The 57671-nt window shown below is 68.6% G+C and carries 43 protein-coding genes (2 of these 43 cut by a window edge); 26 read left to right on the forward strand and 17 right to left on the reverse strand.

The window, feature by feature from the left end; translation table 11 throughout:
- Nucleotides 1–810 carry the 5' portion of a GlxA family transcriptional regulator gene (locus tag AC07NI_RS04330; protein ID WP_494616447.1) on the reverse strand. Its footprint begins 159 nt before the window's first position, so the window shows 810 of its 969 coding nt (coding positions 1–810); the start codon lies at nucleotides 808–810; its stop codon lies off the left edge, out of view.
- A 144-nt stretch (nucleotides 811–954) separates the two neighbouring features.
- Here AC07NI_RS04330 and AC07NI_RS04335 point away from each other — a divergent pair, with 144 nt between their 5' ends.
- The 3 genes from AC07NI_RS04335 to AC07NI_RS04345 all read left to right on the forward strand — a co-directional run bounded on the left by AC07NI_RS04335 (nucleotide 955) and on the right by AC07NI_RS04345 (nucleotide 6559).
- A complete protein-coding gene (locus AC07NI_RS04335; RefSeq protein ID WP_494616448.1) occupies nucleotides 955–1605 on the forward strand; it encodes an HD domain-containing protein in 651 nt (216 codons plus the stop codon).
- Between the two features lie 213 nt (nucleotides 1606–1818).
- A complete protein-coding gene (locus AC07NI_RS04340) occupies nucleotides 1819–3804 on the forward strand; it encodes a glycoside hydrolase family 97 protein (RefSeq protein WP_494616450.1) in 1986 nt (661 codons plus the stop codon).
- Between the two features lie 73 nt (nucleotides 3805–3877).
- The gene (locus AC07NI_RS04345) at nucleotides 3878–6559 is read left to right on the forward strand and encodes a TonB-dependent receptor (protein WP_494616451.1); all 2682 of its coding nucleotides are present in this window, start codon (nucleotides 3878–3880) and stop codon (nucleotides 6557–6559) included.
- 98 nt (nucleotides 6560–6657) lie between these two features.
- Here AC07NI_RS04345 and AC07NI_RS04350 read toward each other — a convergent pair whose 3' ends face one another.
- Nucleotides 6658–8004, reverse strand: a complete 1347-nt coding sequence (locus AC07NI_RS04350; RefSeq protein ID WP_494616452.1) for an MFS transporter — start codon at nucleotides 8002–8004, stop codon at nucleotides 6658–6660.
- Nucleotides 8005–8060: 56 nt separating this feature from the next.
- Nucleotides 8061–9077, reverse strand: coding sequence for a TetR/AcrR family transcriptional regulator (locus AC07NI_RS04355; RefSeq protein WP_494616453.1), 1017 nt, complete (start codon nucleotides 9075–9077; stop codon nucleotides 8061–8063).
- A 297-nt stretch (nucleotides 9078–9374) separates the two neighbouring features.
- Here AC07NI_RS04355 and AC07NI_RS04360 point away from each other — a divergent pair, with 297 nt between their 5' ends.
- On the forward strand, nucleotides 9375–11639 hold the full coding sequence (locus tag AC07NI_RS04360; protein ID WP_494616454.1) for a TonB-dependent receptor: 2265 nt from the start codon (nucleotides 9375–9377) through the stop codon (nucleotides 11637–11639).
- Between the two features lie 17 nt (nucleotides 11640–11656).
- Entirely contained in the window at nucleotides 11657–12526 is an 870-nt protein-coding gene (locus AC07NI_RS04365; RefSeq protein ID WP_494616455.1) for a tyrosine-protein phosphatase, read from the forward strand.
- Between the two features lie 39 nt (nucleotides 12527–12565).
- On the opposite strand, the gene AC07NI_RS04370 is transcribed toward AC07NI_RS04365, so the two are convergent.
- A complete protein-coding gene (locus AC07NI_RS04370) occupies nucleotides 12566–15511 on the reverse strand; it encodes a DUF2339 domain-containing protein (RefSeq protein WP_494616456.1) in 2946 nt (981 codons plus the stop codon).
- A 161-nt stretch (nucleotides 15512–15672) separates the two neighbouring features.
- Nucleotides 15673–18465, reverse strand: a complete 2793-nt coding sequence (locus tag AC07NI_RS04375; RefSeq protein ID WP_494616458.1) for a TonB-dependent receptor — start codon at nucleotides 18463–18465, stop codon at nucleotides 15673–15675.
- Nucleotides 18466–18835: 370 nt separating this feature from the next.
- On the opposite strand from AC07NI_RS04375, the gene AC07NI_RS04380 reads away from it, so the two are divergent.
- From AC07NI_RS04380 to AC07NI_RS04390, 3 genes are read left to right on the forward strand one after another with little or no spacing between them, the layout of a single operon-like run.
- Nucleotides 18836–20152: an MFS transporter gene (locus AC07NI_RS04380; RefSeq protein ID WP_494616459.1), complete on the forward strand. Its 1317-nt coding sequence runs from the start codon at nucleotides 18836–18838 to the stop codon at nucleotides 20150–20152.
- A gap of 2 nt (nucleotides 20153–20154) precedes the next feature.
- Nucleotides 20155–21999, forward strand: coding sequence for a DUF8034 domain-containing protein (locus AC07NI_RS04385; RefSeq protein ID WP_494616460.1), 1845 nt, complete (start codon nucleotides 20155–20157; stop codon nucleotides 21997–21999).
- Nucleotides 22000–22016: 17 nt separating this feature from the next.
- Entirely contained in the window at nucleotides 22017–23507 is a 1491-nt protein-coding gene (locus AC07NI_RS04390; protein WP_494616462.1) for a right-handed parallel beta-helix repeat-containing protein, read from the forward strand.
- Here AC07NI_RS04390 and AC07NI_RS04395 read toward each other — a convergent pair.
- From AC07NI_RS04395 to AC07NI_RS04415, 5 genes are all read right to left on the reverse strand, one after another.
- Complete coding sequence (locus AC07NI_RS04395; RefSeq protein WP_494616464.1) at nucleotides 23504–25069, reverse strand: carboxylesterase/lipase family protein; 1566 nt, start codon at nucleotides 25067–25069, stop codon at nucleotides 23504–23506. The two genes, AC07NI_RS04390 and AC07NI_RS04395, sit on opposite strands and share 4 nt — an antisense overlap.
- Before the next feature lie 58 nt (nucleotides 25070–25127).
- Nucleotides 25128–26036: a LysR substrate-binding domain-containing protein gene (locus tag AC07NI_RS04400; protein ID WP_494616465.1), complete on the reverse strand. Its 909-nt coding sequence runs from the start codon at nucleotides 26034–26036 to the stop codon at nucleotides 25128–25130.
- A 151-nt stretch (nucleotides 26037–26187) separates the two neighbouring features.
- Nucleotides 26188–27132, reverse strand: coding sequence for a 5-dehydro-4-deoxyglucarate dehydratase (gene kdgD, locus AC07NI_RS04405; RefSeq protein WP_494616466.1), 945 nt, complete (start codon nucleotides 27130–27132; stop codon nucleotides 26188–26190).
- Between the two features lie 144 nt (nucleotides 27133–27276).
- A complete protein-coding gene (locus AC07NI_RS04410) occupies nucleotides 27277–29796 on the reverse strand; it encodes an ABC transporter permease (RefSeq protein WP_494616467.1) in 2520 nt (839 codons plus the stop codon).
- A complete protein-coding gene (locus AC07NI_RS04415; protein WP_494616468.1) occupies nucleotides 29793–30470 on the reverse strand; it encodes an ABC transporter ATP-binding protein in 678 nt (225 codons plus the stop codon). The genes AC07NI_RS04410 and AC07NI_RS04415 overlap by 4 nt, the downstream gene beginning before the upstream one ends.
- Nucleotides 30471–30527: 57 nt before the next feature.
- Here AC07NI_RS04415 and AC07NI_RS04420 point away from each other — a divergent pair, with 57 nt between their 5' ends.
- Nucleotides 30528–31166, forward strand: a complete 639-nt coding sequence (locus AC07NI_RS04420) for an arylesterase (protein ID WP_494616469.1) — start codon at nucleotides 30528–30530, stop codon at nucleotides 31164–31166.
- A gap of 75 nt (nucleotides 31167–31241) precedes the next feature.
- A complete protein-coding gene (locus AC07NI_RS04425) occupies nucleotides 31242–32246 on the forward strand; it encodes a LacI family DNA-binding transcriptional regulator (RefSeq protein ID WP_494616470.1) in 1005 nt (334 codons plus the stop codon).
- On the opposite strand, the gene AC07NI_RS04430 is transcribed toward AC07NI_RS04425, so the two are convergent.
- A complete protein-coding gene (locus AC07NI_RS04430) occupies nucleotides 32243–33226 on the reverse strand; it encodes a YeiH family protein (protein WP_494616471.1) in 984 nt (327 codons plus the stop codon). The genes AC07NI_RS04425 and AC07NI_RS04430 overlap by 4 nt on opposite strands.
- 235 nt (nucleotides 33227–33461) lie before the next feature.
- Here AC07NI_RS04430 and AC07NI_RS04435 point away from each other — a divergent pair, with 235 nt between their 5' ends.
- The 8 genes from AC07NI_RS04435 to glpK all read left to right on the forward strand — a co-directional run bounded on the left by AC07NI_RS04435 (nucleotide 33462) and on the right by glpK (nucleotide 44823).
- Nucleotides 33462–34379, forward strand: a complete 918-nt coding sequence (locus AC07NI_RS04435; RefSeq protein ID WP_494616472.1) for an aldo/keto reductase — start codon at nucleotides 33462–33464, stop codon at nucleotides 34377–34379.
- Nucleotides 34376–35443, forward strand: a complete 1068-nt coding sequence (locus AC07NI_RS04440; protein WP_494616473.1) for an LLM class flavin-dependent oxidoreductase — start codon at nucleotides 34376–34378, stop codon at nucleotides 35441–35443. The genes AC07NI_RS04435 and AC07NI_RS04440 overlap by 4 nt, the downstream gene beginning before the upstream one ends.
- Nucleotides 35444–35457: 14 nt before the next feature.
- Nucleotides 35458–36048 (forward strand): NADPH-dependent FMN reductase, encoded by a 591-nt coding sequence (locus tag AC07NI_RS04445; RefSeq protein ID WP_494616474.1) that lies wholly within the window; start codon nucleotides 35458–35460, stop codon nucleotides 36046–36048.
- A gap of 89 nt (nucleotides 36049–36137) precedes the next feature.
- Entirely contained in the window at nucleotides 36138–38471 is a 2334-nt protein-coding gene (locus AC07NI_RS04450) for a TonB-dependent receptor (RefSeq protein ID WP_494616475.1), read from the forward strand.
- Between the two features lie 97 nt (nucleotides 38472–38568).
- Complete coding sequence (locus tag AC07NI_RS04455) at nucleotides 38569–40578, forward strand: alpha-glucosidase (protein ID WP_494616476.1); 2010 nt, start codon at nucleotides 38569–38571, stop codon at nucleotides 40576–40578.
- Nucleotides 40578–41816 (forward strand): MFS transporter, encoded by a 1239-nt coding sequence (locus AC07NI_RS04460; RefSeq protein WP_494616477.1) that lies wholly within the window; start codon nucleotides 40578–40580, stop codon nucleotides 41814–41816. Before AC07NI_RS04455 ends, AC07NI_RS04460 begins: the two co-directional genes overlap by 1 nt.
- Before the next feature lie 18 nt (nucleotides 41817–41834).
- Nucleotides 41835–43337 carry a glycerol-3-phosphate dehydrogenase gene (gene glpD / locus AC07NI_RS04465; protein WP_494616478.1) on the forward strand — a complete coding sequence of 501 codons (1503 nt, stop codon included), beginning with the start codon at nucleotides 41835–41837 and terminating at the stop codon, nucleotides 43335–43337.
- A 1-nt stretch (nucleotide 43338) separates the two neighbouring features.
- On the forward strand, nucleotides 43339–44823 hold the full coding sequence (gene glpK / locus AC07NI_RS04470) for a glycerol kinase GlpK (protein WP_494616479.1): 1485 nt from the start codon (nucleotides 43339–43341) through the stop codon (nucleotides 44821–44823).
- A 49-nt stretch (nucleotides 44824–44872) separates the two neighbouring features.
- Here glpK and AC07NI_RS04475 read toward each other — a convergent pair whose 3' ends face one another.
- The gene (locus AC07NI_RS04475) at nucleotides 44873–45634 is read right to left on the reverse strand and encodes a phytanoyl-CoA dioxygenase family protein (protein WP_494616481.1); all 762 of its coding nucleotides are present in this window, start codon (nucleotides 45632–45634) and stop codon (nucleotides 44873–44875) included.
- 104 nt (nucleotides 45635–45738) lie between these two features.
- Here AC07NI_RS04475 and AC07NI_RS04480 point away from each other — a divergent pair, with 104 nt between their 5' ends.
- From AC07NI_RS04480 to AC07NI_RS04490, 3 genes are all read left to right on the forward strand, one after another.
- On the forward strand, nucleotides 45739–46659 hold the full coding sequence (locus AC07NI_RS04480) for a LysR substrate-binding domain-containing protein (protein WP_494616482.1): 921 nt from the start codon (nucleotides 45739–45741) through the stop codon (nucleotides 46657–46659).
- 80 nt (nucleotides 46660–46739) lie between these two features.
- Nucleotides 46740–47573 (forward strand): sugar phosphate isomerase/epimerase family protein, encoded by an 834-nt coding sequence (locus AC07NI_RS04485; protein WP_494616484.1) that lies wholly within the window; start codon nucleotides 46740–46742, stop codon nucleotides 47571–47573.
- 33 nt (nucleotides 47574–47606) lie between these two features.
- Entirely contained in the window at nucleotides 47607–49226 is a 1620-nt protein-coding gene (locus tag AC07NI_RS04490) for a GMC family oxidoreductase (protein ID WP_494616485.1), read from the forward strand.
- Here AC07NI_RS04490 and AC07NI_RS04495 read toward each other — a convergent pair.
- Nucleotides 49213–49956, reverse strand: coding sequence for a LytR/AlgR family response regulator transcription factor (locus tag AC07NI_RS04495; RefSeq protein ID WP_494616486.1), 744 nt, complete (start codon nucleotides 49954–49956; stop codon nucleotides 49213–49215). The two genes, AC07NI_RS04490 and AC07NI_RS04495, sit on opposite strands and share 14 nt — an antisense overlap.
- Entirely contained in the window at nucleotides 49953–51149 is a 1197-nt protein-coding gene (locus AC07NI_RS04500; RefSeq protein WP_494616487.1) for a sensor histidine kinase, read from the reverse strand. Before AC07NI_RS04500 ends, AC07NI_RS04495 begins: the two co-directional genes overlap by 4 nt.
- A gap of 150 nt (nucleotides 51150–51299) precedes the next feature.
- Here AC07NI_RS04500 and AC07NI_RS04505 point away from each other — a divergent pair, with 150 nt between their 5' ends.
- Genes AC07NI_RS04505 through AC07NI_RS04525 form a run of 5 tightly spaced genes read left to right on the forward strand, consistent with a single transcriptional unit; the run spans nucleotide 51300 to nucleotide 55090 of the window.
- Nucleotides 51300–52184: a sulfurtransferase gene (locus AC07NI_RS04505; RefSeq protein ID WP_494616488.1), complete on the forward strand. Its 885-nt coding sequence runs from the start codon at nucleotides 51300–51302 to the stop codon at nucleotides 52182–52184.
- Nucleotides 52181–52645 carry a YeeE/YedE thiosulfate transporter family protein gene (locus AC07NI_RS04510; protein WP_494616489.1) on the forward strand — a complete coding sequence of 155 codons (465 nt, stop codon included), beginning with the start codon at nucleotides 52181–52183 and terminating at the stop codon, nucleotides 52643–52645. Before AC07NI_RS04505 ends, AC07NI_RS04510 begins: the two co-directional genes overlap by 4 nt.
- Nucleotides 52642–53181, forward strand: coding sequence for a YeeE/YedE thiosulfate transporter family protein (locus tag AC07NI_RS04515; RefSeq protein ID WP_494616490.1), 540 nt, complete (start codon nucleotides 52642–52644; stop codon nucleotides 53179–53181). Before AC07NI_RS04510 ends, AC07NI_RS04515 begins: the two co-directional genes overlap by 4 nt.
- The gene (locus AC07NI_RS04520) at nucleotides 53178–53744 is read left to right on the forward strand and encodes a rhodanese-like domain-containing protein (protein ID WP_494616491.1); all 567 of its coding nucleotides are present in this window, start codon (nucleotides 53178–53180) and stop codon (nucleotides 53742–53744) included. The genes AC07NI_RS04515 and AC07NI_RS04520 overlap by 4 nt, the downstream gene beginning before the upstream one ends.
- Nucleotides 53738–55090, forward strand: coding sequence for an aminotransferase class V-fold PLP-dependent enzyme (locus AC07NI_RS04525; RefSeq protein WP_494616492.1), 1353 nt, complete (start codon nucleotides 53738–53740; stop codon nucleotides 55088–55090). The genes AC07NI_RS04520 and AC07NI_RS04525 overlap by 7 nt, the downstream gene beginning before the upstream one ends.
- A 24-nt stretch (nucleotides 55091–55114) precedes the next feature.
- Here the strand turns inward: AC07NI_RS04525 and AC07NI_RS04530 are convergent, their stop codons facing one another.
- The 3 genes in view from AC07NI_RS04530 to AC07NI_RS04540 are tightly spaced (at most 47 nt apart) and all read right to left on the reverse strand, a layout consistent with a single transcriptional unit that may run on beyond the window.
- Nucleotides 55115–57304 carry a TonB-dependent siderophore receptor gene (locus AC07NI_RS04530; protein ID WP_494616493.1) on the reverse strand — a complete coding sequence of 730 codons (2190 nt, stop codon included), beginning with the start codon at nucleotides 57302–57304 and terminating at the stop codon, nucleotides 55115–55117.
- A gap of 47 nt (nucleotides 57305–57351) precedes the next feature.
- Nucleotides 57352–57630 (reverse strand): DUF3325 domain-containing protein, encoded by a 279-nt coding sequence (locus AC07NI_RS04535; protein ID WP_494616494.1) that lies wholly within the window; start codon nucleotides 57628–57630, stop codon nucleotides 57352–57354.
- Nucleotides 57627–57671 carry the final stretch of a PepSY-associated TM helix domain-containing protein gene (locus AC07NI_RS04540; protein WP_494616495.1) on the reverse strand. It continues 1524 nt past the right edge of the window, so 45 of the gene's 1569 nt are visible here — the last part of the coding sequence; the start codon falls outside the window, past its right edge; the stop codon is at nucleotides 57627–57629. Before AC07NI_RS04540 ends, AC07NI_RS04535 begins: the two co-directional genes overlap by 4 nt.

Genomic DNA, 57671 nt, shown 5'->3' on the forward strand with positions numbered 1-57671 from the left:
GCGGGCGCGGTTGATGAACTCCGCTGGCGTGATCCCGGTCTCGGCCAGGAACAGGCGCGAGAGGTTGCGCGGGCTGACGCTCGCCACCTCGGCCAGGGCCGTGACCGACGGGCGGGCCGCCAGATGCGCCATCAGGTAGGCCTGAGCGCGGCCGACGGGTGAGGACGGCTCAGCGACCGTGGTCAGGAACGGGCTGAACTGCGACTGGCCGCCTTGGCGTTGAGCCACCACGACCAGCCGCTTGGCCACGGAAAGGGCGACGTCCGCGCCTTGCCGACGCGCGACGATGGCCAAGGCCAGATCAATGCCTGCAGTGACGCCGGCCGAGGTCACAAGGTCGCCGTCCCAGACGAAAATCCGATCCTTCTCGACCCGCGCAGCCGGGAACAGCGCCGCCAACCGCTCGGCGTCCTGCCAGTGGGTGGTGACCTGGCGGCCGTCCAGCAGGCCGGCGTGGCCAAGGCAAAAGGCCCCGGTGCAGACCGAGCCAATGACGCCGCCTCGGCCGGCCTGCGCTCGTAGCCAGTCCGACAGCGCGGCGTCGTTGTCGGCGTCGGGCAGGGTAGGGCCGCCAGCCACCAGCGCCACGGCGTGGTCGCCATCCCGCGTCTCGTCCAACGTCCGGTCGGGTAGGATCCGCGTGCCGTTCGAGGTGCGCAGCGGCGCCGGCGTGGGCGCGATCAGCAGCAGCTCATAGGCGTCGCTCGCCGGGATGAACCGGTTGGTTTCGGCGAAGACGTCGGCGGGGCCGGCGACGTCCAGGGCCTGGACGCCGTCGTGGATCACCAGGGCGATGGTCTGGGTCGGCATGGCTCCCGGCATAGAGCAATCAGGGCTGTCCGCAATCGACGTGTCGTTGTCGCGAAGCGACGGACCCGCGTCGTTGGCCCGCGCGCGCCCGAGCGTCAGAACCTTGAGGCCGCCAAGCACGGCGGAGAGGTTCTGGAGAACGACATGACTGAGATCATCGCCGGCGTGCGGATTCCCGATAGCGCCATGGCCAAGGCCGCGACCCAGCTGGTCCGCGATGTCGAGGACGACCTGCTCTACAACCACAGCCGCCGGGTGTTCCTGTGGGGCGTGCTGGCAGGCGATCGACGCGGCCTGAGCTACGATCCGGAGCTGCTCTACATCGGGGCCATGTTCCACGATGTCGGCCTGACCAAGGTCCATTCCAGTCCGGACCTGCGCTTCGAGGTCGACGGCGCCAACGCCGCGCGCGACTTCCTGGCCGCCTACGACATCCCCGAGCGCGACGTCGATGACGTCTGGGCCTCGATCGCCCTGCACACCACGCCGGGCGTGCCCGAGCACATGCGCCCGACCGTCGCCCTGGTCACGGCCGGCGTCGAGATGGACGTCCTGGGCATCGACTTCCACGCCTTCAGCCCCGAGCACCGCCGCCAAGTCTGCGCCTGCCATCCGCGCGAGGCGAACTTCAAGGAAGGCATCATCGAGCACTTCGCCGAAGGCATCGCCCACAAGCCCGGCACGACATTCGGCAATGTGAAGGCCGACGTCCTGGCCCTGAAGGACCCGGATAATTTTCAGCGCCAGAACTTCTGCTCGATCATCCTGGGCTCGGCCTGGCCGATCGCGCTCTGATCACGTCGCGGAGGCCGGTTCGGCTGGCCTCCGCAGGCTCGCCAGAAATTGTCGTTTTAGGTCGCGCGAAAGGCAGAACGGCGTTAGGTCAACTTGACGGCCTTATAAAATCATATAAATAAGATTCACCGGATAATTAGAGCGCCGCCACCTAAGCAGCGCCGATATGGCTCAAGCCGAACACGGCTGGGTGCGAGGAAACGGAAGGCTGTGATGAGTCCCTTTAAAGCCCTGCTGTTGGCGGCCGTGGTGCTGCCGTGCGCGACGAGCGCCCTGGCCGCGCCGTTGGAGCTACGCTCCCCCGACGGTTCGATCGTCGTCAAGATCGCGGAGTCGAAGGGCGACGCTCCGCCGACCTATTCGGTGACGCGCAAGGCCGAGACGATCATCTCGGACTCGCCGCTGGGCCTGGACATCCTCTACGCCAAGAATTTCGGAACCTTCGACATCGCCGACGCCGGCCGCCGGTCGGTCGACGAGACCCACAAGTTGGTGGCGACCAAGGCCTCGACGGCCCGCGACCACTTCAACGAGCTGACCGTCGGCCTCACCGAACGCGGTGATGGCCGCCAGATGCAGGTGGTGTTCCGCGCCTATGACGACGGCGCGGCCTTCCGCTACCGGCTGCCCGAGCAGAAGGGGCTGGAGACAGTCTCGCTGATGAACGAGCGGACCCAGTTCAACTTCCCGGCCGACTACAGCTGCACCGGCTACAACCAGGGCCGGATGGATCTGAGCCACGAGGGCAAGTACGAGCCGGTCAAGGCCTCGGCGATCCGCTGGTACCACCTCTACGACCCGCCGTTCACCTGCAAGAGCACCTCGGGCAAGACCACCTTCATGTTGGCCGAGGCCGACCTGAAGGACTATTCGGGCCTCTATCTGAAGGGCCGCATCGACGGCGGCCTGGGCATGGCCGCCCAGCTGTCGCTACGCTACGACAACCGCCGCCTGGCCGTGATCCGCGACCTGCGCAAGGGGACGATGGAAACCCCTTGGCGGGTGGTGATGCTGGCCGATCGGGCCGGCGACCTGATCCCGTCCAACCTGATCGGCAACCTCAACCCGCCGCCGGCGCAGGACATGTCCTGGGTCAAGGCCGGCAAGGCCGCGTGGGACTGGTGGTCCGACCCGCATCCGGCCCCGCCGGTCGGTCCGGGCATGTCGATGGAATCGATCAAGCGCTTCATCGACTTCGCCGCAGAGTCCGGCTTCCCGTACCTGCTGCTGGACGAGGGCTGGAGCTTCCGCCCGGTCTACGACCCGACCAATCTCAGCAACGCCGACATCCTGCGCACCAAGCCCAATCTGGATATGCCGGAACTGGTCCGCTACGCGGCCGGCAAGAAGGTCGACATCCTGCTGTGGGTGCAGTGGGACCTGTTGAATCCCAAGCTGACCGAGGCGCTGGACCTCTACGCCAAGTGGGGCGTGAGGGGCGTCAAGATCGACTTCATGGACCGCGACGACCAGGACATGGTCGACTTCTTCCACCGCGTCGTGGAGGAGACCGCCAAGCGCCACATGATGGTGGACATGCACGCGGCCTATCACCCGACGGGCCTCAACCGCACCTATCCGAACTTCATGACCCAGGAAGGGGTCATGGGCGCGGAGTACAACAAGTGGAGCAACGCGATCGACTCCCGCCACAACGTGACCATCCCGTTCACGCGGATGGTCCTGGGGCCGATCGACTACACGCCCGGCGGCTTCCGCAACGTGGCGCCGAAGGACTTCACCTTCCGCTGGCCCCAGCCGATGGTGCAGACGACCCGCGGCCAGCAGATCGCGATGTTCGTGGTCTATGAGAGCCCGCTGCAGAGCGTGGCCGACGGGCCGGAAATGTACAAGGACGCGGCGGGCTTCGACTTCATCAAGGCCGTGCCCGCCGACTGGGACGAGACCCGGTTCATCGCCGGCGACATCGGCGACTACGTCGTGCTGGCCCGCCGCAAGGGCAAGGACTGGTTCGTCGGCGCAATGACCAACGAAGCCGGCCGTACGGTCCAGGTGCCGCTGGCGTTCCTGGGCGAGGGCCAGTTCAAGGCCGACGTCTGGCAGGACGGGCTAAAGTCCACCGACATCGGCAAGACCCAGCGCGCCGCGCTGAAGAAGACCGACACCGTCACCTTGCGCCTGGCGGCCAACGGCGGCGGCACGATCCATCTTTCCCCGGCAGGGGGAAGTCCGCCCTAAGGGGCGGCGGACGACCAATCAAAAAATCAAAATTGGGAAGGGGACTAGTCTTATGAACAGGAAGACTTTGCTTTTGCTCGCCTGTGCCGGCGCCAGCCTGATCGCCATGCAGGCCGCCGCCCAGGAGGCCTCGGTCGTCGACGAGATCGTCGTGACCGGCACCAAGGCCAGCCTTGGCCGCGCTCTGGACGTCAAGCGCAAGGCCCTGGGCGTCGTCGACTCCATCGCCGCCGAGGACATCGGCAAGATGCCCGACCAGAACGTCGCGGAATCCCTGCAGCGGGTTCCGGGCGTGTCGATCGACCGGGCGCAAGGCGAGGGGCGTTTCATCACGGTCCGGGGCTTTGGTCCCGAGTTCAACACGGTGCTGCTGAACGGCCGCGTGCTGGCTACCGACAATGACGGCCGCGAGTTCAGCTTCGACATCCTGCCGTCCGAGCTGATTTCGGGCGCCGACGTCTACAAGACCTCGTCGGCCGAGCTGCAGGACGGCGGCATCGGCTCGACGGTCAACATCAAGACCGCCCGGCCGACCGATCGCGCGGGCAGCTTCGTCGCCGGCAGCCTGGCGGCCAAGTACGACAGCGGCTCGGGCAAGTACACGCCGTCGGGCTCGATCCTGGCCAGCCGGAGCAACGCCGATCGCAGCTTCGGCGTCCTGGCCAGCTTCGTCTACGACAAGCGCAAGTCGCGGGTGAAGCGCTTCAGCACCGACGGCTGGGTGGTCAACCAGGACCTCGACTTCAACAAGGACGGCGTCGTCGACCTGGCCGGCGTGGCGGTCGATCGCGGCACGGGCCAGGCGGTCGACACCAGCACGCGCGAGCGTATCGGCGGCACCTTCGCGGTCGACTGGCGCGCCTCCGACAGCGTCAACGTCAAGCTCGACGGCCTCTATTCGCAGTACAAGATGGACTCCGTCACCAACGCGATGGGGTACTTCTCGGACCCGGCCGACATCATCTCGGCCACGGCCAACGCCAACCGCACCCTGACCCACTACGTGCGCGGCAACACCGGCAGCCTGGCGACCGACAACACCATCAGCGCCTTGCCGCCGCGCGACGCGCGCACTTTCCAGATCGCCGGCAATGTTGCGTGGAAGCCGGGCGAGGACACCACAATGACCACTGACCTGTCCTGGTCGCGCGCCACCAACCACGGTCGCGACGGCGTGCCGGTCATCGTCATCGGTTCGCGCAACACCGGCCGCAACCCGACCTGGGACCTGCAGCCCGACCAGCCGACCCCGGCCTATTCGAACGTCAACTCGACGACCGACGTCAGCACGGCCCGCGGCCACTTCGCGCGCCTGTCGGGCGACAACATCTCCGACGACGTCGTGCAGTTCAAACTCGACGGCGAGCAGCGCTTCGACGGGACGTTGAAGGCGATCCGCGCCGGCGTGACGGCCTCGCGCCGCGAGAAGATCACCAAGGCCTACGAGACCCCCGGCGGCATCCTCTGCGGTTTCTGCGGCTATGCGGTGACCCTGCCGGCCAACCTGACCCAGGTGTTCAACAGCGGCAGCGGGGCCTTCCTCGGCAGCCGCAATCTGCCGACCCAGTGGCTGTCCTTCGATCCCAAGCAGCTGCTGGCCTACTACACGACCGACGCGGCGATCGCCCAGGCCAACGGTCCGGCCGGCTTCCGCGCCGCCCTGGCCGCCAACGGCAACTCCTACAACGGCGTGCTCAATCCCCAGGCCTCGGGCAGCGTCCGCGAGGAGACCGTCGCGGCCTATGTGCAGAGCGACTTCGAAGGTCAGCTGGGCGACAAGCCGTGGTCGGTGCAGGCCGGCGTGCGCTGGACGCACACCAAGCTGTTGGCCAAGGGCGCGTCGCAGAAGCTGTTGTCGCTGAGCACCATCCCGGGCGATGCGACCTTCCTGAACTACGAGCTCAGCACACCGGTGCCCGTCGAGGCGACCAACAAGTACGGCTACTTCCTGCCGTCGGTCAGCGCCCGCCTGAACCTGACCGACCAGGTCGTGCTGCGCGCCGCCGGCTCGCGGACCCTGACTCGGCCGACCCTGACCAGCCTGGGCCTCAACGAGAGCTACAACCTGCGTCCGCCGGCCTCGTTCTTCGTCTCGGGCGGCAATCCCGAACTGAAGCCCTACCTGGCCTGGAACGGCGACATCGGCCTCGACTACTACATCAACGCGTCGAGCTATATGAGCGTCGCCGGCTTCTACAAGCAGGTCGACAACTTCGTGTCGTTGGTCACCCAGCCCAAGCAGATCCTGGGCCGCAGCTTCCTCGACACCCGTCCGACCAACGCCCAGTCGGCGGACGTCTACGGGCTCGAGGCCGCCGCCCAGGTCACGTTCGACTTTCTGCCCGCGCCGTTCGACGGCTTCGGCATGTCGGCCAACTACACCAAGGTCGAAAGCTCGGTCACCTTCGACCCGTCGCTGTCGGCCCAGGTGTTCAACGTCGAGGGCTTGTCGGATTCCGCCAACCTGGTGGTGTTCTACGAGAAGGGCCCGCTGCAGCTGCGCGGCGCCTACAACTGGCGCGCCAAGTTCCTGCGCCGCACCTTCGGCTCCGAGGGCAACCCCGAGAATGTCAATGCCTACGGCCAGTTCGATATGTCGGGCAGCTGGGCGGTGCGCAAGAACTTCTCTTTCTTCGTCGAGGGCGTGAACCTCTTCAACAAGAAGACCCGCAGCTACTCGGCGTATGAGGAGCGCCTGCTAACGCTCGAGGAGTCCGGCCGCCGCGTCATGTTCGGCGCGCGGGCCAGCTTCTAGTCCAAGCCCTCTCAGCTCGGGCGTGGAGCCCATGCGTCTCGAGCTAGCGCCCGGTCCATCACTCTCCCCCTGGACCGGGCGTTCTTGCGCGCGGGGCGCTACGCGGCGCCGCCATATCGCGCCGTCTTGACGAGCATGGTCCAGGACCGTGTCAGCAGCAGCAGGCCAGCGCCGCCGGCCAGCATGGCGGGCAGGGCGTAGACAACGCGGACGATCATGCCGCCCTGGCTGGTCAGGCCGGTGGTCAGCGCCGCGCCGTCGCCGACCTGGGTCGACAGCAATGACAGGACCAGCCAGGCGCCCGCGCCCATGGCCAGCCGCAGGGTTATGTTGCTGAGCGAGTGGCAACTGGCCCCGCACTGCAGGCCGGCGGCGGCGGAGTCACGGGCGATCTCGGAGACCATCGTCCGCAGCGCCAGGAAGTCGAGGCCGGCGAAAAGGCCGCGCAGCAGCAGGAAGGCGATCGTCGGCGCCAGCATCCCGGCCGGCAGCAACAGGACCAGCGGCGCGGTGATCAGTTGCCAGCCGTAGTTCAGCATTAGCAGGGTCCGGCGATCGATCCGGGCCCCGAGCTTGGCCCACATCGGGGTGGTCATCAGCGCCACGGCGGTCTGCATCAGGAGCAGGGTGCTGCCCCAACCCTTCAGGCCAAGCGCGCCATCGACCAGGAACAGGAAGACCGCGCCGCCCGCGGCCTGGGCGAAGCCGGACAGGGCGTGCAGCAGCAGGACCGACCGCAACCCCGGCGCACTCAGCAGGCCGGCATACAGCCGAAGCGGATTAGCCAGCTGCGCGGCGCGGCCGGGGGCGAGATCCGGCTCGGGCGTAAAGCGCAACACCAGGAAGACGACCAGCGGGCAGAGGACCAGCAGAGCGACGCCCAGGGCCGCGACCTGGCCCTTCAGGTCCATGCCGAGACCGCGCTCCAGCGCCGACGGCAGCAGCAGCACCGCCAGGGTCGCGGCGACCCCGAACCAGATCTTGCCGCCCGAGATCCGCAGGCGCTCGTCGGCGTCGCGCGCCAGCTCCAGGCCCCAGCCGCCATGCGGCGTGACCAGCATGACATAGCCCAGGTGCAGCACGAGGCAGGCGAGGGCGACGCTGAACAGGCTGGTCCAGGGCCAGGCGAAGAACACGCCCGTCGCGCCCAGCATGATCAGCGGTGCGCCGGCCACCAGCCACGGGCGGCGATGGCCCCAGCGGGTCGGGAAGCGGTCGCTGGCCCAGGCGATCGCCGGCTCGACCGCGCAGTCGAAGATGCGGATGGCCATGAACAGCGCGCCGATCGCACCCAACGGCAGGCCGAACTGGGTGGCGAACAGGCTGGGCAGATAGGTCCGCCACGGCACCTCGATCGCCTGCATGATCAGCATCGGCGACGAGAAGACGACGAGCCCGAACAGGCTCAGCCGCTCGCTCGGCCGCTTCTGGTGATTGACGCGCACGACGGCCCCCTTGTCGTCGCATTGTCCAATGCGGCGATGACGGTCATGTGACCTGTCTACCGACGCGCGAACCGGGCCAGCAGAGGTCCGAAATCGCCATGCTCCGGATCGGGGTCCTCCGCCCGTCCGCCGGCCACATAGGCCCGGACGCGCCCGCCCATCATGGAGGAGGCGATGGCGGCGTCGATCGGCGTCATCTGCACGTCCGGTCCGAGCTGCCGTTGCATGACGCGCCCCGAGGCGGCGCCGCGCAGATAGCGCAGTTGGGCGGCGAAGGCGCTGAACTGGGGATCACGCGAGGCGGCGATCCCCAGCTCCTCGGTGCCGAGCAGGTCCGCGCGGCCCAGCGTCGGACGCGTATGGCCGCCGCTGGTCGCCGGCAGCGGCTCGCTCGTCGAAGGAGCCAGGCGGCGATAGATGGTGTCGAACGCGGCCTTCAGCAGGTCGGCGCTGGTGCGGAACTTGTAGGAGACCACGCCCAGGGTCAGGCCGGCCTCGGCGGCCACGGCGCGGTGAGTCAGGCCGGTGACGCCGCGCTGGGCGACGACGGTGGCGGCGGCGACCGCGATCGCCTTGGCCGTCTCGTCCTCGGGCGGCGGCGGCGGCATCAGCGCCAGGGCGTCGCGCTTGGCCATCTCGAACCAGGGGCTTTCGTCCGCGACCCGTCCCCCCGCCCAGTTGCCCCAGCCGTCGCAGAGTTCGGACAGCGCGGCCCGATCGACCGGTCGCCGCCAGCGCATCATGTGCAGGCCGCTGGCGCCGTCGAACATCCAGCTGTTGAGTGTGGCCAGGTCGGCGAGGTCGAGGCGCTCGCAGACTTCCCGCCAGAAGCCCAGCCAGAGATCGTCCCACTTGGCGCAGGCGGGGGCGTGGCGCTCGTCGCGCATGGCCATCACTTGGCCCTCGCGCCGGGCGAAAGCCAGGGTGCGACGGGTCTCGCACCAGTCGTCGATCAGGGCGGCCATCAGCGGTCCCAACGCCGCCGGGCCCCGGACATCAGCGCCGATCGCGTTGAGCTGCGTGGCGCACCAGCGCTCGGTTTCGGCCCGGGCTTCGGCCTGCGCGGTTTCCAACAACCGCTCTAAATCGCCGAAATGGTAGTAGATCGCCGACATCGGCAGTCCCGCCGATCCGGCCAGCGAACGCCCCGAAACGCCGCCGCTACCCTCCAATTCCCAGGCCGAAAGCGTCGCGGCAATCAGTTTTTGTGCAGACAAGTGCGCTTTTTCGCCTTGTTCGGACTGCTTCGACGGCATCGGGTTTCCCTTGTTCGTAAGCGATATTCCGCGATCTCGCCGCTCCAGACAAGTGTCACACGGATTACATACAAACGATCTAATTAGCCGCCAACTTGAGATCAGGGGACCTCCATGAGGCAGCAAATTTCGACCTTCCGAGCCGTGATGCTGGCTAGCGCCGCATTCGGGCTCTTCGCACCCATGGCGGCGCACGCAGCCGAGACGGCCGCTCCGTCGGACGACGCCCGGCTGAGCGAGATCATCGTCACCGCCGAAAAGCGTGAGACCAACGTTCAGAAGACGCCGATCGCCATCTCGGTGCTGGACGCCCAGGCGCTGACCGCGCGTCACGTCGAGAGCCTGCTCGACCTGAAGGACGGCGCCGTTCCGTCGCTGCGCGTCACCCCGACCTTCACCCGCAACTCGGCGCTGAGCATCGGCGTGCGCGGTATCACCGGCGGCGACCCGAACCAGCCCAGCCGCGACGCCGGCATCGGCATCTATATCGACGGCGTCTATCTGGGCCGCGCCCAGGGGCTGGGCATGGCGCTGATGGATATCGAGCGCGTCGAGGTGCTGAAGGGCCCGCAAGGCACGCTGTTTGGCCGCAACTCGGTCGGCGGCGCGGTCAGCATCGTCTCGCGCAAGCCGACCGGCGACTTCGACCTGCGCCAGACCATCGGCGTGCGCAACCTCGGCGGCTACTCGACCGAGACCCACCTGAATCTGCCGGCCGTCAACAATGTCAGCGTCAAGTTCGACGGCCTGATCTCCAAGCGCGACGGCACGGTGAAGAACCCCTTCCAGGGCGCCGACGACTTCAACCAGTTCGACCGTCGCGGCGCGCATATCGGCGCGCTGTGGGAGCCGAGCAGCAACTTCAGCGCCCAGCTGGACGCCGACTACAGCTACGACGCCTCGACGTCGTACTACGTGCAACTGGTCGCCAAGAACCCGGCCACCCCCGCGCTGGCGCCGCTGGTCAAGGAGCAGACCGACCGAGCCGACAGCGCTGACATCGGCGTGCCCGAGCAGCCCAGCGTCGGCGAGACCTACGGCTATGGCCTGCACATGAGCTGGCATCCGAATGAGGACCTGGAGGTCCGCTCGATCACTTCCTGGCGTCACCTGCGCCAGAACCAGTACGACAACGGCATCGGCGCGCACGCCGGCCCGTTCGTCCCGAACGGCGCCTTTGGCCGCTACAGCCTAGCCTCGATGCGCCAGCACCAGTTCAGCCAGGAACTGCAGCTGGTCGGCGACGCCGCGCGCCTGCAATATGTCGGTGGGCTCTACTACTATCACGAGGCTGGCGACGACGACGCCTGGACGCCCAGCACCATGCGCTGGAACGCCGACGGCACGGTGGCCACCCCGATCCCGACCTTCGGCGCTGGCGCGGCCACGCCGTTCCCGGACCGCGCCAGCACGGCCGTGGCCGACAGCTACGCCGCCTTCGGCCAGGCGACCTGGACCCCGCCGGTGCTGGACGACAAGCTGCGCCTGACGGCCGGCGGTCGCTACACCCACGACGAGAAGAGCGGCGAGCTCTACAAGGTCAACGGCGCCGACACGGCCTACAAGTTCGACTTCGCCAAGAGCCACTTCGACCCGCAGGTCATCCTGACCTTCGACCCCAGCAGCGATGTCGAGGTCTATGGCAAGTGGGGTACGGCCTATCGCGCGGGCGGCGCCAATTCGCGCTCGCTGACCTACCGCTCGTACGGCCCCGAGAACGTCTCGACCCTCGAAGGCGGCCTGAAGACCAGCTTCTGGGACAAGCGCGCGCGCCTGAACCTGGCGGCCTATTCGACCCGCTACACCGACATCCAGATCGACTTCCTGGCGCCCAACGCCGGCACCAACCGCACCACGATCGAGACCACCAACGCCGAGGGCCGCGGCACGATCAAGGGCTTCGAGGTCGATGGTTCGCTGGCGCCGCTGCCGGGCCTGACGATCTCGGCCAGCTACGCCTACACCGAGGCCAAGCTGCCGGCCGCGCCCAACCCGTTCAACAAGGGCGTCCCGACAATCGTTTACGTCACCAACACGCCCAAGAACGCCGGCAGCGTCTCGGTCGACTACAGCCTGCCCGTCGGCGGCGGTTCGGCGATGCTGAAGGCGCACCTCGACGCCAACATCGCCGACGGCTACCGGTCCATGGCGGGCGAGGCGACCCTGACTGACGCCTCGTTCATCGTGAACGGCCGCCTGGCGCTGGCCGGCGTGGACCTGAGCCGCGACGGCAAGTTGGAGCTGGCGCTCTGGGCCCGCAACCTGCTCAACGAACAGCACCTGTTCGGCAAGAGCCACGCCGCCTGGGCCGCGATCGGCGACTACGGCATCTTCAACGAGCCGCGCACGTTCGGTCTCGACGCCACGCTGCGCTTCTAAGGCCAAGGGAGGATATGATGCGTAAATACATCCTCGCGAGCGCGTTCGGCGCGCTCGCCCTCCTGGCGCCGCTGGCCGGGTCGCTCCACGCCCAGACGCCGGCCGTTCAGGCGCAGGTCGCCCATGACCGGGTGCTGCCACTCCAGGGCGGGCAGAACTTCCGCGACCTGGGCGGTTATCGCACCCGCGACGGCCACACCACGCGCTGGGGCGTGCTCTATCGCTCCGGCGCGATGAACGGCCTGACCGACGCCGACTTCCTCTACCTGGCCAAGCTGGGCATCCGCACGGTCTGCGACTTCCGCAGCACCGAGGAGCGCAAGGCGGCCCCGGTCCGCTGGCCGGACGGCCAGGCGCCGCGCGTGCTCGCCGACGACTACGGCATGGACACCCTGGGCGGCGCCGACTTCCGCCAAGCCGCAAGCTGGTCGGCCGAGCAGGCGAAGGCGGCCATGGCGGCGCAATATCCGCAGATGCTCAAGACGTTCAACGGCCAGTATCGCCGGATGTTCGCCCAGCTGCTGGCCGGCGACACGCCGCTGGCGTTCAACTGCTCGGCGGGCAAGGACCGGACCGGCGTCGCCGCCGCCCTGATCCTGACCGCCCTGGACGTACCGCGCGAGACGGTGATCGAGGACTACCTGCTCAGTAATCGTTACTTCGACCCGAGGAAGTCGGTGGCGCAGGACGACGCCGCCTCGCAGGCCTGGAAGCGGATGCCGCCGGCGGTGCTGCAGGCCTTCATGGGCGTGGACCGCAGCTATATCGAGGGCGTGTTCAAGGTGATCGACGGCCATGCCGGCGGCGCCGAGGGCTACTTCCGCGACGAGCTCGGCCTGACCAAGGCCGACCTGCTGAAGCTGCAGAAGCTCTACACGACGACCTGAGAAAGGGCGCGGGCGCTGCTGGCAGCGCCCGCGCTTTCCTTAGACGTCTTCCGACTGGTGCCGCGCGTTCAGGCGGCGGGCCAGCAGGGCGCCGCCCACGAACAGCGCGCCGACGGCGAGGAACGAGGCGGCGCGGGTCACGCCTTCCAGCCGCGCCAGGTCGAACAGCACGACCTTGGCCGCGGTGAACAGCAGCGTCGCCAGGCCCGCCCAGCGCAGCACGATGTCCTTGCGGGCCGCGCCAAGACCCAGGACCGCCAGGCCGAACACCGCCCACAGCGCCGAGAACGTCCAGGTCTCCAGGCCTTCGCCGCCCGTGGCCACGTGCATGTCCGCGCCGTGGAAGGTGTAGCGTATGAGGAGCGTCAGCAGCGCGAACAGCGTACCGACCGCTCCGGCCAGGGCGGTGCGGTCGAAAGGCGTGTCACCGCGACGCAGGCTCAGCATCGCGACCGCGCCGCCGGCATAGAGGCTGGACAGCAGGATCGCCGCGCCGACAGGTTCCAGAGGCTGGATGAAAGGTCCCCACCAGGGACTGGCGCGCAGGCCGAACACCAGGGCGGCCGCGACCAGGGCCAGCCAGCCGAAGGTCGGTGCGGCGCTGGCCAGCCAGCTCGTCGTGCTTCGGCCGGCTAGGCGCGGCGAGGCCAGCTGACGGGCGGCGACCAGGGCCAGGATGGCGTAGGCCGCGCCCTCGGCTCGGCCGACCGATGCGCCGTGCATGTCAACGCCGTGGAAGAGATGGCGAACCTCCAGCACGGCCCACAGGAGGGCGAAGATCGGCACGGTGAGGACCCAGCTCTTCGTCCAGCGATCGTCAGTCGGCTTGCGGCGCCAGGCGATCGCCGCCAGCAGGCCGGCGGGCGCGAGATAGGACAGGATCAGGGTGTTGAGCACCGGCGGTCCGGCGGGCGGTTCACCCGCGCCCCACCAAGGGTTCCAGACCAGACCTTGCAGCAGCAGGCCATGGACCACGCCGACGGTGACCACGATGATCGCGCGCCAGCGGGTGATCGGGCCGTCGTCGGGACGCTGGCGCAGCACCAGCAGGAGGCCCGTGCTCAGCAGCATCAGGGTGCGCAGCGAGGCTTCCAGCAGGCCGTCGCCGCCTTGGGTGTGCGGACCGGCCAGCAGGACATGCAGGGCGGCGAACGCGGCCAGCATGACGATCAGCAGAGCGGTCGCGCGCAGGGCCTCGACCTCGTTGCGGACGGCCTCATTGCGATCCTTCCAGATCAGGGTGGCGGAGGCGACCAGCAGGGCGGCGGCCGTCAGGCTGACGGCCAGCATGGTCGGCAGGGACAGGCTGCCGTCCAAGGTCGCGCCGAGGAAGGCCGGGCGCAGCATGGCGATGAAGGCGATCAGACCACCGACCACGCTGGCGGGCGCCAGGCCGCGCCAGGGCAGGCGCCAGGCGGCGATGGCCAGGGCGGTGGCCGCCAAGCCGAAGGCGGCGGGCTCGAAGCGTGGGGCGACGGCGGCGTGCACGGCCAGGAAGGCCATCTCGGCGGCAGCGGCGAGCCACAGCGCCAGACCCCGGTCGGCTGAGGCCAGTTCGACCCGGCGCGCGATCAGCGCTGACGAGGCGAACAGGGCGGCGGCCAGGACCGCGGCCGGCGTCCAGCCGAACTGGATGTCCGCCGTGTGCAGGATCGGCCACGTCAGGCTGGCCAGGATCGCGACGCCGATGCCGCCGATGGCCAGAACGCGCGTGCGCTCCACGGCCGGGAGCTGCAGCGCCATCCAGAGCGCGGCGGCCGGGATCAGGGCCGTCTGGGCGTAGAGCCACGGCAGCTGCGCGGCGAAGGCCGGACTGCGCGCGGAGATCACCATGACCAGCAGCTGGCAGACGATCGCCATGCCGACGGGCATGGCGAAGAGGCCCGGCCGAATGATGTCGCGCGTGGCCATGACCGCCGCCAGGACGATCAGCAGTCCCGACAGCAGGACGGCGACAGGCAAATGCTCCCCGCTGATCGGCGCGGAGAACCACAGGCCGAACGAGGCCAGACTAGTCAGAACGAGGGCCAGGGTGGGGAGCCCCAAGAAGTCGTTTCCAGGGGGATCATCATGGCCGAAACGACGTCGCCACAGCGTCGCGGCGAAAGGGCCGACGGCGGCAAGCGTCTGTATGATCATCGCCGAGACGGCGTGGTGGTCGCTGAGGGGCGGAGCGCTCAGCAGCAGGAGACCGATGATGGTCGCGCCGCCGGCCTTACCCCACAGGCGCAACGCCGAGATCGAGAAGCCCGTCGCGCCGATCAGCACGGCGTAGGCGGTGAGGGCGGCGAGCGACCAGTGGGGTAGGCCGGTGAAGGCGGGCGTCAGCACCGCGCCGATCACCGCTACCAGGGCCAGGGGCTCGCCGTGCCTGAGCGACAGGGCCAGCAAGCCCAGGGAGATAGCGGCCGCCAGGACCGCCGCCACGCTGAGCGGGATCAGGTGATAGAGGCCGTGGGCCGCGCAGACCGCGCCATAGAGCGTGACCGCCCCGGCGCCGGCCGAGACGGCGGCGGCCAGCAGGTGGCGTCCGCCGGCGATCGACGGCTTCTGGCGCAGGATCCACTCGCTGGCCCCCAGCATCGCCGCGCCCAGCAGGGCGGCCATGGCGATGCGGAACTCGGGGATGAACAGGCCGCGTTGGGCGGCATAGGCCACCAGCAGCAGACCGCCCAGCGCCAGACCGCCTCCGCCGATCCAGGCCAGGCCGTTCTCCGATAGCCAGGTCGAGACGGACTCGCGGGTGATCGTCGGCGCGGGGCGCGGCAGCGGTGGCGGGGGAAGGGCGGGCTCCGGCTCAGGCGCGCGCTCGACCACGATGGGTTCGGAGGTCGGAACGACGGTCGCGACGGGCACCGGTTCAGGCGCTTCGACGGGCCGGCGCTCCAGCGCCTCGGCCGCGTCCAGCCGCCGCTCGAGTTTCCGGATCGTCTGGCCCTGTCGGAAGACCCAGACGCCGAGGGCCAGGAACACCAGCCATTCCATGTCACGCGTTCCTTCCGGCGGCATACCATCGTTCTGGGTATCCGAGGTCGGCGCTGAATGAAACCTCAAGTCGAATGGCGGCCGAGCGCCCAAAGAAAAAGCGCCGCTCCCGGGAGGCAGGAGCGGCGCCGTAGTGCTAGGCGGGGGAAGAGGAAGGACGCCTAGAAATTGTAGCGGAGGCCGACGATGAACTGGCGGCCGCTGTGGGTGTAGACGTTCAGGCGGTTGCTATCGCCGACATACTGGTCGTTGAACTCGTCGGTCAGGTTCACGCCTTCCAGCGAGAGCTTCAGGTTCTCGCGGATGTTCCAGCTGGCCTGCATGTCGACGTTCAGGGTCTCGTTGGTGCCCTGGACGGTGTTGCCGTCGCTGCCCGGGACCTGGGTCAGGTAGCCGGCGCGATAGGCCAGCGAGCCACGCACGCTCCACTTGTCGGTCTCGTAGTAGAGCGTCGCGTTGGCGGCGTTCTTCGACAGGCCGATCAGGTCGTTGATCACCACCGGCGCGCCGGCCGTCGACGAGGTCGGATACTCGATCTTGGAGGCGACGTAGGTGTAGTTGGCGATCACGCCGAAGTGGCTCAACCAGCCCGGCAGGAAGGTGAAGGGCTGCTGGACGTTCAGCTCGAAGCCCTTCAGGTCGCCGCCCTTGGTGTTGATGGGCTTGGAGACCTGGAACAGCATGTCCGGCGTGGCCGTGGTGCCGGCGATCAGCGAGTCCGGCAGGCCCAGGGTGTTGTAGACGCGCTGCTCGCTCTGGGTGGCCACGAAGGTGTCGATCTTCTTGTAGAAGAAGCCGGCCGCGAACATCGTGCCCGAGGACGGGTACCATTCCAGCGAGACGTCCAGGTTCTTGGACTGGGTCGGGTTCAGGTAGGGGTTACCCGAGCTGAAGCTACGGTTGGCGCCCTGCACCGCGACGTCGCCGCCGGGCGACAGCGAGCCGATGCCCGGACGGGCGATCGTCTTGGCGGCGCTGAAGCGGGCCACGAAGGTGTCGGTGACGTCGGCCGCCAGGTTGAACGACGGCAGGGTCAGGTCGTAGTCGCGCTTGACCTCGACGCGCTGGACCGAGCCGCCGACGGCGGCGTAGCCGGCCGACTCCTGCTCGGTGTGGACGCGACGCACGCCGGCGTCGCCGCGGAAGGGCAGGCCGAAGGCCTGGAAGCGGAACTCGGCCTGGACATAGGCGCCGGTGTCACGCTCCTCGACCGCGCCGTACTGGCCGCGCGCCGAGGTGTTGTTGGTGCCGGTCAGGGCGTAGATGCCGGTGTTGCTGTAGATGCCCAGCAGGGCGTCGTACTTGTCGATGTCGGGCACGAGCCAGGCGGTGGCGTTGCCGGCCGGCATGCCCAGGCCCTTGCCGAAGCCGCTGAACACCGTCGACACAGAGGCCAGCTGGGCCGGGGTCAGGGTCTGGCTGACGGTCTCGCTGGTGCGATACAGGCCGTAGCTGTCGTACTCGAACTTGCGCCAGTCGACGCCGGCCTTGAGCTTGAGGTTCTGGTTGGCTTCCCACTCGCCATAGACCTTGGCGGTCGAGAACTGGTTCTCGACGAAGGTCGGGCGGATGCGCACTTCCGAGGTGCCGTTGATCGCCGACCAGTTGGCCGGGTTGGTGGCGTCGAAGCCCAGCAGGATCTCCGGCGCGCGGCCCTTGCGGAAGTCGTAGCTGTAGTTCTGGCTGTTGGCCCGGTCGAAGGTGATGATCGTCGAGACCGGCTGGGTGAAGGTCGAGTCCGCGAAGCCCATCACGCCGCCCAGGACGAAGCGGTCGCCGAAGTTGTGCTTGGCCGACAGGGTGGTCTGCTTGAACTCGGTGTTCAGTTCGTCGTAGGCGGACTGGGTGCGCAGATCGACATTGTCCATTCGGGCGGCGACCAGGTCGCTGCCCACCACGGTGCCGTCGCGGATGATCGTCTCCGGCTTGCCGGTCGTGGCGCGCGACAGGCCGATGGCCTGCAGCTGGGCTTCCTTCCGCACGCCCGCCAGATAGGCGTACAGCATGTCCAGATTGATCTCGGTGTTGGAGTCCGGCTTGAACTGGATCGAGCCGGCCAGGCCCGTGCGCTTGTTCTTGATGTCGTAGCTGACATAGGCCGGAATGCGCGGGGCGAAGATCCCCGTGGTGGTGTTGGTGTTGTTGATCTGGGCCAGGGTGTAGCCCGGCACGGTCGAGGCGGCGTTGAAGCCGCCGTTGCTGCCGCCGACGGCCCAGCGGGTGATATTGGCGCCTTCTTCCTTCAGGTGACGCTCTTCGTAGGCAGCCGAGATCAGCACGCCCAGCTTGCCGTCGAAGAAGGTGCGGCTGGCGAGGGCCGAGACGCGCGGCGTGGTCTTCTCGGACAGGTCGTTGTAGCTGGCGCCGGCCGACAGCACGAGCTGGGGCTTGCGGCTATCGAAGGCGCGCGAGGTGTTCAGGTCGACCGTGGCGCCCAGCGAGCCTTCCTCGACATCGGCCGAGGCGGTCTTGCGCACCGCGATGCTGTTGAAGAGGTCCGAGGCGAAGACGTTGAAGTCGAAGCCGCGGCCGCGGTTGGTGCCGCCGCTGTTGGCGGTGCCGCCGGTGGTGGAGATGGCCTCCATGCCGTTGATGCGGACACGGGTATATTCCGAGCCCAGGCCGCGCACGGTGATCTGGCGGCCTTCGCCGTTGATGCGCGAGATCGAGACGCCGGGGATGCGCTGCAGCGACTCCGCCAGGTTCAGGTCGGGGAACTGAGCGATGTCCTCGGCCTTGATGGCGTCGACGACGCCGCTGGAGCTGCGCTTGATGTTGATGGCGCTCTGCAGGCTGGCGCGGAAGCCGGTGACGACGACGGCTTCGACCTCGTCGGCGGCCGGCTGGGCCGGCGGGGCCTCTTGAGCGGTCGCCGCGCTGGCCATCGCCATCGCCAGGGCCGAGGCGCTCAGCGCCAGGGCGGCGCGCAAGGCGGTCGTGTGATTGGTCGACATGGTTCCCTCCCAGTGCCCGCATTTCGCGGGTCTCATTCATGCCGAGGGTGATCTGGTCACCCTCTTGGTTGGCTTCAGGATAGGTGTGGATTTTCGTCGAGGGCCAATCCCAATCGGGTATGAACCTATGCGCGTTCGGCACGGATCGATGCGGATGCTGGGCCATACAACCGATTGCATAGCGTTTTTCGTGATATCCGCAGGGACGACATCGAAACACGAAGCGGTTTCGATGCGCGATCGGGCTCGATCCATGCCTGCGTTAGATCGGTCCATAGGCGAATTGACTTAGACCTGATGGACGGGGGCCTCTAGCGTCCCTTCACCCACGCCGACGTCAGATCGGCATCATGAGGGAAGGGGACCAAGGATGACCGAAGCCGCCAAGCGGACGCGCGTGCGTTGGCTGATCATCACGGTTCTCTTCATCATCACCACCATCAACTACGCCGACCGCGCGACCTTCTCGATCGCGGGCCAGTCGGCGTCGAAGGAGCTGGGCCTGGACCCGGTGGCGATGGGCTACATCCTCTCGGCCTTCGCCTGGGCCTACGTCCTGGGCCAGATCCCGGGCGGCGCGCTGCTGGACAAGTTCGGCTCCAAGACGATCTACGTGATCTCGCTGGTGGTCTGGTCGCTGTTCACCGCCTTGCAGGGCCTGGCCGGTTTCTTCACCGGACTGATGGCCGCGAGCCTGCTGTTCGCCATGCGCTTCGCCGTGGGGCTTGGGGAGTCGCCCTCGTTCCCGGCCAACGCCCGCATCGTCGCGGCCTGGTTCCCGGGCTCGGAGCGCGGCACCGCCTCGGCGATCTTCAACTCGGCGCAGTACTTCTCGCTGGTGGCCTTCGCGCCGCTGATGGGCTGGCTGGCCCACAGCTTCGGCTGGCGCTCGGTGTTCTGGGTGATGGGCGGGGTCGGCCTCGTCGCCGCCATCGTCTTCGCCAAGCTGATCCACAGCCCGCTGGCTCACCCGGCCGTCAACAAGGCCGAGGTCGACTATATCGAAGCCGGCGGCGGCCTGGTGCGGATGGAAGAGAAGAACGCGGCCAACGGCGCGGCCTTCAACTGGGCCAACGTCAAGCAGGTGCTGGGTAGCCGCATGCTGCTCGGCGTCTATCTGGGCCAGTACTGCATCAATGTGCTGACCTACTTCTTCGTCACCTGGTTCCCGATCTACCTGGTCAAGGAGCGCGGCCTGTCGATCCTGCAGGCCGGCTTCACCGCCGCCCTGCCGGCCCTGTGCGGCTTCGCCGGCGGCATCCTGGGCGGCATGATCTCGGACGGCCTGCTGAAGAAGACCGGCAATCTGGACATCGCCCGCAAGACGCCTTTGCTCCTCGGGATGGTGCTGGCCACCTGCATTATCCTCTGCAACTACGTCGAGCAGGAGTGGCTGGTCATCGTGATCATGGCCGCGGCCTTCTTCGGCAAGGGCGTGGCGTCGCTGGGCTGGGCGGTAGTCGCCGACACTTCGCCCAAGGAGATGGCCGGCGTCACCGGCGGCATCTTCAACACCTTCGGCAATGTCGCCGGCATCGTGACCCCGATCGTCATCGGCTACATCGTCAAGGCGACAGGCTCGTTCGACGGGGCCCTGATCTTCGTCGGCGTCCACTGCGTGATCTGCATCCTGGCCTATTTCCTGATCGTCGGGAAAATCCAACGCCTCGAACTGAAGGCCGCCTGAGCATGACGACCCGTCGCTCCGTCCTGGCCGGCGCCTCGGCCCTGGTCTTCGCCGCCCTGGCCAAGCCGGGCATGGCCGCGCCGCTCACCACCGTCTCGACGCCGATGGCCCCGCCCGAATGGGCGCTGCTGCAACGCGAGCTGCTGAAGGCCAACGAAGAGGCCTGCCAGGCCTTCTTCGCCCGTTATTTCGACGAGCGCGGCTGGCTGCGAGCGGTCGAGCGCTGGGGCGCCAATGACGGCCCCGACGACGCCATCGAGAACGCCAACGACTGGCCGACCCTGCACGCCCTGGGCGGCGGCGACAGCCTGCTGGCCATGGCCAAGAAGGCCTTCGACGGCAATGTCGCCCAGTACACGGCCGCCAAGACCAAGGACGTGCCGTTCGCCCGTGAGGGCATGTACTACCGCGAGTTCCCGGTCATGACCGACTGGCAGCACCTGTCCGAAGGGTTGTCGGTGTTCAACCTGCTGGGCCTGTCGGACCCCTACGACGCCAAGTACCGCGACCGGGTCAGGCGCTTCTCGGGCTTCTATACCGGTGAGGATAAGTCGGTCTCGAACTACGATCCGAAGCTGAAGATCATCCGCAGCATGATCACCGGCAGCAAGGGGCCGATGCTGCGACAGGCAACGCCGCTGGACTGGGCCGGCGACCGCTTCGATCCGACGAACTTCTTCATGGAGCACGGCGAGGAGACCTACGAGCAGACGCTGCACCACTACGACGAATACGGCGATGTGGTCGGCGATGCGCCGCTGAACCTGCAGGCCACCAGCCTGGTGCTGAACGCCTACATGCTGGACCACGAGCCGAAGTACCGCGACTGGATCGTCTCTTACGTCGACGCCTGGATCGATCGGGCCAAGGCCAATGGCGACGTGCTGCCCAGCAAGATCGGCCTCGACGGCAAGATCGGCGGGCCCAAGGGCCAGTGGTGGAGCGGGACCTACGGCTGGGGCTTCAGCCCGCTGGTGCCTCAGACCGGCAAGCGCGAGGACCGCAACCGTGTGCCGCGCGCCGTGGTCGGCTTCCTCAACGCCTATCTGCTGACCGGCGACGACAAGTATCTCGACGTCTGGCGCCGCCAGAACGACGTGATCAACGCCCAGAAGAAGACGGTCGACGGCAAGGTCCAGACCCCGCGCATGTACGGTCCCAAGGGCTGGTACGGCTATGCGAATGGCGAGTACCGGCTGAACGGGCTCGAGATCTGGTACATGTCGCAAAAGCCCAGCGACCGCGCCCGCGCCGCCGAGCATCCGTGGCTGAACTATCTGGACGGCAAGGACGCCGGCTTCCCGACCAAGGCCCTGCGCGGCGACCTGGAGCGGGTCCGCGCCCGCGCCCAGGCTCAGCGCGACGACAAGACCACCCCCGACACCCGTCTGGCCGACGCGGCGCTGGACATCAATCCGGCCAGCGTCACGGCCCTGATCCACCTGATGGAGGGCGGCATCCAGATCGCCCGGCCGCCGTGGTCGGGCACCTCGCCGGCCCAAGGCGGGGCGCTGCATTACACGCGGCTGCGCTGGTTCGACCCCGAGCGCCGCCGCGCAGGAATCCCGCAGGATGTCGCCGCTCTGGTCGAGAAGCTCGGGGAGGACGAGACGGTGGTGACCTTGGTCAACACCAATCAGGTCAGCTCGCGCACCGTGACGGTGCAGGGCGGCGCCTATGCCGAGCACCAGATCCTCAGCGCGGCGGTGGGCGAGGCGGCGGCGGTTCCGGTCGATTCCTCGGCATTCACGTTACGCCTGGCCCCCGGCGCCGGAGCGCGGCTGACCTTGAAGATGAAGCGCTATACGAACGCCCCGACCCTGACCTTCCCGTGGGACAGGGCGTAGCCGCTTAGGAGGGATCGATGCTCGGTGTTGTCCTGGCGCTGGCGCTCGTCCAGACGCCTGATCCCAAGCCGATCGCGGCCGTCGCCGCCGGCGGTCCCGCCAACACCGGCGCGGAGACCACGCTGCTGCTCGTCGATCGCGAGGCCGATGACGACGCCCAGGGCTCGCTGCGCTGGGCGATCGCCACCAGCAACGCCGAGCCCGGCCGCTACCGCATCGAGATCGCCGCCTCGACCATCGTGCTGAAGTCGGCCCTGCCGCCGATCAAGGGGCCGGTGAGCATCGAAGGCCGGGCCTTCGCGCGATCGGGCGGCCACAACGTAGTCGATGGCTCGGGCTATCTGCCGCGTGATCTGAAGTCCTGTCCCGGCATGGTTCCAGGCCAGTACGGCACCAATGTCCGCACCGCCAGCAATCCGGGTTTCGCCCTGGTCGACACCAAGGGCGTGACCCTGCGTGGCCTGGAGATCCGCAACTTCTGCATCGGCGTATTGATCCTGCGGACCTCCAACGCGGTGATCGTCGACAACCGCATCGTCCGCAATATCGGCGGCGCGGGCGTCATGCTCAGCGGCGACGACGGCAAGGGCGGCTCGACCTCGAACACGACGCTGGACAACAAGGTGCTGCGAAACACCTTCGTGGAGAACGGCGACGGCCTGGAGCTGACGCGGGGCGCGGCCTTCAACCTGATCGCCGACAACGTCTTTGACGGTGGGACCGACAATCTGGAGCCTTCGCAGGGCATCGAGATTCTGTGGGGCAACGACAACACCGTCGTGCGCAACCGCTTCACCCGCTACTCCGACGGCCTGCAGTCCAACTGGGGCGCGCGCAACTATGTCGGCGCCAATGTCTTCGAGGGCAACGCCTTCGGGATCAGCCTGACGGGCGCGGGCAACATGGTCGTCGGCAACGAGATCCGCGGCAACGGGATCGGCATCGCGGTGCGTCCGGAAGCCAAGGTCGCCGCCAACCGCATCAGCCGGAACGTCATCGCCGGCAACGGCCTGCCGATCCTGCGCTGCTCGGCCGGCGGGTCTTGCGATCCGAAGCTGGTCCGTGGCGGCATCGTTGTCGGCCCGCCGGGCCTGGAGCACGGCAGCTTCGTCGGCTCACGCGGCATGGGCGTGGTGTTCGACAAGGCTGGTGCGGCGGTGGTCTGTGCAGGCAAGGACGATCCGGCGAACTGCCACGCGCCGCCGCAGTTCGGCTTGCAGCCGCCGAGCCTGACCTCGGCTCGCACGGCCGCCGGCAAGGTCGCCGTGAAGGGCGTCCTGCAAGGTCCGCTCGAGGCCTCTGTCACCGTTGAGGTCTTTGCCGGCAGGGCCGGAACCGCCGAGGGCGAGCGCTATCTCGGCTCGGTCCAGGCCGTCACCGACGCCAGCGGCAAGGCGGCCTTTGCCGGTCAGGTCGACGGTGCGACGGCCGGCTCCGCCATCACCGCCACGACCACCACGGCGGCGGGAGCGAGCTCGGCGTTCTCCAAGCCCGCCAGCCTGCGCTAGGTCCCTTCCTTCAGGAACGGCGCGGCCGAGAACAGCTCGCGCTCTTCCTTGCGGGGGTCGTCGACCATCTTCGATGTCTCGTTGAACAGCAGCGTCGGCCGGCGGGGCAGGGTGTACTTCTCCCAAGCCGGGATCGCCGCGTTGTTCGGATCGCCGGTCCGCGCCAGAGCCACGAACGCCGCGCTCATCTGATCGCGCACCTTCCGGGCCGCTGGCCCAGTGCCGGTCTTCGAGCCCTCGGCGTCCAGCGTGCCGAACACCAAGGGGATGTCGTAGGTGTGGTAGGCGCCCATCTTCGGATCGGTTTGGGCCCCGAAGTCCAGCTGGTACATCCAGGCCGGCGCGCCGGTCTTGGCCCGCTGCTCGGCCTGGATCAGGTGGCCCGGCCATGAGCGCCCCGCCGTGGTGATGGCGAAGAAGCAGTCCGAGGGGCTGTAGTTCGGATAGAGCGCCCGGTACTTCGCCACCAGATATTCGGGCGACATGTCCAGCACCAGCTCGTTGTCCAGCTTGCCCGGCAGTTCCTCCCAGGTCAGGGCGAAGTTCTTGGGATCGCCGCCCAGGAAGGCCTTGGTCTCGTCGTGGGTGTTGCCGATGATCATCGGGATGTGGCCGCTCTCGCGCGGCGCGTCCGGATAGAACGGATGGCGGGCCAGGACGCCATGGTCCAGCACCGACCAGAAGATGATGTTGCCCTTGCGCTCCAAGGGGTCTCGCATCTTCAGGGCGTCGACCAGTTGGGCGGCGGGCAGGGTCTTGAGCTTCTCGACCTCGCCCGGCTTGAGACCCAGCTTGTCCATGAAGGCCTTGGCGCGGATGGTGGCGTGGATCGGCCCCATCGCCGTGACGTGCTGGCCGCTCATGGTCGCGACCTTGTGGTAGAGGCCCGCCGCGCGCGGCATGGCCATCAGGGTCACGACCTTGCCGCCGCCGCCCGACTGGCCGAAGGTCATGACATTGCCAGGGTCGCCACCGAAGGCCGCGATGTTGTCGCGCACCCACTCCAGGGCCAGGATCAGGTCGAGATTGCCGACGTTGCCGCTGTCGGCCAGTTCCGGCCCACCCAGCCGCGCTAGGTAGCTATAGCCGAAGCAGTTCAGCCGGTGGTTCACCGTCACCACCACCACGTCATAGGTTTTGGCCAGCCAGGTCCCGTCGTACAGCGGGCTCGACCCCGAGCCGTTCGCGTGGGCGCCGCCGTGGACGTAGAACATCACCGGCCGCTTCTTCCCGTCGGCCACGCCCGGCGTCCAGACATTGAGGAACAGGCAGTCCTCGCTGGTCCCTTCGTCGGCCTTACTCTGAGGAGACGCCGCACCGTAGGCGAGGGCGTCGGCGATGCCCTTCCAGGGCTGAGCCGCCAGGGCGGGCTGGAACCGTCGAGAAGACGTGTCGGCGCCGTAGCGGACGCCCTTGAAGACCTTGATCCCGTCGACTTCGGCCCCGCGCACCCGGCCGGCGACAGTAGTCGCCACGGGCGCGGCGCGACCGGCGGCGTTGACGCGCGTGGCGACGGCTGCGGCCAGGGTTCCGGCCAGCACGGCGCGGCGATCGAGGGTCATGAATGTCTCTCCCAAGTCTCTTGTCGTTGGGCCTTGGCCCGCCGAAGGGAGGGACGCGTCAGCGCGCGCCGGACTCCGAAGGCGGGGCCTCGGCCAGGCAAAGGTCGATGAAGGTCTGCAGGATCGGGCTCTCGTTGTCCTTGCGCCAGGCCATGTAGAGCTCGACCGGCCGGTCGGGCGTGGTCGCCACCGGCCGGAACTGCACGTCGTCGAAGTGCAGGCTCATGGCCGCCTCAGGCACGATCGCCGCGCCCAGGCCGGCGTGGACGAGCGCTAGCATCGAGTGGATCTGGGTGACGTGCTGGACGTAGTTGGGGGCGACCCCGTTGGCGTCGAACAGCGTCGTCAGCATGTTGTAGAAATAGCCCGCGCCCTCGGGCGAATACATGATCAGCGGCGCGGCGTCGAAATCGGCGAGGGTCAGGGTGGCCTTGGCCAGGCGCGGGTCGCCGGTCGGCAGGGCCGCGACCAGCGGTTCGGACAGCACGCGGGCGGTGGCGAACTCGGCCCGCTCCATCGGTGGACGGACCAGGCCGATGTCGATCTGGCCGGTCAGCAGCGCCTCGACCTGCTCGCGGGTGACCATCTCGCGCAGGGTCAGGTCGGCATTGGGCAGGCGGGCCGTGGATCGGATCACCAGCTGCGGCAGGAAGTTGTAGCCCGAGGCGGCCGTGAAGCCGATCGCGATCTGGCCGGCGTCGCCGCTGGCGATGCGGCGGGTGGCGAGCGCGGCGCTCTCGGCCAGGCGCAGGATGCGGCGAGCCTCCAGCAGGAAGGCGCGGCCGGCGGGGGTCAGGCGGACATTGCGGCTGGTGCGGTCCAGCAGGGTCACGCCCAGAATCCGCTCCAGCAGCTGAACTTGCCGGCTGAGCGGCGGCTGGGTCATGTTCAGCCGCTGGGCCGCTCGGCCGAAATGCAGCTCCTCGGCCGTGGCCACGAAGCAGCGCAGCTGACTCAGTTCGAACATCGGAAAACGCCCATCGACGACACCCTGGAGGCGTGAAGCTAGACGCTCGTTCGGACCGATCGCCAACGTCTTCTTGCCGGGCAGGGGCGTGAACGCGTTCATCGGGCGTGCAAAGTGGGTCGATGCGTCTGAAGCATCGACCCCTTTGATCCTAGCCGTTGGCGGCGCGGCGCTGATCGCCGGCGGTAGCGCCCGCGATCAGGCCCTGGAGCTCGGCATATTCGGCCGGCGTCAGCTCGGTCAGCGGCAGGCGCACCGGACCGGCGTCACGGCCGATGGCCTTCATGCCCGCCTTCACGATCGAGACCGCATAGCCCTTACCCTTGTTGCGCAGGGTGATGTAGGGCAGCACGAAGTCGCGCAGGCCGGCCATCACGGCCTCACGGTCGCGGGCGCGGACCGACTTGTAGAACTCCAGCGCCCATTCCGGCATGAAGTTGAAGATGGCCGACGAATAGGTCGTCACGCCCATCTCCAGATAGGGCAGGGCGAAGGTCTCGGCCGTCGGCAGGCCGCCGATATAGGTCAGGCGGTCGCCCATGCGGGCATAGACCCGCATCATCAGTTCCAGGTCGCCGACGCCGTCCTTGAAGCCGACGAGGTTCGGATTGCGCTCGCACAGCTTCTCGAGGGTGTCCTCGTTGATGATGGCGTTGTCGCGGTTGTAGACGATGACGCCCAGCTTGGTGGCCTTGCAGACCGCCTCGATATGGGCGGCGAGGCCTTCCTGCGTGGCGTTGGTCAGGTAGGGCGGCAGCAGCAGCACGCCGTCGGCGCCGGCGGCCTCGGCGTCAGCGGCCAGGTCGGTGGCGATGGCCGTGCCATAGCCGCAGCCGGCGATGACCGGGATCTTGCCGTTGGTCTCGGCGACGGCGGCGCGGACCACCTGGCCGACTTCCGCCGGGCGCAGCGAGAAGAACTCGCCCGTGCCGCCGGCGGCGAACAGGCCGGCGAGGTCCCGCTCCAGCATCCAGCCGCAGTGCTCGCGGTAGGGCGCTTCCAGGAACTGGTGATCGGCATCGAAATGGGTGACGGGGAACGACAGCAGGCCGCCGCCGAGCTGGCGGGCCATTTCCGTCGGCGACATTCGGCTCATGAAGTCCTCTCCGAGCGGCGGCCCTCGCACCGGGTCATTCCCAGGGGGCCGCTTCTTGATCATCACGGTAGAGGGGGCGGCCGACGGGGTCTAAACCAAAGGCGCTATCGATCTATGCGGGAATTGGTTTGATCCGTCCCGCGCCTAATCGCCTCTCAGCACCGGCGCGGGACGTTGCGACAGCGCCAGGCTGGCGGCGATCAGCCCGCCCAAGGTCGCCAGGCCCGTCGCGCCGGCCAGCAACACCAGCACCCCGCTCCAGTCGACGCTCCAGCTGGCCTCGAACACCTTGACCACCACCGGCCAGGCGGCGGCGAAGCCGAACGCCACGCCGGCCGCGCCCGCGATCAGGCCGACCGCGCCGTATTCGATGACGTAGGCGATCAGGATCTGGCTCCGCGTGGCGCCCAGCACCTTCAAGGTCGCGGCTTCACGGGCCCGCGCTCGCGCCCCGGCGGCGATGGCTCCGGCCAGCACCAGCAGGCCCGCCAGGCCCGCGACAGCCGCCGCGCCGCGCACGGCCAGCGCCAGGCGATCGAACAGGGCCGCCGCGGCGTCCAGCTGCTCGCGCACGCTGATAACGTTGACGCCCGGGAACACCTCGCCGAGCTTGCGGGTCAGGGCCGCTTCCTGCGCGCGGTTCAGGCGGGCGATGGCGACGCTGCGCAGTTCCGCGCCCTCCAGCGTGACGGGGTTGAAGATCAGGTTGAAGCTGGGGCCGAAACCGCCGAAGTCGATCTTCCGCAGCACGGCGACCTTGGCCTCGATCTCTCGGCCCAGCACCAGGACGGTGATGGTGTCGCCGACCTTGAGGTCCGCCGCCTGGGCGATCTCGGCGCTGAGGGCCACCTTGGGCGGACCGGCGTCGTTGGCGGGCCACCAGTGGCCGGAGACCACGCCGGCGGCCCTCGGCTCCTTGGCCAGCAGCGACAGGCTCAGATCGTTGTCGAACGCCCAGCGCTCGGAGCTCTTGATGGTCTTCACATCGACCGGCTTGCCCTTCAGGGCGATGATCCGACCGGTGGCGAATGGCATGCGCAGATAGGCGTCCTCACGCAACGGGCCGATGACGCCGGCCACGGTCTCGTCGAAGGCGGCGGCGCGGTCGCCGGAGATTTCAGTGAAGACCATGGCCGGGGCGGTGCGCGGAGCGACGTCGCTGACCTGGGCCAGCAGCGCCGACTGGATCAGCACCACGCAGGCCAGCAGCGCGACGCCGAGGCCGATGGCCGGGCTGGCGGTCCGGGCCGCCGAGCCCGGACCGGCCAGGTTGGCGAGACCCAGCTTGGCGGGACCCCGTGTCAGGCCGCGCAGGCGTCCGGCCAGCCACGCAGCTGAGCGGCCCAACGCGGTGAGCAGGCCGAAGGCGACCGCGACGCCGGCGATCATGATCGCGGCGGCCAGCGGGGTCGGGGCGGTGGCGACGGCCAGGGCGGCCAGGCCAAGACCGGCGACGACCGCGCCGATCGTTTCCAGGCCCAGCGGCAGGCGGGCCTTGGGCGCGCGGCGGAACAGGGCCGAGGGCGGGGTAACCCGAGCCCTCGCCAGCGGGACCAGCGAGAACGCCGCGGCCGCCAGCACCCCGAACAGCCCGGCCTTGGCCAGCGGCAGGGGATAGACCTTGAACAGCGCCGGGATCGGCAGGCTGGAGCCGGCCATCTGGCCGAGGATCAAGGGCGCGACGGCCCCGATCGCAAGGCCGATGGCGATGCCTAGCAAGGCCAGCACGCCGATCTGGATCAGGTGCAGGTCTCGAATTAGGCCGCTCTCGGCGCCCAGGGCCTTTAGCACGGCGATGGCTGGCTCCCGGGTCGACAGATAGGCCGAGACCGCGCCGGCGACGCCGAGGCCGCCGGCCACCAGCGAGGCCAGGCCGATGAAGCCGAGAAAGTATTCCAGCTGGTCGATCAGCCGCCGCGCGCCGGGGGCGGCGTCCAGGCGGTCGCGGACCCGCAGGTGGGCGTCCGGCAGCGCCGCCTGCACGGCCTTGCCGATGGCGCGCGGGTCCTCGCTGGGCTTCAGCGCCACGCGGACGGTGCGGCTGGTCAGGCCACTGGGCGCGAGCAGGCCGGACTTCTCCAGCACCTCGCGACGGACCAGCACGCGCGGGGCCATCGAGAAGCCGCGCGACAGGCCGTCAGGCTCGCTGACCAGGCGGGCGCGCACGACCAGGGTCATGGGTCCGGCCTCGAACTTGTCGCCGATCTTCAGGTGCAGGCGGTCCAGCAGCGCCGGCTCGACCGCTGCGCCAGGCAAGCCGGCGCGGTCGGCGAGGGCGGCACCAAGATTCGGCGCGCCCTCCAGGGTCACTGCGCCCGCCAGCGGGAAGCGTCCGTCGACACCGCGCAGGCTGACCAGGCGGCGCTCGCCGCTGGGTGCCTGGGCCATCGCCCGCGCCACGGCGGCGTATGTGGTGACGCCCAGCTTGTCGAAGGCCGCGCGCTCGTTGTCGGTGAAGTCGCGGTTCTCGACCGAGAACGACAGGTCGCCGCCCAGGATCTCGCGCGCCTGGCTGGCCAGGCCGTGGCGGAAGGCCTCGGCGGTCGAGCCGGCGGCGGCGATGGCCGCCACGCCCAGCGCCAGGCACGCCAGGAAGATACGGAAGCCGCGCACGCCGGAGCGCAGCTCGTGACCGGCGAGACGGAAAGCAAGAGGCAGGCTCACGAGGCGATGCGCCCGTCGGCCATCCGGACGATGCGGTCGGCGCGGGTGGCCAGACTCGGATCGTGGGTGACCATGACCAGGGCGGCCCCGACCTCGGCGACGAGGTTGAACATCAGGTCGGCGACCGAGGTCGCGGTCGCGCCATCGAGGTTGCCGGTCGGCTCGTCGGCGAACAGCAGGGCGGGGCGCGCGGCCAGGGCGCGGGCCAGGGCCACGCGCTGCTGCTCGCCGCCCGACAGCTGATGCGGATAGTGGGTCAGGCGGCCGGACAGGCCCACCCGGCCCAGCCAGTCGCGCGCGGTGGGCAGGGCGTCGCGCGTCCCGGCGATCTCCAGCGGAGTGGCGACGTTCTCCTCGGCGGTCATGTTGGGCAGCAGGTGGAAGGACTGGAACACCAGCGCCGCCCGACCACGGCGCAGGCGGGCGCGGCCGTCTTCGTTCAGCTTGGACAGGTCCTGGCCGAACAGGCGCACCGTGCCGGCGGTGGGTTCCTCCAGCCCGGCCCCGACCGCGATCAGCGATGACTTGCCCGAACCCGACGGCCCGACCACGGCCACGCGCTCGCCGGCGCTCACCGTCAGGTCGACGCCGCGCAGGATGTTCACGGGGCCGGCGGAGGAGGGCAGGGTCAGGGCGACGGCGTCTAGAACGAGAGGCGAGGCGTCGTCGGTCATGGTGTTTCCTGCGAGGCCGGTCCTTGTTCGGCCGGCAGCCTGACTACATAGGAAGGCATGAGCCTGACCGCACAGCGTTTTCCCGACCGTCGCCGAATTTTACTCGGCCTTGGGCTTTTGCCCCTCGCGGCGGCCGCGCCGAAGCCGCAGATCGTCACGGTTCTGGGCGACTCGATCACGGCGGGCCTGGGCCTTCCGGCGCGCGACGCAATGCCGGCGCAGCTGCAGGCGGCGTTGGGCAAGCTGGGCGCCTCGGCTGTCGTCCGGGCAGCCGGCGTGTCGGGTGACACCACCGGCGGCGGCCTGGCGCGGGTCGGGTTCAGCGTCGCGGCGGACACCAAGGTCTGCGTGGTGGCGCTGGGCGGCAACGACCTGCTGCAAGGCATCGAGCCCGCCCAGACGAAGGCCAATCTGCGCGGCATCCTCCAGAAGCTGAAGACGCGCGGCATCCGCGTGGTGCTGGTCGGCGTCGGCGCGCCGGCGAGCATCGGGGCGTCCTACGCTCGCGAATTCAACGCGGTCTATCCCAGCCTGGCGAAGGAGTTCGGCGTGCCGCTGTACGCGAACATCCTGGCGGGCGTGGGCGGCAACTCGGCCCTGCTGCAGCGGGACGGCATCCATCCCAACGCGGTCGGCGCCAAGAAGATCGGTGAGGCTCTAGCCCCGGTCGTCGCCAAGGCCCTCAAGACCCGGTAACGCTCCCGTCCCATTGAAGGCGGCGACCGCAATGGGTAGCAATGAAGCTCATACGTCGATGGGAGGCGAATCGCGGTGCGCGCGACGATCAAGGACGTTTCGGCTCGCGCCGGCGTTTCGACCAAGACCGTTTCGCGCGTCCTCAATCGCGAGAAGTACGTCTCCGACGAGGTGCGCGTGCGCGTCGAGGAGGCGATCGAGGCGCTCAGCTTCCAGCCCAGCGCCGCGGCGCGGATGCTGGCGGGCAAGCGCAGCCACCAGATCGCGCTGATCTACGACAACCACAGTCCCCACTACATCCACCAGATCCAGACCGGCATCTGGGAACGCTGTATCGAGGAGGGCGTGCGTCTGCTGGCCCAGCCCAGCGACGCGGCATCGTCCACCCTGGCGGCGGAGATCGGCGGGCTGATCGACCAGACCCAGGTCGACGGGGTGATCCTGTCCTCGCCGGTCACCGACAACGTGGCGGCGCTGGAAGAGCTGGACCGCCGGGGCGTGCCCTATGTGCGGATTTCGCCCGGCACTGACCACGGCCGCAGCCCGTCGGTGTCGATGGACGACGTCCAGGCCGCCGACGACATGACCAGCCACCTGATCTCGCTGGGCCACAAGCGGATCGGCTTCATCATCGGCCACGTCAACCACACGGCCAGCGACCTGCGCCTCTACGGCTATCGCCGGGCGCTGGACCGCGCGGGCTTGCCGTATGAGCCGCGCTATGTGCGCCAGGGCTTCTTCGACTTCGCCTCGGGCGAGGCGGCGGCCGACGCCATGCTGGACCTGCCGATCCCGCCGACCGCGATCTTCGCCAGCAATGACGACATGGCCGCCGGCGTGCTGACCGTGGCCCACCGGCGCGGCATCGCTCTGCCGGGCGAGCTGTCGGTGGCCGGTTTCGACGACACCGCCCTGGCCAGCCAGCTATGGCCGCCGCTGACCACCGTCCGTCAACCGACCCGCCAGTTAGCCCACGCCGCCGCCAGCCTGCTGTTCGAAGGCGTCGAAGGTCCGGTCAACCGCCGCCTGGCCCACGAGCTGGTGCTGCGAGGCTCCACGGCCCCGCCGAGCAAGCCTTAGCCGTGGATCACGAAGGCCGCCGCAGCGACGCTGAGGCCCAGGGCTAGCGCCGTCGCCGCCAGGATCGCCAGCAGCGGCCGCCAGCCAGTCTGTGTGAGCGACTGCATGTTCGAGCGCACACCGGTGGCCGTGACAGCACAAGCGAGCAGGGCGGTGGCCCCCTTGCCGGCGGCATCGGCGGCGACGTGGGGGATCAGGCCGAACGAGTTGATCGCCGCCACGCCAAAGAAGCCGATCACGAACCAGGGCAGGACGGGCGTGGAGATTTTGGCGTCCGGATCCTTGGGAAGGAACAGGGCGACGACCGCCAGGGCCGGGGCCAGCAGGGCCACGCGGGTCAGTTTGACGATGGCGGCGGTCTCGCCGGCGGGTTGCGAGAAGCTGTAGCCGGCCCCCAGGGCCTGGGCGACGTCGTGGATCGAGGCGCCCAGCATGAAGCCGGCCTGCAGGTCATTGAAATGCAGATGGTGGGCGATGGCCGGGTAGAGGGCCATGGCCACCGCGCTGCAGGCCGAGATGCCGACCAGCACCAGGGTCAGCTGAGCCTGCTGGATCCGCTTGTCGCCCAGCAGGCTGGCGAAGGCCATGGCCGCCGAGGCGCCGCAGATGGCCACCGCTCCGCCGCACAGGGCCCCGAAGGCCGGCGAGAAGCCCATGCGTCGCGCGGCGAGCACGCCGCAGCCCAGGGTCAGGGCGACGATGACGACGATCGAGACCAGGGCCTGTGGGCCGAGCTGAGCGATCTGTCCGAAGGTGACGCGGGCGGCGACCAGCACGATGCCCCAGCGCAGCAGGGTGCGCGAGGCGATGGTCAGCCCGGGCTCCAGCCGCGAATCGACGCTGAGGAAGTTCATCGACAGGCCGAACAGCAGGCACATCAGGGTCAGCGGCGCGCCGTAGTGGTCCGACACATAGGCCGCGGCCAGGGTCGCCAGGCCAGCGACCGCCAATCCCGGCGCGTAAGACGTGATCCGAACCATCATTCTCCCCGAAACCTAGCTGATTAGCCGCTTTAGCGCCTGCGGTCTTGCTCTGACACCGTTATCATATTCGTGGACGTGGGCAAGTTGGTCGTGATTTCGAAAATGCACCGATATATGAAGATAATTGCTTTTATTTCAGCGTGTTGATTGAAGTTCAACGTCGAACACTCGTCGTCTTACGCGCGGAGGTCACTGAAAAATCACCGTTGTCACCCGTTCAAACGTGCGTAATATGACAACGATGACATACCTCGACACGCCCCCGCCGACGCGCCGTCTCCACGCCGATGGTCCCGAGATTTCCTCGGTCGCCTGGGGCATGTGGCGTTTCAGGGGAACCGACATCGGCGCGGCCCAGGCCCTGGTCGAGGCCGCGCTGGACGCCGGCGTCACCCTGTTCGACACGGCCGACATCTACGGCCCCGACAACGGCGAGGCGTTCGGCGCGTCCGAGGCTCTGCTGGGCAAGGTGCTGGCCGCCGCGCCGGGCCTGGCCCAACGCATGGTGATCGCCACCAAGGGCGGGATCATCCCGGGCGTGCCCTACGACTCCAACCCGGCCTATCTGGAAAGCGCCATCGACGCCTCGCTGAAGCGCCTGGGCGTGGATCACGTGGCGCTGTGGCAGGTCCACCGTCCCGACATGCTGACCCATCCGGCCGTCGTGGCTCGGGCGCTGGAAGTCGCTCACAAGGCCGGCAAGATCGGCGCGGTCGGCGTCTCCAACTACACGCCGGCGCAGGTCGAGGCCCTGGCCGCGCACCTGTCGCTGCCGATCGTCTCCTGCCAGCCGGAGTTCTCGCCCCTGGCCTATGGTCCGCTGTTCGACGGCGTTCTGGATCAGGCCATGGGTCGCGACATGGCCGTGCTGGCCTGGTCGCCGCTGGGCGGCGGTCGGATCGCCGACCCGCGGGACGAGCGGGGCAGGGCGGTGGCCGCCATCCTCGACGAGGTCGCGCAGACGGCGGGTGTCTCGCGCACCGCGGCGGCCTACAGCTGGATCATGGCGCATCCGGCGCGGCCGCTCCCCATCGTGGGCTCGCAAACCGTGGCCCGCATCGCTGAAATACCGGACGCCTACAAGCCGCGCTGGACCCGCGCGGATTGGTACCGTGTCCTCGTCGCCTCCATGGGAGCTAACTTGCCATGACCCAACGTCCGCCTTGCGAGATCAGCTGGTTCTCCGCGCTCTGCGATGACGATTACGAGTTCCTCGGTGTTCCCGATCCCAAGCTGAAGTCCAGCTGGGAGCACTGCCGTGACATCGTCCTGCAGGCCGAGAGCGGTGGCTTCGACAACATCCTGCTGCCGTCGGGTTACGAGCTGGGCGTCGACACCACCGCCTTCGCCGCCGGCATGGCGCCGCTGCTGAAGCGCATGCGTCTGCTGATGGCCGTGCGGATCGGCGAGATGTGGCCGCCGCAGCTGGCCCGCCAGATCGCCACCATCGACCGGATGCTGGGCGGCCGCCTGACCGTCAACATCATCTCCTCGGACATGCCGGGCGAGAAGCTGGCCTCGGCCCCGCGCTACGCCCGCACCGTCGAGGCGATGAGCATCCTCAAGACCATGCTGAACGGCGAGAGCCTGGACCACCAGGGCGAGTTCTGGAACCTGAAGCTGGACCCGCCGCGCATCACCACGGTCTCGGGCAAGGCGCCGCTGCTCTATTTCGGCGGCCTGTCGGAAGACGCCCGCGAGGCCGCCGCCAAGGGCTGCGACGTCTTCCTGATGTGGCCGGACCGCAAGGAAGTGATCGCCGAGATCATGGCCGACATGACCGCCCGCGCCGCCAAGTACGGCCGCACGCTGCGCTACGGTTACCGCGCCCACGTCGTGGTCCGCGACAGCGAGGCCGAGGCCCGCACCGCCGCCGACCGCCTGCTGAGCAAGCTGGACGCCGAGCAAGGCGCGGCCATCCGCGCCAAGTCGCTGGACTCGGCTTCGGCCGGCGTGGCGGCCCAGGCGGCCCTGCGCGAGAGCGCCAAGGACGACGGCTATGCCGAGGCCAACCTGTGGACCGGCGTCGGCCGGGCCCGCTCGGGCTGCGGCGCGGCGATCGTCGGCGACCCGGACCAGGTGCTGGCCAAGCTGAACGACTACCGCGACATGGGCATCGAGGCCTTCATCCTGTCGGGCTATCCGCACGCGGCCGAGGCGGACCTGTTCGCCCGCCACGTGCTGCCGCACATCGACCACGGGCCTCTGGTCTAGGGCGAGGGGAGAGCATGCCGTCCTCGTCTCAAGCTAGCGGTCGGCCGTTCGTCGTCGGTCTGGGCGGCGTGGCCGGAACCAGCTCGTCCACCGAGCGGGCCCTGGCCATCGCGCTGAAGGCGGTCGAGGCACGCGGCGTCGAGACCCGCATGTTCGGCGGCGACTTCCTGGGCGACCTGCCGATGTACCTGCCCAAGGCCGCCTCGCGCACGCCGCAGGAGCTGGACTTCGTCGAGGCCGTGCGCCGGGCCGACGGTCTGGTCATCGCCTCGCCGGGCTATCACGGCAGCATCTCCGGTGCGATCAAGAACGCCCTCGATCTGCTGGAGGAGACCGCCCGCGACGGGCGTGTCTATCTCAGCGGCATACCGGTCGGCCTGATTGTCACGGCCTATGGCTGGCAGGCGACGGGCAGCACCATCGCCACCCTGCGCTCCATCGTCCACGCCCTGCGCGGTTGGCCCACGCCGATGGCGGCGGCGATCAACAGCCAGGTCTCGCGCTTCGGCGAGGACGGCGCGTGCGACGACGCTTCGGCGGTCACCCAACTGACCATGGTCGGCGACCAGGTGGCCGACTTCCTGCGCCTGAAGCTGTCTGCATGAGGGACCAGTTTTTCTAGGAAGACCAACGCCTCTTCGAGAGGCACACAACACCCACCAAAAAGGTGGGAATTAAAGAGGGAGGGTATCCAATGAACACGCGTAACCATCGCGCCGCGATGATGAGCGGCGCCGCCATGGCGCTGACGCTCGGCCTGCTGCCGGCGACTTCGGCCTGGGCGCAATCCACGTCCGATGCGCCGGTGATCGAGGAGGTGATCGTCACCGCCCAGAAGCGGTCCGAGAACGTCCAGAAGGTTCCGATCGCCATCAGCGTCGTCAGCGGCCAGGCCATGGAGCGGGCCAACGTCAATTCGCCCGAGCAGCTGATCCAGATGGCGCCGGCCCTGACCTTCCGGAAGGGCAACACCAACAAGGACTCCGCCCTGACCGTCCGCGGCGTCGGCACCGTCTCGTTCGCCTCGGGCGTCGAGCCGTCGGTGTCGATGGTGGTGGACGGCGTCGTCTACGCCCGCAGCGGCCAGGCCACAGCCGACTTCCTGGACCTGGAGCGGGTCGAGATCCTGCGCGGTCCGCAAGGCACGCTGTTCGGCAAGAACGCCTCGGCCGGCGTCATCAGCCTGATCACCCGCGCGCCCGGCCAGGAGAAGTCCGGCTACATCGACGCGGCATACTATCAGGGCAACGAATATCGCCTGCGCGGCGCCGTTTCGGGGCCGCTGTCGGACACTCTGGCCGGCTCGCTGGCCGGGTTCTTCAGCCACTATGACGGCAACGGCAAGAACGTCTTCAACGGCGAGGACGTCAACGGCTACGAGCACAACGGCCTGCGTGGCCGCCTGCGCTGGAAGCCCACCGACGACCTGACCGTCGACCTGATCGCCGACTATTCGCACAATGTCGACAGCGGCTATGCCGACAGCATCGGCACGGTGTTCTCCAGCCCGTTCAACGACAACGTCTTCCTGCCGTCGCTGAAGCCGCTGACGCCGAACGACCGCAACAAGGACATCGACAACGACCAGTCACCGTTCACCAAGGACATCAACAGCGGCTTCTCGGCCCAGGTGAACTGGTCGGTCGGCGAGTACACCCTGACCTCGATCACCGCCTATCGGAACTGGAAGAACGCCCAGGGCCGCGATGGCGACTTCCGCTCCGACGCGCCCAGCTATGTGGCGACCGGGGCGCTCGCGGCCGACATCCGCACCCAGGACTATGGCCGCCTGAACTTCGACGAATTCACCCAGGAACTGCGCATCGCGTCGCCGCTGGGCCACTTCTTCGAATATGTGGCGGGCCTCTATTACTACCACACCTGGGAGAGCAACTACTTCATCCGCACGGTCACCTCGTGCACCGCCTCGACCCTAGCCCCGGTGACCCTGGGCAGCCTGGGGACGGCGACGCCCTGTTCGCCGAGCGCCTCGACCTACACCGCCAATTCCGGCATCGGCGAATTCCAGACCACGCTCGAGAACTACGCCGCCTTCGGCCAGGGCACGCTAAACTTCAGCGATCGCTTCCGCGGCATCTTCGGCGCGCGCTGGACGCATGACAGCATCGACTTCGTGCACCGCCGTCTGCGCACCTCGGGCGCGGCCGCGCTGAGCGGCGTGAACCCGACCTTCTCGGGCACGGGCGGCACCGACGCCAGCGGCTGGTCGGGCAAGGTCGGCGCGCAGTACGACTTCACGCCGGTGATCATGGCCTATGGCAGCTACACCCGGGGCTACAAGGGCCCGGCGATGAACGTGTTCTTCAACATGCAGGCCACGGACAACTTCGGCATCGCGCCCGAAACCTCGAATGCGTACGAGGTCGGCCTGAAGTCGCGTCTGCTGGACGGCCGTCTGGTGCTGAACCTTTCGGCCTTCAACACGAAATACAACAACTTCCAGGCCACCAACCTGGACTTGATCGGCACCACGGTGGTCTCGCGCCTGACCAACGCCGGCACGATCAAGACCCAGGGCGTCGAAGCCGACTTCGTGTTCGAGCCGATCAAGAACCTGCGGTTCACCGGCGGTTACGCCTATATCGACGCCAAGATCGACCAGTTCAAATGCCCGGCGACGGGGGCCTGTCCGGCCCTGGCGATCAACGGCAAGCCGCTGCCGCTGTCGTCGAAGCACAAGCTGTCGGTCAACACGAGCTGGCTGGTGCCGCTGGAAGGCCAGAAGTTCGACTTGGATTTCAATGTCGGCGCGCAATACCAGAGCAAGATGGGCTTCGACATCAACCAGAACCCGTACGCCATCCAGAAGGGCTACGGCACGGTCGATGCCAGCGTCGCGTTCGTCAGCAAGGACGAGAAGGTTCGTCTGGCCCTGATCGCCAAGAACCTCACCGACCAGCACTTCGTGATCAACCGCATCCCGAACGGCACCTCGTTCATGCGCCAGATCACGCCGCGTGACGCCGAGCGCTATTTCGGCGCCAGCCTCCGGTACAACTTCAACTGATGTTCCCTCCTGCGGGCCCGGCTTCCTCACTCCGGCCGGGTCCGCTCTTTCTTTTTCGACGGACGAGCCGCGACGCGCGCTCGGGGCGGAGGCCAAGGTGCTCGAGTACATTTCCCTGACCGACGGCTTCGCCCTGCGCGCGGCGGGCCGCGAGATCCTGCGCCACACGCAAGCCGAGCCGTGCCTGTTCGTCGGCCTCGGCGAGGCCGACGTGAAGATGGCCCGCGGCAACTTCGCCATCTCCGACTATGTCAGCGAGCGGGTGGGCCTGCGGGCCGCCAAGGCCGAGGTGTTGGCCGACCGTGTCCGCATCGGTTTCGCGATCGAGGCCGGCTCTGCCGAGCGCCTGGTCCTGGAAGTTTTCCCGAACGGGCACGTGACCCTGGTCGCCGGCGCGACCCCGATCAACCGCCTGTGGCTGCGCCTGGTGGGCGAGGCCGGTGAGAACGTCTGGGGCGCGGGCGAGCAGCTATCCTATTTCGACCTGCGCGGCCGCCGCTTCCCGCTATGGACCTCCGAGCCCGGTGTTGGCCGCGACAAGTCCAGCCAGATCACCTGGATGGCCGATCAGGTCGGGGCCGGCGGCGACTATTTCCACACCAACTATCCGCAGCCGACCTTCATCTCCTCGCGCCGTTATGCCGTGCACGTCGAGACCACGGCCTATGCGGTGTTCGACTTCCGCCATGAGGCCTTCCACGAGATTGAGGTCTGGGAGGTCCCCGAGCGGATCGAGATCTCCACCGCCGACAGCTTTGTCGACCTGGTCGGCGCGCTGTCCACGCGCTTTGGCCGCCAGCCGCCGCTGCCCGACTGGGTGCTGAACGGCGCGATCATCGGCCTCAAGCAGGGCGACGAGAGCTTCCAACGCCTGGAGGCCTACGAGAAGGCCGACGTGGCGATCTCGGGCCTGTGGTGCGAGGACTGGGTGGGCCTGCGCATCACCTCGTTCGGCAAGCGCCTCTTCTGGAACTGGAAGTGGAACGAGACGCGCTATCCGGGCCTGGACCACAAGATCGGCGAGCTGGCCCAGCGCGACATCCGCTTCCTGGGCTATGTGAACCCTTACCTCTGCGTCGACGGCGACCTCTATCCGGTGGCCAAGGACGCCGGCTATCTGGCTCTGCGCCTAGACGCAGACGAGCCCTACATCGTCGACTTCGGCGAGTTCGACTGCGGCGTGGTCGATTTCACCAATCCGGCAGCGGCCGCGTGGTTCTCCGAGGCCGTGATCGGCCAGCAGATGCTCGACTTCGGCCTGTCGGGCTGGATGGCGGATTTCGGCGAGTACCTGCCCACCGACGTGCGCCTGGCCAATGGCGTGGACGGCATGCTGATGCACAACGCCTGGCCGACCCTCTGGGCCAAGGTCAATGCCGACGCCGTCGCCAGCCGGGGCAAGACCGACGACACCGTGTTCTTCATGCGCGCCGGCTATACGGGCGTGCAGCGCTATTGCCCGCTGCTGTGGGCCGGCGACCAGTCGGTGGACTTCTCGCGCCATGACGGCATCGGCACGGTGATCGTCGCGGCCCTATCCTCAGGGCTCTTGGGCAACGCCTATCACCACAGCGACATCGGCGGTTACACCAGCCTTTTCGGCAATGTCCGCACCGCCGAGCTCTTGATGCGCTGGAGCGAGATGGCCGCCTTCACCGCCGTCATGCGCTCGCACGAGGGCAACCGCCCCGACCAGAACCTGCAGCTGGACCAGGACCCCGAGGTGCTGGCCCACTTCGCCCGGATGACCCGGATCTATCGCCACCTGGCGCCCTATATCCGCAGCCTGCGTGACGAGGCCGGCGGTCTTGGCCTGCCGTTGCAGCGTCCGCTGTTCCTGCACCACGAGGACGATCCGGCGACCTATGCCGAGCAGACCCAGTACCTGTTCGGCCGAGACCTGCTGATCGCGCCGGTGATCGAGGAGGGCAAGAAGGCGCGCGCGGTCTACCTGCCGACGGGCGCCGACTGGGTCCACGCCTGGTCGGGCCAGATCTTCGCCGGCGGCCAGACCATCGACACCCCCGCGCCGCTGGGCAAGCCGCCCGTCTACTACCGAGGCGACGCGGCGGACGCGGCGCTGTTCCGCGATCTCAGGACGCTCTGATGACCTTCAAGCTCGATCGCCGCTTCCTGCTGGGCCTGCTGATCGTCGCCAGCATCCTCAACTATGCCGACCGGCAGATCATCGCGATCCTCAAGCCGATGTTGCAGGAGGACCTGCACTGGACCGACGCCGACTACGGCCATCTGGCCGCGACGTTCCAGCTGTCGGCGGCCATCGCCTTCCTGTTCACCGGCTGGTTCACCGACCGGGTGGGGCTGAAGGTCGCCAACCCCCTGGCTGTCGGCTCCTGGAGCCTGGCCGCCATGGCCCACGGCCTGGCCCACACGGTGGCGCAGTTCACCTTCGCCCGGGCGGCGCTGGGCGCGACCGAGGCGTTGGGTACGCCGACGGGAATCAAGACCATCGCCACGGTCTTCGACGCCAAGTCGCGGTCTTTTGCGCTAGGTCTGCTGAACGCCGCCGGCAATCTGGGGGCGGTAGTCACGCCGCTGTTCGTGCCGTTCCTGGCTGGAGCGGTCGGCTGGCGCAACACCTTCGCCATCGTCGGCGGCGCGGGCCTTGTCTGGGTCGCCGTCTGGTTCCTGAGCGGCGCCGGCAACTCCGACGCCTTCAAGCCGCGTCCAGCCGAAACCTCCGAAACCGCGGTCGCACCGCCCGTCGAGAAGGTCCGCTGGATCGATGTTTTCCGCGACCGCGCCACCTGGGCGGTGATGGGCGCCAAGGCTCTGTTCGACCAGGTCTGGTGGTTCTTGCTGTTCTGGACGCCGGACCTGTTCCACCGGATCTTTGGCCTCAGCATGAAGGAATTCGCCGTTCCGCTGGCCTGCATCTACCTGATCGCCGCCAGCGGCTCGCTGATCACCGGCGCGGTGGTCAACCGCCTGCTGGCGCGGGGCTGGAGCGTCAACCGGGCCCGCAAGACGGTGATGCTGGTCTGCGCGCTGCTGGTCGTGCCGGTGCCGCTGGTGCTGCACGCGCCCAACCCGTGGGTCGCCACCCTGCTGCTGGGCCTGACCCTGGCTGCGCACCAAGGCTTCTCGGTCAATGTCTTCGGCATCATCACCGACGTCGTCCCGACCCAGCGCGTGGGCACGGTCACCAGCCTGGGCGCCCTGGCCGGCAACCTGTCGGGCATGGCGGTGCTGCAATTGGCTGGCGTGCTTTTGACCAACGGCGTCGGCTACCTGCCGCTGTTCCTGATGGCCTCTTGCGCCTATCTGCTGGCCCTGGCCTGGATCCACCTGTGGCTGCCGACGTTGCGGCTGGCCAACCTCTAAGCTGAGAGTACCGAAGACGTGTCCGCCATCAGTCCCGACGCCCCCTTCGACCTCCTGATCATTGGAGGCGGCGTCAATGGCTGCGGCATCGCCCGCGACGCCGCCGGGCGTGGCGCGCGGGTGGCGCTGATCGAGCAGGGGGACCTGGCCGGGGCCACGTCCTCGGCCTCGACCAAGCTGATCCACGGCGGCCTGCGCTATCTGGAGCACTACGAGTTCAAGCTGGTGCGCGAGGCGCTGGAGGAGCGCGAACGGCTATGGGCGATCGCGCCCCACCTGATCCAGCCGCTGCGGTTCATCCTGCCGCATCACCGTTCGCTGCGGCCGCGTTGGATGCTGCGGATCGGCCTGTTCCTCTATGACTACATCGGCGGCCGCAAGCGCCTGCCGGCGACCAAGAGCCTGGACTTCGCCACCGACCCGGCCGGCAAGGCCTTGGACCCGCAGTTCAAGCGCGGCTTCGAATATTCCGACTGCCAGGTCGATGACGCCCGCCTGGTGGCGCTGAACGCCCTGGACGCCGCCGAGCGCGGCGCGACGATCCTGACCCGCACCCGCGTGATCTCGGCCCGCCGCGATGGGGACCTGTGGCATGTGCAGACGGTCGATGGAGCAGGGCAGGTGCTGGACTTCACGGCCCGCTCGCTGGTCAACGCCGCCGGTCCTTGGGCGGATGGCGTGGCCGGCCTGACTGCCACCCACGCCCATGTCCGACTGCGCCTGGTGCGCGGCACCCATATCGTCGTCAACCGCAAGCTCGACCCGCGCGCCTTCATCTTCCAGAACGGCGACGGACGGATCGTCTTCGCCATCCCGTATCAGGACGACTTCACCCTGATCGGCACCACCGACATGGACCACACCGCCGGCCCGGCCGAGGTCAAGGCCACCGACGGCGAGGTCGAGTACCTGCTCGAAGCCATCGGCGAGTACCTGGCCCAGCCGATCACCCGCGACGAGATTGTCTGGCGCTATGCCGGCGTGCGGGCCCTGCTGGACGACGGCGCCGACAGCGCCCAGGAGGCCACGCGCGACTACGTGCTGTCGCTGGACGCCGAGCATGGCGCCGCGCCGGTCATTCACGTGTTCGGCGGCAAGATCACCACCTACCGCCACCTGTCCGAAGCGGCGATCGAGAAGCTCTCCCATCACATCGACTGGGCGCGGCAGCCGCGCTGGACGGCGACCAAGCCGCTGCCGGGCGGCGACCTGGGCAAGGGCGGTCTGGAGGCCTGCATCGCCGACGTCGCTGCGGCTTATCCCTTCCTGATGCCGGAAACCGCACGCCGGCTGGCCCGAGCCTATGGCTCGCGGGCGAAGGTCGTGCTGGGCGACGCCAAGAGCCTTGAAGGCCTCGGCCAAGACTTCGGCGCGGGGCTCTACGAGCGCGAAGTCCGCTACCTGATGGACGTCGAATGGGCGCGCACCGCCGACGACGTCGTCTGGCGGCGCAGCAAGCTGGGCCTGCATCTCGACGCGGCCCAATTCACGGCGCTGGACGCCTTCATGGCCGGACGCTGAGATGGACAAGCACTTCCTCGTCCTGGACCAGGGCACGACCTCGTCGCGGGCGATCGTCTTTGACGCCGACCTGCGGATCGTCGCCGTCGCCCAGCGCGAGTTCCCGCAGCACTTTCCCGCACCCGGCTGGGTCGAGCATGATCCAGAGGACCTCTGGACCAGCAGCCTGACCGTCTGCCAGGAGGCCATCGCCCAGGCCGGCCTTGCCACCGCCGACATCGCCGCCATGGGCCTGACCAACCAGCGCGAGACGGTGGTGGTCTGGGACCGCGCCACCGGCAAGCCGATCCATAACGCCATCGTCTGGCAGGACCGCCGCACGGCCGACTTCTGCGAGCGCCTGCGCACCGGCGGCCACGAGCCCGAGATCGCCGCCCGCACCGGCCTGCTGATCGACCCCTATTTCTCAGGCAGCAAGATCGCCTGGATCCTGGACAACATCCCCGGCGCACGCGAAGCAGCGCGGGCGGGAAAGCTGGCCTGCGGCACGGTCGACAGCTTCCTGCTGTGGCGGCTGACCCTGGGCGCGACCCACGCCACCGACGCCACCAACGCCTCGCGCACCCAGCTCTACAACATCCACGACGGCGACTGGGACCAGACCCTGCTGGCGCTGTTCGACGTGCCGCGCGGGATGTTGCCCCACATCCGCGACAGCTCTGGCGACTTCGGCGCGACCTCGCTGGAATGGTTCGACGGCGCGATCCCGATCCGGGGCCTGGCCGGCGACCAGCAGGCGGCCCTGATCGGCCAGGCGTGCCTGTCGCCCGGCATGGCCAAGGCCACCTACGGCACCGGCTGCTTCCTGTTGCTCAATACCGGCGACACACCCGTGGTCTCCAAGCGCCGTCTGCTGACCACGGTCGCCTACCAGCTCGACGGCCAGCGGACCTACGCGCTGGAGGGCTCGATCTTCGTGGCCGGGGCGGCGTTGCAATGGCTGCGCGACGGCCTGCGGGTGCTGCCCGACGCGGCCCAGGCCGACGTGATGGCTGGCCGCGCCGCCAACGACGGCGTGTTGATGGTGCCGGCCTTTGTGGGCCTGGGCGCGCCCGACTGGCGACCGGAGGCGCGCGGCGCGATCTTCGGCCTGACCCGCGCCACCGGACCCGACGACCTAGTCCGCGCGGCGCTGGAGAGCGTCTGCCACCAGACCCGCGACCTGCTGGACGCCATGGCGGCCGACCTGGGCGAAGGCCACGAGCTGGACCGCCTGCGCGTCGACGGTGGCATGAGCGCCTCGGACTGGATGCTGCAGGCGCTTGCGGACCTGCTGGATGCGCCCGTCGATCGCCCGCAGACCCGCGAGGCAACGGCGCTAGGCGCGGCTTGGCTGGCTCGACGTGCGGTGATGCCGGAGGCCGACGACGGCGCCTTCTGGCGCCTGGACCGAAGCTTCGAACCTACCGGCGACGCCGCCACGCGCCTGGCCTCGGCTTCGCGCTGGCGGAAGGCAGTCGAGGCCGTGGTGTCGATGGCGGGCTAGGAAAAGACCGACGTCGCCGCGCACGAGGCGCAGCGACGTCGAGATCGCACTAGGCGAGGGTAACGTGCTGGCCGTCCCGCAGCAGCGGGATGGCGTTGCGGCGCAGGTGGTTGGTGCCGGGATTGATGATCGCTTCCGGTGAATACTGGGCCAGATAGACCCGGCGCATCTTGGTCGTGCTGTTGGCGCCGGTCGCATGCAGAACACGGCTGGAGAACACCACGACGCTGCCGGCTGGGACCTCGACGGTGACGCCCTCTTCTGGGCCGGTCCAGCCGACCAGGTCGTTGCTGCCGTCCTGCTTGGTGTGGGGCAGGACGCCCTCGCGGCTCTCCGGGATTTGCGAGAAAGGCAGCAGACGGACGGTGCCGTTCTCGATCGTGGCGTCGTCCAGCGGGCACCAGCAGGTCAGGTAGGGCTTGTGGGCAGGCGGCCCGCCATAGTGGTTCACGTAGCCGCTGTCCTGGTGCCAGGCGAACGGCATGCCGCCGCTGGGGCCTTTGACGACGTACTGGTCGAAGAAGAAATAGACGTCGTCGCCCAGGGTGGCGCGGCAGATCTCCGCCATGGTCTCGCCGAACAGTATCTCGCGCAGCTTGGGCTGCTCGCGCTGGCACTCGTTGGCGAAATAGCGCTTACCGCGGTGGGTGATGCCGATGGTGTCGACGCCCAGTTCGTCCATCCGGGCGTCCTCGCGGGCGACGAAGCTGTCGCACTGCTCGCGCAGCATATCCAGCATCGGACCGACCAGGGCCTTCTCGAAGACCGCATAGCCTTCGCGGGCGAACTGCTCGCGCTGTTGTTCGTACATCCGTGGACCTCCCGGCTCTTCTTGAGGGGGAGGGTCGACCCGCCAGGCCATAGGATCAAATCGAATTGATTGCCCGGCTCATTTGAAAATCCTATGGATAGCCGATGCGCATGCGCCAGGTGGAAGCGTTTCGGGCGGTGATGGCCAGTGGCGGGGTGACCGCCGCGGCGACGATGATGAGCGTCAGCCAGCCCTCGGTCAGCCGGCTGATCGCCGACCTGGAGGCTTCGGTCGGCTTCCAGCTGTTCGAGCGGCGCGGCGGGCGGGTCATCCCGACCGCCCAGGCCGAGGCGCTGTACGACGCCGTCCAGCGCAGCTTCACGGGCCTCGACCTGCTGGACCAGGCCGCGCGCCGCATCCGCGCCCATCCGGTTGGCACGATCCGCGTCGCCTCGCTGTCGGCCATCGCCGTTGGGGTGTTGCCGCCGGTGATCGCCGACTTCAACGCCCGCTATCCGGACATCAAGATCACGGTCGAGTCCCTGGGCCAGCGCGGCGTGGTCGACCGGGTGTTCCTCGGTCAGGCCGATATCGGGCTGGCGGTCGAGGCTCCGGCGCGCACGGGCGTGGTCAGCACGCCGCTGGTCGAAGCCGAATATGTCTGCATCCTGCCTGCCGGCCACCGCCTGGCGACCCGAGCGCACATCGATGTCGGCGACCTGGATGGCGAGGCCTTCATCGGCCCGATGCACGAGGCCGAGGCCCTGTGGTTCGGCCTCGACCACGCTTTGGAGGAGCGCAAGGTCGAACTGCACCGGCGGCTGGAGACCCAGCATTCGTTCCCGGCCTATGCCTATGTCGAGGCGGGCCTGGGGGTCACGGTGGCCGAGCCGTTCTCGGCTCCGTTGTTCCACCGGCTTGGTGTCGTGGTCCGCCGCTTCCGCCCGACCCTGAAGGTGGCCTTCGCCTTGCTGGAACCGGAGATCGGGCCGTCGCCGCCGGTGATCGCCGAGTTCCGCGCTGCCGTAGCGGTGGCGGCGCAGGCTCGGGTCGCGGCCGCTCTGGAGCTGGCTAACCGCTCATAGCATTGACGCATGGGCCGCCGCGCTTTTGCGATTGGACCTATGGTCGGCTCCGGCGTCTCCTGAGCTTTCGGGAGGGCGCGATGCCGAAGTTGAAAGTCTACCAGTCGCTGTGGGCCATGGACGGGCTGCCAGGCGTCGATCTCGACCACAACGTCGAGGACGCGCTGGATCGCATCGTCGCGGCGGGCTTCGACGGCGTCGGGGTCAACCTGTTCCACACGGCCCGCGCCGAGGCGACGGCGCGGCGAATGGCTGAGACGGGTCTGTCCTGGGAGGCTCAGGCGCTGGTCCGCGACGCCGACCAATTGGCCCACTACCTCGATCAGGCGCTCGCTCTGGGCGGCGCCAGTCACGTCAACATCCAGGTTGCCAATGTCGCCGCGAGCGTTGGTGAAGCCATCGACCTGATGGTCTCTTTGCTGGCGGTCTCGAAGGGCTATCCCATCCCGGTCTTCTACGAGACCCATCGCGGCCGGGTGCTCAACGACCTCTTCTGGACGTTAGACATCCTGGCGGCTCTGCCGGACCTGACCCTGACCGGCGACCTCTCGCACTACGTCACCGCCCACGAGATGGACCTGCCGCCGGCCCCGCATATGGCCGAGCTTATCGAGTGCATCCTGGCGCGCTGCGGCGCCTTCCACCTGCGTATTGCGGGGCCAAACCAGGTCCAGCTGCCTGTCGAAGCTGCGACTAGCGTCGGCTGGCGTGCGGTGTTCGAGGGTTGGTGGGGGCAGGGGATCGACCACTGGCGCGCCCGGGCCGGCGAGGGCGACGTCCTGCCGATCCTCTGCGAACTGGGCCCGCCGCCCTATGCGATCACTGATCCGGAAGGCCGCGAGCTGACCGACCGCTGGACCGAGGCGCTGGCGCTGAAGACGATGATCCAGAAGTTGTTCTCGCCGGCGCTTTGACCCCAGTCTCGCAGGCGGGAGGACGAGTCGAACGTGATCGATCTGGGCGAGTACGACTACATCGTCGTCGGGGCGGGCTCCGCCGGCTGCCTGCTGGCCAACAGGCTGTCGGCCGATCCGTCGATCAAGGTCCTGCTGCTGGAGGCCGGCGGTCAGGACGACTGGATCTGGTTCCACATCCCGGTCGGCTACCTCTATGCGATCGGCCATCCGCGCGCCGACTGGCTGTTCGAGACGACCGCCCAGCCGGGTCTCGACGGCCGCGTGTTGGCCTATCCGCGCGGCAAGGTGATCGGCGGCTCCTCGGCGATCAACGCCATGATCTACATGCGCGGCCAGGCGCAGGACTATGACGGCTGGCGCCAGCGCGGCCTGACCGGTTGGGGCTGGTCCGACGTGCTGCCCTATTTCCTGCGCCACGAGGACCACATCGCGCCGCAGGGCGATCACCACCGATCCGGCGGCGAGTACCGCGTCGAGCATCCGCGCGTGCGCTGGGACGTGCTGGACGCTATCCGCCATGCAGGCGAAGAAGCCGGCGTCCCGCGCATCGACGACTTCAACGGCGGCGACAACGCCGGCTCGTCCTACTTCCAGGTCAACCAGCGCGCCGGCCGCCGCTGGAGCACCGCCACGGCCTTCCTCAAGCCGGTCCTGAAACGCGCCAACCTGCGCCTGGAGAAGGGCGTCGAGGTCGAGCGGTTGGCGTTCGACGGCAAGCGGGTGACCGGCCTGCGTGCCCGGCGTGGTGGCCAGGCCATGAGCGCCCGCGCTAGGGGCGAGGTGATCCTGGCGGCCGGGGCGGTGGGGTCGCCGGTGATCTTGCAACGCTCGGGTATCGGCGATGCGGAAGCTCTGAAGCGCGTAGGCGTGGAGCCGTGCCACCACCTGCCCGGCGTCGGGGCCAACCTGCAGGACCACTTGCAAATCCGGCCGGTCTACAAGGTCAGCGGCGTGCGGACCCTCAACACCGACTACGCCAATCTCGCTCGGCGCTTGGGCATGGGCGTCGACTACGCGCTGCGCCGGTCAGGGCCGCTGACCATGGCTCCATCGCAGCTCGGCATGTTCTGTCGCTCCGACCCGCGCCTGGCGACGCCGGACCTGGAGTTCCACTTCCAGCCGCTGAGCCTGGATAAGTGGGGCGACGGCCTGCACCGGTTCGGCGCGGTCACCGCCAGCGTCTGCAACCTGCGTCCCACCAGCCGGGGCAGCGTCAGCCTGTCCGGGCCCGACCTTGCCGATCGCCCGCTGATCGATCCGCGCTACCTGACCACGGAGGCCGACCGCGAGGTCGCCGTCGCCTCCCTGCGCTGGGCCCGCCGGATCATGGGGCAGCCCGCCTTGGCCGCCTATGCGCCGCAGGAGTTCCGACCCGGTCCGGAGGCCGACACCGACGCGGACTTGCTGACTGCCGCCAAAGCCCTGGCTACGACGATCTTCCATCCGGTCGGCACGGCCGCCATGGGGCTGGCCGACGACCTGATGGCGGTGCTGGACGAGCGCCTGCGCGTGCGCGGCCTCGACGGTCTACGTGTGGTCGACGCCTCGGTCATGCCGACCATCACCTCGGGCAACACCAACGCCCCGACGGTGATGATCGCCGAGAAGGGCGCGGCGATGATCCTGGAGGATCGCCTTACATCGCCTTGAATTTGTGACGGAAAGCGTCGCTGATCCGCACCGGTTCGGCGACGCCTTTCAGCCAGGCCTGGAGGCGGCCGTCCTCGTCGGGCTTCACCTGGCGGATCGCCGCGACGCGGACGATGGCGTTGCGGTGGACGCGCCAGAAGATCTCGGGATCCAGCTGCTCGGCCAGGTCCTTCAGCGGCGTGCGGATGTGGGCGCCCTCCGAGGCCGTGACCACGCGCGTGTACTTGTCCTCGGACTGGAAGCAGACGACGTCGTCGATGGCGATCATCTTGACGACGTCGCCGAGGCTGGCGGTGATCCAGCTGATCGCCCGCTTCGGCGCCAGTTGACCGGAAAGGGCCTGCGCCAAGGCCGCCATGTCGATCTTCGGTGCGGTCCGGCGGGCTCGCAGCCGCGCCACGGTCTCGGCCAGGCGGTCGGCGCGGATGGGCTTGAGCAGATAGTCCACGGCCCCGGCCTCGAAGGCCTTCACGGCGAACTCGTCATAGGCGGTGACGAACACGACCTGGGCCGCCTCCGGCGCCTGTCGCGCCACCTCCAGGCCGGTGAGGCCGGGCATGCGGATATCGAGGAAAGCGATGTCCGGCGTCCGGGCGGTCCAGGCCTCCAGCGCCTCAAGGCCGTCCTCGCACTCGGCGATGACCGTCAGCTCGGGCCAGAGCTCGGCCAGCATGGCCCGCAGCTCCTGGCGCTGCGGGGCCTCGTCCTCGGCGATCAGGGCGGTGATCATGACGCGACCGGTACGTGGATGCGGGCGCTGACGCCGCCTTCGGGACGCGAGGTGACGTCCAGGCCGGCGCGGTCGCCAAACAGGCTCTGGAGCTGAGCGCGGACATTGGCCAGGCCCAGGCCGGGGGTCATGCCGGGCGTCAGGCCCGCGCCGTCGTCCTCGACCGTCACGGTCAGGGTGTCGCCGTCGAGCCGGGCGCGGAGGACGATCTCGCCGGGGCCGGGCTTGGGCTCGACGCCGTGGGTGACGGCGTTCTCGACCAGGGTCAGCAGGATCAGCGGCGGGAACGGCAGGGCGCGGACGGCAGGATCGGCTTCGACCCGCACCGACAGGCGTCCGGCCATGCGCACGCGCATCAGGTCGAGATAGCCCAGGCACAGGTCGATCTGGCGATCCAGGGTGGCGTCCTCGACCCGATCCTCGCGCAGGCGAGGCAGGGCGGCGCGCAGGTAGTCGGCCAGGGCGTCGATGGTCTGGGCGGCGCGGGCGGGCTCGCTGGCGATCAGCGAACGCACCGAGGCCAGGGTGTTGAACAGGAAGTGCGGCTCGACCTGGGCCTGGAGCACGGCCAGGCGGGTGTCGGCGGCGCTGCGTTCAGCGCGCAGGGTCTCCAGCTGGCGCTGGGTCGCGTACTGGGCCAGGCGTCGGCGCTCACCCAGATAGTAGATCGTCGCCAGCCCGCCGCCGGCGAACACCCAGACGAACACCGAGGTGTCGATGCTGGTGCGCAGGACCTGCGAGAAGACCTTGGCGAAGACCCCGACCTTCATCGAGCGGTCGGCATAGGCCTCCATCAGATGGTCGTGATAGTGCGACGCCCAACTCATGGCGACGAGGCCGATCCAGAGGCCCAGGCCAATGGCGGCGATCACCAGCACGCGCTCCAAGATCACCGGCGGACGGAGGTGGCGGACCAGGGTCGCCAGCGCTGGGCCGGTGGTGACGGTGAGCAGGCCCGCCAGACACGCGCGCCAGGCCAGCGGCGGCCAGTCGCTCCACACGCCCATGCTGGAGGCGTGATAGGCCGCGAAGGCCGAGCCGGCGAACAGCGCCAGCGGCCAGAACAGGATTCCCCGCCGCAGCAGCCACGGCCAGGTGAAGGTCCGGAAGCTCTGGTACAGCGTCCAGCCGCCCAGGTCGGACAGCACGCCACGCGGCAATCGGGTGCGGAGATCGTCGTCGAGGCTGGCCATGCCGCCAAGCTAGCAAAGCTCGCGCGCCCGCGCACGGCGGCCCATCCCGTCCTGGGCCGTTTCGTCGGACGAGGGACGGTTTCGTCGCGCTGACGGTCACGCTGTCCGCGCCGCCCCTATGCCTGGCTTAACCGGAGAAGGGGAACGACGATGCGACAGCGGGTTCTGGCGATGGCCGTGGCGGCCGTGCTGATGGCGGGCGGGGCTCAGGCCGCGCCGCGTGAAGTGGTGACGGTCTCGGCCGACTGGCTGAAGAGCCATCTGAAGGACCCAGACCTCGTGCTGCTACATGTCGGCGACGCCGACGAGTACAAGGCTGGCCACATCCCCGGCGCGCGCTTCGTCCGCCAGTCGGACCTCGCCGTGGACGCCGGTGGGCGCAGCCTGCAGATGCCGTCGGCCGAGGTGCTGCGTGGCAAGCTCCAGGCGTTGGGCGTCACCGACCGCTCAAAGGTTGTGGTCTATTTCGGTAGCGACTGGGTCTCGCCGGCGACGCGGGTGCTGTTCACCTTGCAGAGCGCGGGCCTGGGTGCGCGGGCCGATCTGCTGGACGGCGGCCTGACGGCATGGCGACGCCAGGGCGGGGCGGTGACGACCGAGGCGGTCCCAGCGGCCAAGCCGGGCGCGCTGGCGACGATCCAGCTGCGGCCAACGGTGGTCGACGCCGACTATGTCCGCGCCAATGCCGGCAAGCCGGGCTACGCCCTGATCGATGCGCGCGCCCAGATGTTCTACGACGGGCTGATGCCGTCGGGCGCGCATGGCCACATGAAGCGTGGTCACATCCCCGGCGCGCGCAGCCTGCCGTTCACCAGCATCACCAATGACAACCTGACCGTGAAGCGTCCGGACGACTTGCTGGCCCTGTTCCAGAAGGCTGGCGTCAGGCCGGGCGACAAGGCCATCGTCTACTGCCACATCGGCCAGCAAGGCACGGCGGTGATGCTGGCGGCTCGCGCCGCCGGGGTCGAGGCGGTACTCTATGACGGCTCGTTCGAGGACTGGTCGATGCGCGACCTGCCGGTCGAGAAATGACCCCGCGTCATTACGCCGATCCGTATCTGGCGGGCATGGGCCTGGGGCTCGTGCTGCTCGCGTGCTTCGCGCTGAGCGGGCAGGGCCTGGGCGCGTCTGGCGCCTTCGCCAGCGTCGCCAGCCATGTGGCCGGAGTGGTCAGCAAGAACAGCTGGGTGGAAGGCTATCTCCATGGCGGATCGTGGATGCTCGTCGAGGTCGGCGGGCTGATCGTCGGCGCCGGGCTGTCGGCCTGGTTGGCCGGACGGCTGGCGGTGACCAAGGCGCCGAGCGGACGGTTCGCCTCTTCGCTGACCGGCGGCGTCCTGATGGGCGTCGGGGCGGCGCTGGCGCGGGGCTGCACCAGCGGCCTGGCGCTCAGCGGCGGCGCGCTGCTGAGCGTCGGGGCCTGGGTGTTCATGCTCGCCCTGTTCGCCGGCGGCTTCCTGGCCGCGCCGCTGCTGCGGAGGCTGTGGGCATGAGCGACCTCCTTGTCGCGGCCGCCATCGGCGTCGCGTTCGGCTGGACCCTGGAGCGCGCCGGTCTCGGCGATCCGCCCAAGCTGGCCGGGCAGTTCTACCTGCGCGACTTCACCGTGCTGAAGGTGATGATGAGCGCCCTGGTCACCGCCATGCTGGGAGCCTTCTGGCTGGACCAGCTGGGTCTGATCGATCTTGGCCGGTTCTACGTGCCCGAGACCTTCCTGCTGCCGCAGCTGGTCGGTGGTCTGGTCTTCGGCCTCGGCTTCGTGCTGAGCGGCCTGTGTCCCGGCACGTCCTGCGTGGCCCTGGCGAGCGGGCGCGGCGAGGGGGCGGCGACCGTGCTGGGCCTGCTGGTCGGCATGCTGGTGATGGGCTTGGCCTTTCCAAGCCTGGAGGCCTTCTACGGCGCGACGCCGATGGGGGCGATGACCCTGCCGCGCCTCACGGGCCTGCCCTATGGCGTGGTGGTCGCGGGGATCACCGTGGCCTGCGTCGGCCTGTTGGGCGCGATCGGGCGCTGGGAGGCGCGGCGATGAGCACGACCCGCCGCCTGGGCCTCGGCGCGCTGGCCCTTGGCCTGCTGGCGCCGTTCGCCGGAAGCCCGCAACGCACTTCTGGCTCCCTCGACTTCGACGCCATCGCCCGCGCCATAGACGACGGCTCCGACCACGTCAGCGCGCGCCAACTGGCGACCTGGATCCGAGCCCGCAAGCCCGGCTTGCGCGTCATCGACGTCCGCGGCGCCAAGGCCTTCGCCGACGACGCCATCCCGACGGCCGAGAACCTGCCGATCGATCGGCTGGTGCGCACGGCGTTCAAGCCCGGTGAGACCGTGGTGCTCTATTCGCAGGAAGGCGCGCACGCCGGCCAGGCCTGGGTGCTGCTGAAGGCCTTGGGCGTTGCCGACGTGGTCTTCGTCCCCGGCGGTCTCGCCGACTGGTGGGAGGAGGTCATGACCCCGGTGCTGCCGGCCGACATGCCCGCCGCCGACCGCGACGCCGCCGCCGATCTCAGCCGCTATTTCGGCGGCTTCCCGCAGGTGGGCGTGGCCAACGGCGAACCGACCACGGCCAAGACCTATCGGAGGCGCGGATGCTAGCCCGCCAAGCCGAGACCACGCCGGCGTTCGATTTCGAGGCCTTCCGCGCCCAGGAGTTCGGGCGGCTGGATGCGGCCGGTATCGCCTATCTCGACTACACCGCCGCCGCCCTCTACGGCGCGTCCCAGGCACGGGACCATGCGGCGCGTCTGGCGGCGGGGGTGTTCGGCAATCCGCACTCCGAGCACCTGGCGTCGCGCAACAGCGCCGAGGTCATGGACGCCGCCCGCGCCGCGACCCTGGCCTTCTTCGACGCCGACCCGGCGGTCTACGAGGTCTGCTTCACCGCCAACGCCACGGCGGCCATCAAGCTGGTCGCCGAGAGCTATCCGTTCGCGCGCGATCGCGGACTGGTGCTGAGCGCCGACAACCACAACTCGGTCAATGGGATACGGGAATATGCTCGCCGAGCTTCCGCGCCCGTCGAGATACTGCCGTTGGACGCCGAACTGCGGCTCGATCGGGGCGAGGAGCACCTGCGGGCCGTGCGCGCTCCTGGCCTGCTGGCCTTCCCGCAGCAGTCGAACTTCTCCGGCGTTCGGCATGATCTCGGACTGATAGACACCGCCCACGCTCTGGGCTTCGACGTCTTGATAGACGCTGCTTCGGCCGGCGCTTGTGGTGGCCTCAGCCTGCGCCGCCACTCAGCCGAGTTCGTGGCGTGCTCGTTCTACAAGCTGTTCGGCCTGCCGACCGGCGTCGGCGCCCTGATCGCCCGGAAGTCAGCTCTAGCGCGGCTGCGGCGACCGTGGTTCGCGGGCGGGACCGTGGACTTCGTCTCGGTCGAGCATGGCCGCCATGCGCTGCGAACGGGTCACGAGGGCTTCGAGGACGGGACGCCGAACTATCTCGACCTAGCGGCGCTGGAGTCCGGGTTCGCGTTCTTGGACCAGATCCCGCGCGCGGCGCTGCAGGCGCATGTCGTCGGGCTGACCCAGCGGTTCCTGGACGGCACCGGCTCGCTTCGCCACCCGAGTGGCGCGCCCAAGGTCCGTCTCTACGGTTCCCAGACCCTGGAAGGACGCGGCGGTACGGTGGCCTTCAACCTGCTCTGCGCCGACGGACAGGTCGTGGCCTACGAAGAGGTCGAGCGCGCGGCGCGGGACCATGGCGTCGCGATCCGGGGCGGCTGTTTCTGCAATCCGGGGGCGGCGGAGAAGGCCTTCGGCTTCGAAGACCTACCGCTAGCCGCGTCCCTGGACGCGCTGGAAGGGCGGTTCAGCATCCCGGCGCTGCGGGATCGGCTGGGCGGCGCGGCCGTCGGCGCCCTGCGGCTGTCGGTCGGTGCGCCGACGATCGACGCTGACCTGGACCGCGCGCTGTCGTTCATCGAGACCTTCAGGTGAACGACAGCGCGCTGGCCTCAGGCCCTAGTAACGGGCGCGGACGTTGAACAGCACGCGGCGCGGCTCGCCCCAGTAGCCGCCGTTGAAGTAGCCGACGTTGCGATAGTACTTCTCGTCGAACAGGTTGGTGGCGTTGACCCCGACGCTGATCTTGTCGGTGACGGCGTAGCGCAGCAGGGCGTCGGCCAGGACATAGCTGCCCTGCGTCACCCGCGTGGCGGCCAGGACGGGCGCGCCGGCGGTGGTGAAGCGGCCCGTCGGGGCCTGCATGTTCTGATAGACCTTGGTCTGCCAGCTGACGCCGCCGCCCAGCGTCCAGCGACCCAGCTTGTAGGTCGAGTTCAGTTTCAGCATGTGCAGCGGATTGACCGTGAACAGCCGCGCGCCCTTGGCGTCCTCGTTATAGGTGTAGGTATAGCCGCCGGTGACGCTCCAGCCCTTGGTGATCTCGCCGGAGACCTCGATCTCGGCCCCTTGGGTCTTTACGCCACTGACCGCGCGATAGGCCGTCGTGCCGTCCGGCAGGCTGTTGGGCAGCACGGTCGGGTCGATTTCGGCGACATTGTCCTGCTGCATGTAGAAGCCGTTCAGCGACGCATAGAGGCGCTTGTCGAAGAACTCGGCCTTGATCCCGTATTCCCAGTTGCCGCCGACCTTGGGGGCGATCTGCTCGAAGTCCTTGGTCTTCAGGTTCTGCGGCTGGAAGACGTCGGCATAGCTGACGAAGGCCGTCAGGTTGCCGGTCAGGTCGTAGAGTACGCCCAGATACGGCGCGATGCGGTTCTCGCCGTAGTTGGCGGTGGTGTTGACGTAGGCGCCGGTCGTGGCGCTGAAGTTGTCGGTGTGCACGTCCCAGTCGGTGAAGCGCGCGCCGGTGATCACCTTCAGGCGGTCGGTCGGGTTCAGACGCAGGGCGGCGTAGAGCCCGCCCTCGGTGGTGTTGGCGATGCTGCGCGGCTTGCCGGTGTTGGAGACGCCCGGTAGGCCGATGTCGCCGTTCCAGGTGAAGATGCTGGGGAAGGCGGTCAGGCTGTAGGGGCGGCTGGTGATGGCCGCGTTGAGGGTGCGCAGGTCGCGACTGAAGAAGTTGCCGCCGACCACCAGTTCGTGCGTGCGGCCGAAGGCTTCGAACGGACCCGAGGCATAGGCGTCGATCGCCTGCTCGCGCGTCTCTGTCACCGTGTAGGTGTCCGAGATGGTCAGGCCCAAGCCCGTGACCTTGTCGGCGAAGCCGCCGCTGTTGGAGCCGGCGAACAGCAGGCTCTCGGTGTCGGTCGAGCGGTTGTTGTAGGCCACGCGGCCGACCCAGCCGCCGCCGAAGTCGTGCTCCAGCACGGCGAAGGCGTTGATGCTCTCGCGCTCCCAGCGGTTCCACTTGGCGCCGGCGCTGTACGAGCGAGGCAGCTCGGCCTTGGTCCCATCGCGGAAGAAGAGCGGCGCGGCGCTCCAGGCCCCGCCCTGCGAGTCCGTGCGCAGGTAGTCGGCGCCGATCCGCAGGCGGGTGCTGTCGGTCAGGTCGGCCTCGACCACGCCGTACAGGCTGGGCGACGTGTCGTGCTGGAAGCGGACATAGGAGTCGCGGTCGGTATAGGCGCCGACCAGGCGGCCGCGGATCTTGCCGTTCAGCGCGATTGGGCCCGAGACGTCGACCTCGGCCCGGCGGTAGTCCCACGAACCGGCCGACAGGCTGGTGCTGGCGCGGAAGTCCTCGGTCGGGCGCTTGCGGACCATGTTGATCGTCGCCGACGGATCGCCCGCGCCGGTGACCAGGCCTGTGGCCCCGCGCACGACCTCGATGCGCTCGTAGATCGAGGTGTCGGACAGCACCGAATTGCCGCCGGCCCCGGTGGCGTACTGGGTCGGCACGCCGTCGAACTGGAAGTTGGTGATGGCGAAGCCGCGCGCGTTGAACAGCACGCGGTTGGAATCGTACTGCTGGACATTGACGCCCGGGGTCTGGGCGAAGACCTCGGTCACGGTGATCAGGTTGAAGTCCTCGATCCGTTGGCGGGTGAAGACCGTCAGGGACTGGGGCGTCTCGCGCAGGGTCAGCGGCAGCTTGGTCGCGGTGTTGGTGCCCTTGACCTGGTAGCCCTCGGTGCGGCCGGTCACCAGCACGCTGTCGACAGTGGTGTCTTCGGCGGTCTGGGCGTGAGCGGCGGAGGTGAGCGCCAGGAGGGCGGCGCTGGCGAGGAGGGCGGTGCGAGCGGACAAGGCTTAGGTATCCTTTGGTTCGAAAGGTGCGAGAAGAGCTTGGAATTTCAGGGTTTTCGGCGCGGGGCCGCGTAGGTCAGGGCCAACAGCACCGGCGCGGCGCCGGCGGTCAGGAAGCCCAGCCAGTAGATCGGGCCGTAGGCTGGTCCCCAAGCGATGATCGAGGCGACTAGGGCCAGTATCAGGGCCAAGGTCCCGGCTAACTGAAGCCGCCGCTTGCGGGCTTTAGCAGGACGGGCGCCGGCCACCGCGTGGTGGTGACGATCCATAGCGAGGGCCAGGGCCGCGAAGCCCGCGAGGGAGAGGAGGAGGGCCAGCAGGGTCATCCGCGCGCCTCGGCCAACTGGGCGGGAGCGGCGTTCTTGGC

It is taken from the genome of Caulobacter sp. GW821-FHT10E02, assembly GCF_059415225.1.

Excerpts from the sequence above, each read along its gene's own strand:
- AC07NI_RS04335 (WP_494616448.1), top strand. The coding sequence starts at position 955 with ATGACTGAGATCATCGCCGGCGTGCGGATTCCCGATAGCGCCATGGCC.
- AC07NI_RS04340 (WP_494616450.1), top strand. The coding sequence starts at position 1,819 with ATGAGTCCCTTTAAAGCCCTGCTGTTGGCGGCCGTGGTGCTGCCGTGC.
- AC07NI_RS04360 (WP_494616454.1), top strand. The coding sequence starts at position 9,375 with ATGAGGCAGCAAATTTCGACCTTCCGAGCCGTGATGCTGGCTAGCGCC.
- AC07NI_RS04365 (WP_494616455.1), top strand. The coding sequence starts at position 11,657 with ATGCGTAAATACATCCTCGCGAGCGCGTTCGGCGCGCTCGCCCTCCTG.
- AC07NI_RS04370 (WP_494616456.1), bottom strand. The coding sequence starts at position 15,511 with ATGGAATGGCTGGTGTTCCTGGCCCTCGGCGTCTGGGTCTTCCGACAG.
- AC07NI_RS04375 (WP_494616458.1), bottom strand. The coding sequence starts at position 18,465 with ATGTCGACCAATCACACGACCGCCTTGCGCGCCGCCCTGGCGCTGAGC.
- AC07NI_RS04380 (WP_494616459.1), top strand. The coding sequence starts at position 18,836 with ATGACCGAAGCCGCCAAGCGGACGCGCGTGCGTTGGCTGATCATCACG.
- AC07NI_RS04385 (WP_494616460.1), top strand. The coding sequence starts at position 20,155 with ATGACGACCCGTCGCTCCGTCCTGGCCGGCGCCTCGGCCCTGGTCTTC.
- AC07NI_RS04390 (WP_494616462.1), top strand. The coding sequence starts at position 22,017 with ATGCTCGGTGTTGTCCTGGCGCTGGCGCTCGTCCAGACGCCTGATCCC.
- AC07NI_RS04395 (WP_494616464.1), bottom strand. The coding sequence starts at position 25,069 with ATGACCCTCGATCGCCGCGCCGTGCTGGCCGGAACCCTGGCCGCAGCC.
- AC07NI_RS04400 (WP_494616465.1), bottom strand. The coding sequence starts at position 26,036 with ATGTTCGAACTGAGTCAGCTGCGCTGCTTCGTGGCCACGGCCGAGGAG.
- kdgD (WP_494616466.1), bottom strand. The coding sequence starts at position 27,132 with ATGAGCCGAATGTCGCCGACGGAAATGGCCCGCCAGCTCGGCGGCGGC.
- AC07NI_RS04415 (WP_494616468.1), bottom strand. The coding sequence starts at position 30,470 with ATGACCGACGACGCCTCGCCTCTCGTTCTAGACGCCGTCGCCCTGACC.
- AC07NI_RS04420 (WP_494616469.1), top strand. The coding sequence starts at position 30,528 with ATGAGCCTGACCGCACAGCGTTTTCCCGACCGTCGCCGAATTTTACTC.
- AC07NI_RS04430 (WP_494616471.1), bottom strand. The coding sequence starts at position 33,226 with ATGGTTCGGATCACGTCTTACGCGCCGGGATTGGCGGTCGCTGGCCTG.
- AC07NI_RS04435 (WP_494616472.1), top strand. The coding sequence starts at position 33,462 with ATGACAACGATGACATACCTCGACACGCCCCCGCCGACGCGCCGTCTC.
- AC07NI_RS04440 (WP_494616473.1), top strand. The coding sequence starts at position 34,376 with ATGACCCAACGTCCGCCTTGCGAGATCAGCTGGTTCTCCGCGCTCTGC.
- AC07NI_RS04445 (WP_494616474.1), top strand. The coding sequence starts at position 35,458 with ATGCCGTCCTCGTCTCAAGCTAGCGGTCGGCCGTTCGTCGTCGGTCTG.
- AC07NI_RS04450 (WP_494616475.1), top strand. The coding sequence starts at position 36,138 with ATGAACACGCGTAACCATCGCGCCGCGATGATGAGCGGCGCCGCCATG.
- AC07NI_RS04460 (WP_494616477.1), top strand. The coding sequence starts at position 40,578 with ATGACCTTCAAGCTCGATCGCCGCTTCCTGCTGGGCCTGCTGATCGTC.
- glpK (WP_494616479.1), top strand. The coding sequence starts at position 43,339 with ATGGACAAGCACTTCCTCGTCCTGGACCAGGGCACGACCTCGTCGCGG.
- AC07NI_RS04475 (WP_494616481.1), bottom strand. The coding sequence starts at position 45,634 with ATGTACGAACAACAGCGCGAGCAGTTCGCCCGCGAAGGCTATGCGGTC.
- AC07NI_RS04480 (WP_494616482.1), top strand. The coding sequence starts at position 45,739 with ATGCGCATGCGCCAGGTGGAAGCGTTTCGGGCGGTGATGGCCAGTGGC.
- AC07NI_RS04485 (WP_494616484.1), top strand. The coding sequence starts at position 46,740 with ATGCCGAAGTTGAAAGTCTACCAGTCGCTGTGGGCCATGGACGGGCTG.
- AC07NI_RS04495 (WP_494616486.1), bottom strand. The coding sequence starts at position 49,956 with ATGATCACCGCCCTGATCGCCGAGGACGAGGCCCCGCAGCGCCAGGAG.
- AC07NI_RS04500 (WP_494616487.1), bottom strand. The coding sequence starts at position 51,149 with ATGGCCAGCCTCGACGACGATCTCCGCACCCGATTGCCGCGTGGCGTG.
- AC07NI_RS04505 (WP_494616488.1), top strand. The coding sequence starts at position 51,300 with ATGCGACAGCGGGTTCTGGCGATGGCCGTGGCGGCCGTGCTGATGGCG.
- AC07NI_RS04510 (WP_494616489.1), top strand. The coding sequence starts at position 52,181 with ATGACCCCGCGTCATTACGCCGATCCGTATCTGGCGGGCATGGGCCTG.
- AC07NI_RS04515 (WP_494616490.1), top strand. The coding sequence starts at position 52,642 with ATGAGCGACCTCCTTGTCGCGGCCGCCATCGGCGTCGCGTTCGGCTGG.
- AC07NI_RS04520 (WP_494616491.1), top strand. The coding sequence starts at position 53,178 with ATGAGCACGACCCGCCGCCTGGGCCTCGGCGCGCTGGCCCTTGGCCTG.
- AC07NI_RS04525 (WP_494616492.1), top strand. The coding sequence starts at position 53,738 with ATGCTAGCCCGCCAAGCCGAGACCACGCCGGCGTTCGATTTCGAGGCC.
- AC07NI_RS04535 (WP_494616494.1), bottom strand. The coding sequence starts at position 57,630 with ATGACCCTGCTGGCCCTCCTCCTCTCCCTCGCGGGCTTCGCGGCCCTG.